Origin of the sequence: Rhodonellum psychrophilum GCM71 = DSM 17998, from assembly GCF_000381545.1 — a bacterium.
GTDB lineage: Bacteria > Bacteroidota > Bacteroidia > Cytophagales > Cyclobacteriaceae > Rhodonellum > Rhodonellum psychrophilum.
Window position 1 is genome coordinate 1 of sequence record NZ_KB906673.1, and the last position, 57,671, is coordinate 57,671.

The window sequence follows — 57,671 nt, forward strand, 5'->3', positions numbered from 1 at the left end:
TAAGAAATGCTGCAAACACCATTGATAAAACCAAAGATGGGGTGTTGACAAGGTTTTTCAAACGAGTGGCTTATCGCAAAGGAAGGGGAGCTGCCATTACCGCAACTGCCAGAAAGCTGGCAGTAATTATCTGGAACATGATTATAAAAGGAGAAAGATACCAGCCCGGTAATTTAGACCAATACCAAAAAGAAATGAAGGATCGAATGATAGCATCAATTAAAAAAAAGATGCTATCACTGAATATGTCAGCCGATGAGTTAAATGCTGCCCTATCATAAGTTAGATGGAAATTTGCATTATCTCTCCTAAAAGCGGTTGAAACTGAAAGAAATTCAGAAGATTCGGGAAATAAAGGAATTTCACGATATGGTGAAATCAAAATTTAAGCCTGTACGAGAAATGGAAATGCATCGCAAGGGTTAAATGATTCCTTTAAACAAACGAAAACAAAACCTCGAAAAACCCCGGAGGAACCAAAATTAATTCCCGGGGAAGGAAAATGGTGAAAAGGAACCTGCATTTAGGCCCATTTTTCTGTGGAAATTATACATTTGGGAAAAGAAAAGTACGAAATGCACGCTAAAAGAGCCTGCAAGTGCGAGAAAAGACGTTTCAGACTTGAAAGGCCTTGGAAATTTACATATTAACTGGACACAAAATCACCATGCTGAACCTCCACATACTCCAAATGGCCGATTATTTTTTTGTGCTGTTTCACACCTGTCTGATCCTTTTCAATCTTTTTGGCTGGCTCTGGAAACCGCTACAAAAATGGCAACTGCTCACCATCTCCCTGACCTTTGCTTCTTGGCTGGGATTGGGGATTTGGTATGGTTTAGGGTATTGTCCGCTGACGGATTGGCACTGGGATATTCTCCGGCAAATGGGGGAAACAAATCTCCCAAATTCATATATCAGTTATTTGTTCCAAAGACTGCTCGGCTTGAAGCTCCCTGATCTTTGGGTTGATGTGCTGACAGTCAGCATGGCAATTTTGGCCTTGGCTGCGTCAATTTGGGTCAATTTTTTCCAGAAAAGAAAAGGAAATTCAATCGCCTAGATCATTTTCCTTGTTGTTGACAGTTGGTGATCGGTGGGAAAAAATAAATTCTTGCCAATCCGAAATGGAAATGGATCAATCCTCAGATTCGGCGGGGTTATTCTTCTCCACTTCTACTTTAGGCATATCTGCGGGCAGGGTAAAATAAAAGGTTGACCCAACTCCTTCACTACTTTCAACCCAGATTTCCCCTCCGTTTTTTTCCAAAAAGCCCTTCACCAAAAGCAGTCCTATACCCGCCCCTTTGTTTTCTCCCCTCGGGCTTGAAAGGCTCTTCAATTGGGGGGCAAAAAGCTTCGCTTGGATTTCCTTGGACATCCCCACTCCAGTATCCTGTATTTTTACGATAATTTTGTCTTCTTTTCTTTTGGCGGAAACAGTGATCTTTCCACCGGGACTGGAATGCTTGATTGCGTTTGAAACAATATTGTGAAGGATTGAGAGCAACATTTTACCATCTGCAAAAACGCTTTCATTCGCTTCGATTTCTTGGTGAAAATTGATCGTGTTCAATTCCGCCGTTTCATTCAGGATATCAAAAACCTTTTGAACATAAACGGAAAGCTCGATTTTTTCGGGTGAAAACACCTCTGAGGCATATTTTATCCTTGCCCATTCCACCAGATAGTCCAGCATGTTCAATTCCTCTACGGAAGAGTGATGGATAAGCTCAAGCATCTCCAAAACTGTCTTTTTCTCCAGTCTTTCGAAATTAGATTTCAAATATTCCGCTGCGCCGATGATCCCGGTCAGCGGACTCCTTAAATCATGGGAAAGAATGGCAAGAACGCTGTCTTTATGGGTATTGAGTTCCTTAAGGTCCCTCATGTACTTCCTAATTGCATCTTCGGACTTCTTTCTTTCCGTCAAATCCTGAAGAATTTTTACATAACCCAATTTCTCGCCACCCTTTCCGATGAGTGGGAATACCAAACCAAAAGCATAAAAGGTTTGGCCATCTTTGCAGAGATGCCATCTATTATCCGTTGCTCTTCCATGGCTTGTTGCCCTATCGATTTCATTTTTAGGAACCTCATTTTGGATATCTTCCTCGGTGAAAATAATATCAAACCCTTCTCCCAAGACCTCCTGTTCTTCATATCCAAATATTTTTTCAGCCCCAGCACTCCAACTATTTATTTTCAGCGCATTGTCCATGGTGAAAATTGAATAATCCTGGAGGCTGTCAATAATTTGGCTGTAAAAATCTGCTGAAGGGATGTATCTGTTCTTGGAGATTTTAAAATCTTTGGGCTCTTTTTTCATCGGATGGTAGTATTTCTGCATCAGAAACCATGAGGTCATCTGTTGGAAATTAACAAATATATTATGGAAACAGCTTCTTATTTACCTAACGATTCAGACACTACTGGCGATGGCTGTTCCAAAGCTTTGTAAAAATATGCTATTTATCCCCAATACAATATTTGGGTGGAAAAATTTAAGTCAAAAGGACTATTCTATACCCATAAGGCATCAATTTATTAAAACCCCAAGATGCAATAGCTTTTCGAAGGAGATTGAAATTGCAAGTAAATCAGACCATTTGGAGAATCGCTTACAGTAGGGACATGATGAAGTCAAAAATTATTGATAACGGAATGATTATTAAGCAATTTAAGGCTGGTTTAGTATTAGGAATGCATTATAGGGGTTAAAACAAAAAAAAGTATGGCCTAACCAGCCGACCTTTTTCTATTCGTTTGGTCCTTATAAAAAATTATTGTCTTCAAATTCTGACAAGGTCTGCACTTCTATAGATAGGGACGGGGATTACCTGTTTTCCCCTCTCATTGACCCATAATCCATTCCAATCGCCGGTCGGCAAAAAAAATGATGATTGCCCATATAAATCATTAAATTAAAATTCATTTTGTCCGTTCTGAAAAGAATTATTGAATGCACATCTCCACAAATGCTTTCCATTGTCTTGTTCCGAATTCAACCCGCAATATGCCATCAATTCCCTAATGGACTTATCACCACAAGAAAATAAGGACTCCTCCCGATATGGTGAAATCAAAAACAGAAAATATTTGATGATTATTAAGGAATTATAGGCTGGAAAGGGATTGGGCATGCATTAAACGGGTTAAATCAGACAGAAACAATCTATAAAACACATGGTTTGATCTTGAACCGTCAAACAATTAACAACCAAAATAATGGCAGAAATTAAAAAAGAAGATTTAAAACAGGAGATTTTTGACATCTACGATGACTATTGCCACAGCAAGATCGCCCGGAGGGAATTTGTCAGCAAACTGTCCGTTTATGCGGTCGGGGGATTGACGGTTTCGGCGTTACTTGCTTATTTGATGCCCAATTACGCAGAGGCCAAACAATTCAAACTAGATGATCCGAGATTGACTTCGGAATACATTGAGTATGATTCTCCCAAAGGAGGAGGCAAAATGCGGGGGCTCTTGACCAAGCCTAAAAACAGTGTGGGAAAATTGCCTGGTATCATTGTAGTCCATGAAAACCGAGGCCTGAATCCATACATCGAAGATGTTGCCCATCAAGCTGCATTGGATGGTTTTATTGCATTTGCACCAGATGCATTGACCCCACTGGGCGGATATCCTGGAAATGATGACGAAGGCAGGACGATGCAGGCAAAACGGGACAGGGACTCCATGCTTGAGGATTTTATTGCTGCCTATGAATTGTTGCAAGCACATAAGGATTGCACGGGAAAAGTCGGTGTGGTAGGCTTTTGTTTTGGCGGATGGATTTCAAACATGATGGCTGTTCGGATTCCGGATTTGCCTGCGGCGGTCCCCTATTACGGAGGACAAGCTGCCGCCGAGGATGTGCCCAAGATCAATGCCGCGGTACAATTGCATTTTGCTGAATTGGATACTCGGGTGAATGAAGGTTGGCCAGCTTATGAGGCTGCCTTAAAAGCAAATAACAAAGAACATACCGCCTACTTCTACCCGGGAGTCAATCATGGTTTCCACAACCATTCCACCCCAAGGTATGACAAGGCTGCCGCAGATTTGGCTTGGAGTAGGACCATTTCCTTTTTCAGGGAAAAATTGAAATGATCTACTCGAAAGGGGATTTTCCTGCATGAAACCAGTGCAATCTCCGAGCATGAAACCAATATCGAATTGGATATAAATGAATGAGACTTAAGTCTGGCCGATAACCAGACCTAAGTCTCATTCACCAAATCCAAAAAATGGATGTGATATAAAGATTCAGAAGCAATCCATCATAATTCCCAATGAAGATCTGGCAAATCTTTCTGCCTGAAACTTTATCTACTCAGAACAATACCTCCGTACTGGGGCAGATCAACGAGCATGGAGAATGGAAAACCTTCCATTTCAAAAGGCTCAGCATGGACTTCCAACAATTCCACCTCAGAGAAATCCTCATCATAACCCTTCCAGCCACTGTTGAACCTGACTTTCCAAATCCCTTCATGTGGAAGTCCGATCCTGTAACCTTGATAGAGTTGATTGGAGAAATTCAAAATAACCAAGACAGGCTTGTCCTGGTGCTCAAAATGTACCCGCTGAAAAGCCAAAACCAAGGATTCTTGGCTGAAATGGAAAGTATCCGTCATGCTTCCAGTCAAACCAACACAATCCTCATTCCTCCCATTCCGCAGCTGGATAAGATCCCTGTACATCCTGGCAATGCCATTCAATTCAGAATACCGGTTCCAATCCAGTGGGTTTTCCACATTGAAATGGCTGTCGGTAAGAAATTCCTGTCCCTGAAAAATCATGGGGATGCCTGGTGAAGTGAATAGGGTAATTGCCCCAAGCGTGGATTTTTTCTTGGCATACTCCCCATCTGCTTCACCCGGTTGAATTTCCTCAGGCAATCTTGAGGATCCATTTGCAACTTCATCGTGCGATTCGGTGAAGATTACCCTTTGGAATGCGGAATTGTTGAAGGAAAAAAAGAGCGACTCTACCACTTCTTGAAGATTTCGGTGCTCGTCTTCAATTTCCAACAAAACACGTTTGATGGAATGATTGAATCCAAGTCCCCACTGACTATGAAAACCCAAGCCATTGTGCGCAATGTCTGCGGTGACTATCGAGTCGGCCTTCAGGTCCTCGGCAATCAGGATTTTTTGCGGATATTTCTCCCTGATCTCGGCATTCAGTTGCTGTAAAAATCGGTACCCTTCTTCGAGTTCGGATCTCTCCTTAAGGTCTCCACCCTCCACAAATCTAATATAGGCAGTGGCGTCGAATCGAAGCCCATCACATTGAAAGGCCTCCAACCACATGAAGGCATTGTCCCTTATATAATTCCTTACCTCTTTTCTTCCAAAATCTGGCCTGTTATCTCCCCAAGGTGTTGTGGATTTATAATCGTTATAAAAATAAATGCCCCCTTTGTCATTTTCCTGCCAGCCATCAAACTGCCAAAGGTCAGTATCCCCTGGTCCAAAATGGTTGTAAACCACATCCATCAGTACAGCGATTCCCTTGAGATGCGCTTCTTTGACAAAATGGGCCAAGCCCTCGGGGCCGCCATAATCGGATTCAATAGCAAAGGGATAAGAAGGATTATAGCCCCAGGATTTTGCTCCTGGAAATTCCATCACGGGCATCAACTCAATCACATTGATTCCAAGCGCCTGAAGGTAATCCAGTTTTTCCGCAGCAGAATAAAAATCACCAACGCCATTTTGGCTGTCCTCTTTTTTGTAGAAAGTACCGATGTGCATTTCATAAATGACCAATTCGTTGAAAGGGGGCAATTGAAATTGATGGTCCTCTTGGTTTTCTTCCGGCTGATAGACCATTGAATTTCCACCACTGTGGGTCATTTTTCTCGCATAGGGATCATTCCTTGAAAGCTTCTGATCACCATTGACAAGGACATATTTATATTCATCCCCATTTCCTGCATTTTCGAGGAAACGTGCCCAATACCCCTCCCCTTCGTGTTCAAGTTGAAATTCATCATCCTTCCAATCATTGAAAGAACCCATGACAAATACTTTTTCGGCATTTGGCGCCCAAAGCCTAAAAGTGACGCCTTCATTCCCAACAATAGCACCCATTCCGGAATACTTTTCGATATTTTCGCTCATAAATAAAAGAATATTAAGTTAAACCCGTGTTTTGCATTCCCAATTCCATTCCATCCTGAAATCACTTAAAAATCAAACAGCTGTTTCCTGTTTTTGGCTCCGCTATATCGGTAATACGTCTTATTCTCCAAATGGTCTGATTTTCTTGCAGTATCCACCCTTATAAGGACACCCCATGCATATTTCGGACTGGACATCAATTCTCAAAGGCTGTGCCTATCTTGATCAAAAATAGTGTTTATTGCACTTTAATGCTTATTATTTTTTTCTTGTTTGCAACATCAATCAAAATTTCTTCGTCCTGTCTTTATAAAAAATCCATGACTTATGAAAACTAAATTCGCGATAGTATTATTGACTTTTTTTTCTATCTCCTGTATGGATCAGGGACAAACCGAGGTCATGGCCGGGCACTTTTTGGTAGGCAACTGGACCAATTTTGAGTATGAGATGGATGCTTTTACGATGGAAAAATCCAAGAATTTGGCCTCTAACGTGTATGGTTATTCTTTTCGAAAGGACGGTACGCTTATCCAAAGAAGCAATTCGGGCTGGTGTGGAACACCTCCAGTGGTCACTTCTGATTTTCAGGGGACTTGGAGGATCCTTGGGGAAGAAGTCATCATTGAGGCCAAATATTGGGGCGGGATTTCTGTTCAAACCTGGAAAGTGACCCAACTTTCCAACAAAACATTGAGGATAGAAATCCTCAGCAGCGAATACAGGGAAGAATAAAGAAATGAAAATGAGCATCTTAAACCTGCTCGTTTTTTTCTATCTTTATTTTATGAAAATCATCACACTATTGGCGGTAGTGCTGTTTCCCTATTGTGTGCATGCCCAGCATCCGCATGCCGATGGGCAGATGCGTGACGCCATTAAAATCTCTGAAAAAGGAAATCCTAAGCAAGCGGAGTGGATATTTTCGAAAATCATCAGCGACCATCCATTTTTTGCGGAGCCTTATTTCCAAAGGGCAGGGGTCAGGGAAAAGATGGGAGATCTCGAAGGGGCCCTCACCGATTATAATATTTTGCTGGAATTGTCTCCTACGCACACAGAGGGAATATTCTCCAGAGGAATCGTCCGCTATGAGATGAAGCACTATGAATTGTCAAAAGAAGATTTTCTAAAGGTCTTGGCATTGCCACAAGGAGAAACCAACTCGGTGCTGTACCGAAAATCGCCCTATAAATCAGGAATAGACAGGATCACTACCCTCCAAAATGGGCAACAAGACTACATCTACCAGCATTTAGGACTGATCTGCATGGAACTGGAGGATTACAACGAGGCCCTTCATTACCTGGAAAAAGCCATAGCGCTTCGCCCAGATGACCCGGACCATTACCTCCATCGCGGCAAAATATTCCAATCCTCCGGACAGGTCGAAAATGCGGAAAAGGATTACATCAAGGCACTCTCCCTAAATCCCTATCATCCCATGGTCCATCAATATATGGGGATATTGGCCAATGCATCAGGAGATAAACTCAAAGCCGATCGCTATTATTCACAAGCCATTGCCGAGGCACCTGACGTCCCCTATCCTTATAAGCAACGGGGTTATCAGCGGTTGATCGCTGGACAAATCGAAGGTGCTCTTGAGGATTTTCACAAAGTATTGGAATTGAAAAGAGATGATGTAGAGACCTTACTTTATAGAGGCTTTGCATTTGAAAAAAAAGGAGAACTCGGTGCTGCACAAAAAGACTTTGAACAGGTTCTCGTGCTAGAGCCCTCTCGTTCCCAAGCTTGGATAGGACTGGGCGATGTGCAGGTCAAATCAGGGAAGCTTCCTGAAGCAGTAAAATCTTACACATTGGCCATTATTTACCAGCCTGAAAATCCCCAAGCCCATTATCAAAGGGGAATCGCCCATCACAAATTAAAAGATGTGGACCAAGCCTGCATCGATTTCCAGCAAGCTGCGCAATGGGGTTTGGATCCTGCGCTAAAAGCTTTGGAAAAAGCCTGCCAATAATCCCGATGGCAATGTCCTGTTTTTTTGATTTCCCTCCGTACTTCCTTTCCCATTCACAGAAAACACAATCAACTTGGCTACATTCTGATTCGCCTAATGAAGGTAACCGGATCCCTCATCGAAACAGGAATCCCAATGGCTGAGGAAAACAGGAAGGATAGCTTCGATAGTTTGTCCCCAATTGGATCAAAACCGCATTTCCATATTCATAATTTAAAAATAATTCGAAGGATAGTTTTTGCGTATTCAACAACAAATACAGCTTTTTTATAAATTATATGTATTTTTTTATTTATTTCTTTGAATTATTTTTAATAAAAGGAATGTTTTGTTAACTTTGAAATATCAAACAAAGACAAATGGTCTTTTACAATGTAGGATGTTGAAACTGGCAGACAAGCCCTCCTGTCTCGGGGGTGGGGATCACAGTATAAAGCAAATATCGAGCTCGTGTTTTGCCTAATTGCTCCGTGGAGGTTCGAATCCTTCTCCTACAGCTATATTGAATCCGAAATATGCATCAGGCTTCTTCGATGGGAAAAAGCCAAAACATGGCCCAAAAACTGATTATTTATAAATTACATGTTGTAATGGAGTTGGTCATGCATATAACGGGTTAAATTGAAAATTTTAGCATGCACATATTGTAGGATGTTGAAACTGGCAGACAAGCCCTCCTGTCTCGGGGGTGGGGATCACAGTATAAAGCAAACATCGAGCTCGTGTTTCGCCTAACTGCTCCGTGGAGGTTCGAATCCTTCTCCTACAGCTGGTTATTTTGGGTTTATTGTTAATTGACTAAAGCTGTGAGATTTTATTTCACGGCTTTTTTAATTTTAACCCTGTCGTCATGCATTGTCTTTTCCCTTCCAGGCTGAAATTACTTAGGAATCAGGGTTTGTTTTTTGAACCCACCCAATCGGCAAAAGACCTTATGCTCTCAATAGTCTGATTTTCTTCCAGTTTCAACTCCAATAGGAAACTTAATGCATGTTTTGGGTTCAAGATCTGAATAACAGCAAAAAACCCAATTTTTTCAGCGCAGTCAACCAGGTGGCTTTTTTAAAAAAAATGCTTTGGGATAAAGACCCCTATTAAGAGTGATTTACTTTTGGGTTTTTTCCTGAATAAAAGAAGACCTTAAATATCTCCTGCCTTCACTTTGGAAGCAATCAATGCCGGTCTATAAGATGCGATGAAGGTAATGGCAATCACGGCCAAACTTGTCCACAAAAAATCTGTCCAGATCATCTTCACAGGATAATTGTCCACCAAGGAAGAGGCAATGCCCAAAGAAACCAATCCAAAAGTATCCTGAACCCAACACACCAAGAATCCCAGCACCAATCCTATTGTGGCACCGGTGAAGGCAATGATGGCACCTTGTTTCATATAGATCTGGCGAACCAATTTCTCCGTTGCCCCCAAGGCCATCAGCACGGCAGTATCTTTCTTTTTTTCTATCGCCATCATCGAAAGCGAAAAGAAGATATTGAAAGATGCCACTGCCAAAATGAAACTCAAGGTAATAAACACAAATAACTTCTCCACTTTGATGGTCCGCAGCATGCCGGCATGTTGTTCATCGGTATCCTTGACGGAAAATTCCGGCCCCAACAAGTCCCTTAATCTCGATTTAACCGAAGAAATTTTTTGACCTTCCTTTAATTTGATTTCCAGGGAAGTTCTTTTTTGGCCATAGTTGAGCAGTTTGCTGACAAAATCAATCGGAGCCAACACATAGTTTTCATCGAATTCTTTTTCGATACTAAAAAAAGCAGCTGGCTTAATTACATCCCTGCTGTACATCTGCCTGGGGTCGATCGTGCCGGCGCTACGAGGGGCTTTCGGGTAAAAGACCTGTAGGAGGTCAAAGTCATTGTCCAAGTCAATGGAAAGAAAGAAGGCGATACCCCGACCGATAATGGCTCTCGGCTGCTCGGGCGTGCCGAGGTTCAGGTCTCCCCAGACATATCCCTTCTCAAAGCGGCCTTGATCGACGAAATTATCGGAAACTCCTTTGATTTTGGCCAAGTGTTGGTCTTCCCGGTACCTAAACAAAACATTGTCTTCGATCACTTCGGTCACCACTTCCACCCCTTGGATGCTGCGGATACTGTCCAGCCAGTCCTCATTTACCTCAAAGGATTTCCCTTTTACAGCTTCTATTTTCAGTTCAGCATCGAAGGAGGCATAAAGTCCACGGACCAAATCCTCCAAACCATTGAAGACAGAAAGCACGATGATCAGCGCCATAGTGCCCACAGCCACCCCTACCATGGAAATCCTGGAAAGGATGGTAATGAAATTTCGCTTCTTTTTGCTGCGAAAATACCGAGTGGCGATAAATGTGGACAGATTCAAGGCTTGACTGGAATTGTTTTAATCCTCTTGATCGTCGTCGTCTTCTTCTTGCTCTGGTGCTTGGGGGATATCCAAAGCCGAAATGACCTTATCCATATGTTGGGCATAGGCAGAGGATTCATCCAGAAAGAAGGCCAGCTCGGGCACAATTCTGACATTTTTCCCAATCCTGTTGCCAAGGTGTTTGCGGATTTCTTTTTTATGCTCGTTGATTTTTTCGAAAAGCTCCTGATTGTTTGCCAAAAGGAAACTAAGGTTCACTTTGGCAACACTCAAGTCAGGGCTGATTTCGACCCGTACTACTGTCACCATTGCCCTACCAACCAGCAGCTTGGCTTCTCTTTGAAAAATTTCGCCCAATTCCTTTTGGATGAGCTTCGCATATTTTTGTTGTCTTTTACTTTCCATAACAGATAATAATTGATACAAATTTAGTGAATTAAATGCGTAACCTTTAATTTTGGAAGTCTTGTTTGTCCCACACTTCAATATCCACTAGCCTTGTTGAGTTTTTTTAGAATTAATGATCCTTTTAGATTTATTGGGATCTTCTTTTTGATGCTCTTGTTCGGGGGTATCTATATCTGGGTTTTGGATGTGCCGATGTTGCAGCCAGAGTTGATTTGGATGCTTGCCGGGGAGCGGATGTCTGAAGGTTTTTCCATGTATATTGACATCATTGACGATACAGGACCGCTTTCTGCCACTGTATACTGGATGATCCATGTGCTTTTTGGCAAAAATCTTTTTGCATACAAATTATTGGGCGGATTGGTCATTTTCTTCCAGATAGCGTATATCAACGGTCTTTTTATCCGATACAAATCCTTTGACGAAAACACCTACATTCCAGCCTTGGTCTTGGTAGTTCTTTTCCATTTTTCATTTGACATCCTCACCCTTTCCCCTGCATTGATGGGAAGCACGTTTATCGTGCTGGCATTGGGTCAGTTGTTTTCCCAGACCGTGCTTCAGAAAGAAGGATCAGACTCCATCCTCCTGGTGGGTATTTTCGGGGGGATTGCAGCTTGTTTCCACTTTCCCTTGGTCATCTTCCTTCCCTACTTGATCGTTGCGGGAGTTACCGTCAGTGGTTTTAATTTCAATCAGTTTCTGCTTTCCCTTCTGGGCTATTTCCTGCCCATTATCGGCTGCGGGCTTTATTATTTTTGGATTGATGGGCTTCCCGAGTTTGTCATTCAATATATTTTTGCCACCCGCGTCATCGATGTGTATTACCATGTTCAGTTTTTGGATTTGATCCTGCTGCTCATTGCCCCTTTTTCTTTTGCGGCAGCGGGATATTTCATTGGAACAGTTTTCAAATTGATCACCGTCAACCAGCAAAAACAGAAACAGCTCATCATTCTTTTCCTGCTTTTTGCCTTGTTGACCATTTTCTTGACCAACAGGCGAACACCCTATCAATTTGTCATCCTTTTGCCTGGACTGACCTATTTCATCACCCAGATTTTCCTATATCTCCAACGAGGTTTTTTACTCCAATTCTTTTCTATTTCCTTTTTGATCAGTATCCCACTTATCGGATTTGGATGGACCAATTACCAAAAGGCTTCCGGTAAAATCGACAGTTACGCCGTGGCTTTTTCCGAAAAACACAGGGAAACTGCAGGCAAATCCATTTTGGTATTGGGAAATGACCTTGGCTATTACCAACAGGCAAAACTGGCAACCCCTTATTTGAACTACAATCTTTCCAAGGGAATTTTGCGGGACTTCAACAATTTCGCAGAGATGGCTGCCGTATACCAGGATTTCCTAAAGGAAAAACCAGAAATGATCATAGACGAGGATGGCCTCTTCGAACAATTGGTAGAGAGGATTCCTTTACTTGAGAATTCTTATTTGAAAAAATCCGAAGGAATATATGTGCTGAAGTGATCCAATAAAGATCAATCGGAATGGTTTCCCTTCAAAAAATGATTTTGTAAACCCTGCTCCAGTTTTAACCCGAATTCTAAGACATGGAAAAAGTAACGTAAAGCATCAAACTTGATTAAGTAAGCTGGCAATAGGCATGAGGTTTCTTAATGAAATAGAAACTATTAGAAAATCAGACTATTTGGAAAATAAGACGAAGTCCCGATAAGGCGGAGTAAAAAACAGAAACAACTTACTGATGATGAATTGATTCCAGAATGGAGTTAATTCATCATGCGGATTCAATTACCGCTTGCCAGTAAAAGTTAAGGCCAGGAAAACCTGGCCTTTTGCTATTATTTACAGTTGATTTTGTCCACTCTGGTTCCATGTCTTCCCCCTTCAAAATCGGTGGAAAGAAAGATCTTGACGAGTTTTTCCGCCAATTCGGATGGAATGAATCTTGCTGGCAAGGCAAGGACATTGGCATCATTGTGTTGACGAGAAAGTGCTGCCAATTCCTCATTCCAGCAAAGTGCCGCACGGATTCCTTGGTGCTTGTTGGCCGTCATGGCGACACCGTTTCCGCTGCCACAGACCAGTACGCCCTGCTTGAATTCTCCGCTTTCGATCGCTTCGCACAAAGGATGTACAAAATCCGGGTAATCCGCTGAGGCATCCGAATAGGGTCCAAAATCCTTTACTTCATAACCTTCGGATTCCAACATTTTGATGATATCTTTTTTGTAGGCAAATCCTGCATGATCACCACCTACTGCAATTTTCTTTGACATGGCTCAATTATCTCTATTTTCTGCTGCTTCTTTTTTTGCTCTTTTCTTTTCAAGTCTTTTGGCTATCGTTATCCCCACTTCATACAAGACCAAAATAGGCATCGCTATCAAAACCTGGCTGATGATATCGGGTGGAGTGATTACTGCCGCAATGATCAAAATAACCACAATGGCGTGTCTTCTGTAAGATCGCAACATGGCCGCGGAAACCAATCCTGACATGGACAGGAAATAGATCACTACCGGCAACTGAAACATAATGGCCGAGGCCAGTACCAGCATGATGAGTGTGGTCACATAGGATCCGATGTCAAACTCGTTGAGAATACTTGGGTCCAATTGGTAATTGGACAAGAAGTTTATGGAAAGTGGTGCCAGGATAAAGTACCCGAACGAAGCCCCCGCAAAGAACAGCAAGCTGACAAAGAAAACTGCCCCTCTAGCGGCATTTTTTTCCTGCAGATGCAATCCGGGACTGATGAATCTCCATATTTCCCAAAAAAGATAAGGAAACGCCACGACCAGACCCACGACCATACTGGAGGTAAGGTGCATGGAAAACTGACCTGTCATCTGCCTACTCTGGATGGTAAAGGGAAGTACATCGATGCACAATGCAGGGACGTTCAACCAATTCGAAACTTTACAAAGGGTTTGATAGGTAACGAAATCCACCCTGGAAGGCCCTAAAATCACCTTTCCGAAGACGATGCTTTTGGCTAGGAAAGCAGCTACCGTGAAGACCAATACTGCGGCCACCGACCGAAGCAAATGCCATCGTAACTGCTCCAAATGGTCCAAAAAGGACATTCCTCCTTCTTCTTCCTCTTCTTCTTCTCTATATTGATCTAATGCCACTTGGATTTTGCTATTTAGTATAATGGAAACTGAACCATCCAATCGTTGACCTCAGTCTTGATTTTGGCAAGTTCTGCTTCATTGTCGTGATGGGTAAGCGCACTGTCGATCAGCTTCACGATACGCTTCATGTCATCTTCCATCAATCCTCTGGTCGTCACTGCTGCTGTGCCAACGCGCATTCCAGAAGTCACAAAAGGTGAGCGGGTATCGAAAGGTACCATGTTTTTGTTGATCGTAATATCGACTTTACCCAAGGTTTCCTCTGCAAGTTTACCGGTTAGGTCTTTGTTGCGAAGGTCGATAAGCATCATGTGGTTGTCTGTACCTCCTGAAATAATCTGGTAACCCAAACCAACGAAGGTTTCTGCCATCACTGCTGCATTCTGTTTTACCTGGAGCACATATTCCATGTACTCATCTGAAAGTGCTTCTTGGAAAGCAATAGCCTTTGCCGCGATGATATGCTCCAAGGGGCCGCCCTGTGTACCCGGAAATACCCCGGAATCCAACAGGGAAGACATTTTTCTCAATTCTCCTTTCGGCGTTTTCAAACCAAATGGATTGTCAAAATCGGCTCTCATCAAAATCAAACCACCACGCGGACCTCTAAGGGTTTTGTGTGTGGTGGTGGTCACGATGTGACAAAAATCAAGGGGGTCATTCAACAATCCCCTCGCAATCAATCCCGAAGGATGTGAAATATCAGCCAATAAAAGCGCTCCTACCTGATCGGCAATGTCTCTCAAACGCTCATAATCCCAATCTCGACTATAAGCAGAAGCACCACAAATCAACAACTTTGGTTTTACTTCAAGTGCCGTAGCCTCCACTTTATCATAGTCGATCACACCTGTTTCCTCTTCCACGCCATAAAAATTGGCCTGATAAAGTTTTCCTGAAAAATTGACGGGGGAACCATGTGTGAGGTGTCCTCCATGGGAAAGGTCAAAACCCAAGATTGAATCTCCTGCATTTAAACAAGCCAAAAATACAGCTGCATTCGCCTGTGCACCGGAATGGGGCTGCACGTTTGCCCATGAAGCTCCAAAAAGCTCCTTGGCTCTATCGATCGCCAACTGCTCGATTTGATCCACAACTTCGCAACCACCATAATATCGCTTGTTGGGCAAACCCTCGGCGTATTTGTTGGTGAGTACACTTCCAGCAGCTTCCATTACCTGTTTGCTGGTGAAATTCTCAGAAGCAATCAATTCAATACCGGTTTTTTGACGGTTTTCTTCTTTTGCAATGAGGTCGAAAATGATCTGATCTCTTTTCATGGGGATATTTTTAATAGGTGGCCCAAAATTAGTTTTATTCGACGGATTATCCAATTGAATAAAAATGATATTACAGGGAAATGCAGATATCCAATCTCTCATTTCCCATAAAATAACCACGCGATTTGAAATAAGTTTTGATCCCAATTGTAATCCGATTGGCTAATTCCACAACCTCATCCAATGTTTTGGATTAAACTCGTGTTCTGCATTACGAATTCAATTCTATCTTGAAATTGCTTCATCATCCGCTTTTATTTTTCTGGTTTCGGCTTCAGCAAATCTGTACGTCACTTATTTTCCGATGATGTGATTTTCTTGCAGTTTCAAACCCGATTGGAAAACCCAATTCATATTCCATCTAACTTCTCTCAAGTTAGCTGCTTTCCGTTACTTTTCCGCTGTCTTGGAATTCGGGTTAAAATGGTATCCTAACATTCAAAGCCACATTTCTACCCATTTGATTCACACCAAAAGGTCGGAAAAGAGACAAGTGATCAATGTAAGTTTTGTTTAGAATATTGGATCCACTGATGTAGATATCAAGTGCTTTTCCTCCCATCATCACCTGACTTCCCACATTCAATCCTAACAAATAATATCCCGGAGTAGGTTCTTCCAAAGGTGCTTCTCTGTTTTGATCAAAAATAAATGAACCCAAAACACTGATATATGGGTTTTTCAAAGCTCCTACATTACTCAGCCTGAAATCTAATGATTGATTCCATCTAAATGCTGGGATATAGGGCAAATAACTCATATCTGATCTTCTTTGGCCGATAACCATGCTGTAGGAAGTTGAAGCTGAAAACCACTTGGCTGAAGTAGGATGAATATCCAATTCCAACTCACCTCCATATAATCTTGCGTCTTCTTGCTCAAACTCCCAAACTGTCAAATCGCCAACAAACGAATTTGTTGGTGCGAAGAATATATAATTGTCAATGTGGTTGTAGAAGACCTCACCTGAAATAGAGAAGTTTGACCTGCTGTATCTGATACCAAAATCAGACTGAATATTCTGCTCTCTGACAAAATCAGCACTTCCTCTTTCAAATCTATTTGTTCCTGGATGTGGTCCATTGGAAAATAACTCACCCAAATCCGGTGCCCTGAATCCTTGTGCTACATTCAATCTAAATCTCCATGCAGAATTCGGTCTGAAAGTGGTCCCGGCACTTGCTGTGACACCATCAAATGTTCTTGTCAATGTTCTGTCTGCTGGATCTCCAGGAAGTAAAAACCCATAATCAACAATATGGTCTGCACTGGCATCTGCAGTTACCTTTCTATAATCATATCGGATACCCCCTTGCGCCACCCACTTGTCTTTATTGTAATTTAACAAGAGATAAACCGATCTGTCATCTTTCATGGCATCGGGGATCAAAAATTCATTTGCACTTTCATAATTCACATTTTGCAAATAAAATCCCTGAACACCTAAAATCGCTTCCACATTTGGGAATAGCTCTTTGGCGTATTTGATATCATACATGAAGTTGGATTGTCTCAAACCCAAATCCACTTGATCCTCGGCTGTTTCGACTTCTTCTCTAAAGTTAAAATGATAACCGAATGAAGCCTTCAAGCGGTCTTGCCCAATATTTATATTTGTCTCTGAATTGATAAAGTGATCTCTCACATCTTGAAAGGGCAGTTGTACTTTTCTATCTCCACGGCTTGTTACTAACTCACTGACATTTTCCTCATCTATGATTCCAAGGTTTTGTCTCAAATAAGTATAGCGTAATCTGGTATCTCCCCATTTTTTACGTAATCCAACACCCGCTTTGATATTTTGTGTGTTGAACCTGGTATTGCCGACAGCATTTCCATTACCATCCAAATAATCAGCATGTGATTCTGCTGCTGCTCTAAAAGACCATAAAAATCCGTTTTCGCTCGCTCCTTTGGCACCGGCATCAGTTCGGAAACCTAAAGAATTGCTGTATCCTCTCAAATTTACATCCCCCTCAACAGTTCCTGCTGCGGCATCTTTATCTTCAATCAAATTGACAACACCTGCCATGGCACCTGAACCATAAATGATCGATGCTGGACCTTTGATCAATTCAATGTTACCAATACCTGTTTCAGATAAGCCCAAACCATGATCGGCACCCCATTGCTGGTTTTCGAATCTTGCTCCCTGATAGACGGACAAGACTCTGCTGAATGACAAACCTCTAATTACCGGCTTGCTTATCCCTGGACCCAATGATATTTCATTTACGCCAGGTGTTCTGGTTAGTGAAGTCATCAAACTTGGAGAGGGCATTTTGAGAATGGCATCCCTGCTTACTTTCTCTATAGAAATGGGTGAGCTTTCCTTACTCATGATATACGCTCCTGAGACGACCACTTCATCGATATTGGTGGTGGCCTCTTCCAATTTAATCACCAAATCCCGGTCTTTCGATCCCGGCTTGAGCACCTGAATGATGGTAGAATATCCGATAAAAGAAAACTGAAAAGTCAGATTCCGATCAGGCAAAGTACCGATGGAAAAACTTCCGTCAAGGTCTGTGACCACCCCTCTGTTCAATTCAGGGATGAAAACCGAAACTCCCGGAAGTGGAGACTGTGTATTTTTGTCAATGACTTTACCAGATAGGGAAATGTCTTGTATGGCCATTGTCCCGGCAGAAAGCAGGGACAAGACGATTAGTAAAATGAATCGCATTGCTATAATTCTTAAGATTTTAATAAAAAGAGAGGGGCATACCCATCAAGGGGTATGCAGGTAAAAATGAGAATTATGCGTTTGCAGGTGGCCCGCGGTGTTCAAAACCAATGAGCGATTTTTGATAGCTGTTTTTGAAATAATAACCAGAGGAAACAGTGGTTTCAAAAACAGGGTTTTCAGGTAAATGGAACTGGTATTCAAAAACAAAATAATCGGCATGGGCGATCAGATCGAGAATAATGAGCTCAGATTCTGTATGCCCATGATCAGGGAGGTTCTCTTGTTCTTCGGTAAGAATGGGATGGGCATGGGTAATGATTTTGCCATTGTCCAACTCATGTGAATGGAAAAAAAGCATCCCATTGGCGATTACACTGAGTATAAGCACCAAGCAAAAATGACTGAAAAGGGATATTATTTTCCTAAAGTGGTTCACGCGCTACAATTGGAATATCTAGATAATAAATCAAAAGTAATAAAGAATGTTTTGTCAACGGTACCTTTTGAATAAAAAAAATCCAATAACCAATTTTGAAGTCCATTCAATTCCTTGATTGGAATCTAATCCCTATTTTTGAAACATGATAAATTTTGATTACCAACCCTCAACCTATTTTGATGGAACGGGCCCTTCTGCTTTATTGGTCAAATTGACCTACCCCGAAAGTCAATGGGGTGAGGAAATCAGCATTTTCGCCAATACCGTAGATGGAGAGATTTTATTTGAGGCGGTTGATTTCTATGGCAATGACTTTAAAATCGTTCCTGAAAAATATAGCCAAACCCTTTCCCTTCAAGCTTTGATCATTATGATCGAAACCATGGATGTGGCTCCGGATTTGGCACAAGGCAATGTGGAATGGACACTTGCAGGCATACCCGAAGCGGAAAGCCTGCTTTATCCGGATCTGAAAACATATTTCAATGAAAAAAGAAGAAGTTTTGGCCTTTCTTAGAAATCCAAAATCGTTTCATAGTTTCTGGATAGGATATGATTTGATCTAAACCAGTACTCATAGGTTTCAAATAGAATACATTCATGGAGTTCAAGTCCCTGAAAAAAATAATTGCGGAGCTGGTTTCCAGGCAACCAGCATCTCAGGTCATTCGCTTGATCGATCCTTAACTGGGACAATTGGATGATTTTTTGCCCTTCAATAACAATGGGAATTAATTTGACCATGACATTAAAACTTATCTTACAAATTAAGTCATTTCGTTCAAGCATTTGATGAACAAGTCATTACGCTTGTGTTAATTTTGCATGACCTCAATAATCCTACTTCCTTGAGATTCCTTTCTCCAAAGCAGCATTTTAAAACGATTTTTCTTTAGCTTTAATTCGCGAAGAACGCCACCCATTTTTACCGGATTTATGTATCCCAAAAAGAATAAATGGTTGAGTTAGAAATTGGCGAGCCTATTTAATTCCCTATATGAATGCTATTCTTCTGATCATTGTCTTTCTTTTGGTTGGCGTTATATTACAGAAGGTCAAATCCCTTCCGCCCCAAACACCAAAATTTCTTAATTATTATCTGATTTACATCGTCCTTCCAGCCATGGCCTTGCGCTATCTGCCAGGAATCGAGATGAAGTTGGAACTCCTCCTGCCCATCCTATCAGCATGGATTGGATTTGGTCTTTCCTGGCTGCTGTTTGGCTGGCTGGGAAAAAAATTCAATTGGGGAAAGTCTGTCACGGGCTGTCTCGTAATCACTGCCGGGCTCTCGAATACTTCGTTTGTGGGTTTTCCCATCGTCAATGCCTTGTATGGTGAGGAGGGGATCAAAATCGCCTTGTTGATCGATCAGGCGGGGTCTTTTATTTTGGTGAGCAGCGTGGCGATTGTCGTAGCTTCCATTTACGGAACTGAAAAAAAACGAAAGCGGGACATTACCAGAAAAATATTGACCTTCCCTCCTTTTCTGTTTTTCTTGATTGCCATGTTCATGAATCTCTACCAATGGCAAGTCGGCGGTTTTCTAGCGCAAGTTTTGGAAATCATCGCCATGACACTGACCCCAGTGGCCCTGATCGCCGTTGGATTGCAAATCAGGATAAATCCGGAAGCCATGCGGTCAAAATTCCTTTGGTATGGACTTGGCTATAAGCTTATCCTGATCCCAGCCATCGTTCTTTTGCTTTTCAAGGGGGTATTTAATCTGGGGGGACTGCTGTTGAAGATTTCGGTGATAGAAGCCGCCATGGCACCCATGATCACCGCCACGATCATCGCCATATCCCATGATTTGGAACCAAGACTGGCTTCTTTGATGGTCGGCGTGGGAATCCCACTGTCTTTTTTGACAGTGGGGATCTGGTATCTTATCTTGGGTTAATTGTCTTCCTTTTTGGTGGTGTCCGGTTTTACCACCGGCTTGGCCTTATTTCCCAAAACACCTCTTAACAAGCCCTTGGCTTCTTCCAAAGCCTTTGACTTGGTTTCGGTCACTTTTTTCTCGGCTTCTTTCTTCACACTGTCCTGAAGGATTTCAGCTTTGAGCTTCAACTCCTGTTTCAAACTGTCCTCGGCTGCCTTGAACTGCTCGGTTGCCTTTGCGGTAAGGTTTTCTTTTTCTGAGGAAACCCTTGATTTCAAGGCATTGGTCAACAAGCTTTCAAGGCTGTTTCCTCCTGCCAATCCAATTTTGGGACTGCTGTAGGTTCCACCCAAACTAATGGCAACAGGGATCAGGGTAGATTCATTGGCCTCGGTTTTAGAAATGGTGGCCAACAAAGTATTGGCTTGGGCACCAAATTTACCCGCCGGAACCTGCATATTGACGAGGTAATTGATGCTTCCGTCAAAACCGGTGCTTCCTTGGACATTCGCTTGATAATCCCAAAGCTTCAGGTCAAACGGTTTGACGTTGAGCATCCCATTGTTGATTTCAATCGGCAGGGCCAGGTTCTTCAATTGGAGTGTTCTGGCATCACTTAATTTTGTCAGGCTTGCGATGCCTTCCAAAATAGCGCTGTTCTGAAGTGAGGCTTCCAATACTTTCATCAATCCCTTCCCATCCAAGGAAGAAAGAATCGGCATCATATCCTGTCCCAAAATCCCAGAGAAATCCATACTGGTGGAGAAATTTCCAGAAAGGTGTTGTGCTATCGGGGCAAGGATTCTAACGGTGTTGAAAGATTTGAAGGCTTCTTGAATGCTGAGGTTGACGACATTGAAGTTGAAATCAAACTTAGGGTTGGATAAATCCCTTGGATCATACTTGCCATTCAGGACCATTTGACCCCCTAGTGTACTCATAGAAGCATCGGTGAAGTTCAAAACCCCATCTTTCAAGGTGAGACTGCCCTTTACATCTTTCAGGTTAAGATTGTCATAAAGCACTTCGGCTGCCTGAACTTTCATGTTGAAATCAATATTCTTTGGCAATTCGATGACTGCCAAATCCGAAGAATCTGCCTCACCCGATTCAGTCAACCATTGGTTGGCATTGAATCGCGTGGAATTCAGGGTAAGCTGACCTTTGAGGGTTTCATTTTCCTTCAGGAAAAAATTCATGTAGTTGGATAGAAAACCACTTGCGACCAAGGGACTTTCACCTACCCTTGCATCGAATTGGGTCAAGTTGATTCTATCGGGTGAAAAATCCGCTTTTGCATCCCTGATCCGGATTCCCTGGGGAAAATCAACAGAAGTGAAATAAAAACCCGTTACTTCTACATCTCCGCGAGTGTCCAATTTGTCAAACCTACTTTTTTCCACATCCTCATAGGATCCTTTTGTGAGGAGATCTGTCTTGACTTTTCCCTCCATGATCACATTTTCCATCGGAAAGATTTTCAGTAGTTTCCCCAAATCGACTGTCCCTTTCACGGCCCCATCCCATTTGAGCAAGGCAAAATCATTGACTTTTAACTTTCCATTGATGGCCTCATCCTCCAGTTCAAAGCCAAAGGCCGTTAAATCGACCTGAAAATCATTCATTTTTCCGGTCGTATTCAATACCGTGGCATTCACCCGAAGTTTTTCGATTGGTGCGGGATACTCTGCGCTTTTCACATAGCCATCCGTCAACAACAACTTTGCATCGATCATTGGGATAATTTTTGCAATGGAATCATACCTTCCTTTTGCCGTGGCGTTGACATCCAAAACCCCCTTGAGGGTCATGCCTTCGATGGGAAAAATAGAGGTCATTTCTTCCAGATTCATTTTCCCTTTCAGCAAGCCATCAATATCATAAGTCACCAGGTTCTCGAGTAAGAACCGGCCTGAAATCGGGTTGCTGCCAAAGTCGAGGTTAAAGGCGGGAATATTGATTTTGGTATCATCCAAATTCCCGGACGTGTTGATCACCTGCATATCCAAATTGATATTGCTTACCGGTCTTGGCAGGTCAGGATACTGGAACATTCCGTCTGTGATGTTCAGGGAAACATCAAAAGTGGGAATACTGGCTTCATTGTATTTCCCTTTCAAAAACCCCTTGAAATCCATATTTCCCGCAGTATTGAGCGTAGAGAAACTTTCGGTGTAAATCCCCGGGACCAATGACAGGATACTTTTGAAGGAATTGTCTTTCCCTGCAAAGACGAGATCAAAATCGATGTCCTCTTCTGGAAGCGCTACGAAACCTTTGAGATCAAACAGAAATTCATTCAGGGCAAAGTTCCCTTCCCCAAAAGTGAACTTCATTTGGTTCAAATCAATGTTCATCTGGGTTTCTCCGGAAAACTTTTTGTTCCGCATGTAATTGGTTCCCTCGTAGGTGATGTCAGCGATCAAAGCCTCCATTTTCAAGGGGAGATCATAAACATCCATGGTAAAATCGCCGGATCCAACCATATTGATATTGCCAAGCGCCATAAAATACTTCAGCTGGCGATCATCGTAGATCAGATCAAAATCTTTGATTTCTATCAAATCCACTCCGATTTGGAAGTCACTTTCTTCCGCTGCCTCTTGCTCCTCCTCAGGATACATGATGTCATAATTGGCCCTGCCATCCCCGAGTACTTTGACATACATGCTCCCGCCATCCAAATGGAGGCCAGTTAAGCTGGGATTGTCACCAAAGAGGATTGACTTCAGATTGAAATCCACTTGAAGGTTGTTCACATGGACCAAGGTGTCATTTTGAAAAGGAGGATTCCCTATTACCCCAAATTCCTTTAAGGTGGCGCTGATGTGTGGGAAGCGCTTGAAAACACTGAAACTGATATTGTTGTAATCATAATATACCTGTGCATTGACTGCGCTGGCAATTTTCTGATCGACTTTGGCGATGATTTTATCTTTGAAAATAAAAGGGACTGCAACCAAGGCAACCAACAATACCGTGAATACCGCTAAAATGATGATGATTGTCTTTTTCATAATGGTTTTTTCAAATTGTCACGTTATAGATAACGAGAACATGCAAAGAATGGATCAAAAATCAAGCTAAAAAGAAAAAGGGCAGCATGAGGCGGACCTCCATATTCTCAACCCTTTTCGGCAGTAGGAAATTCATTCCACAATTGCTCATGGATGTGGCCATTGCTGGCGATGATTTCCCGGCCATAGATGTAATTCTTTCCTTTTGAGAAGTCTGTCACGGTACCTCCCGCCTCCTGAACGATCAAAGCGCCTGCGGCTACATCGTATGAGTTGAGGTTGTACTCAAAATACCCATCCGCTCTTCCACAAGCCACATAGCAAAGGTCGATCGCCGCACTTCCCAATCTCCGCAGTCCATGGGTTTGCTTCATCAAGGATTTCAATACCCCAAGGTACCAGTCAATCTGATCGAAGGCACTGTACGGGAATCCGGTCGCAATCAAGCTTGAGGCCAAATCCGGAGCGCTGCTCACCTTGATCGGTGTATCGTTACAAAAGGCTCCTTGGCCTTTGAGCGCGTAAAAACATTCGTGGAAATTGATTTCATAAACTACGCCAAGGACAATTTCATCCCCTTTTTGCAATCCGATACTGACGCAAAAAAGGGGAAAGCCATGGATGAAATTCGTGGTCCCATCCAGGGGGTCAATAATCCAGGTATAGTCAAGCCCTACAGTGGAATCGGTTCCTTCTTCGGTAATAAAACCCGCCTCAGGCAGAATTTTGGAGAGGTTTTCGACGATCATCTTTTCGGCCTCTTTGTCCACGTAGGATACCAAATCATTCAAGCCTTTGTACTCCAATCTTTTTAAGTCAAAAAATTGACTTTCCTTTCGGATAAAAGCACCTGCCTCGATGGCGACTTTTTTTGTTTTATCCAAAATTTCCGATAAATCCATAGTTTTGATCTAATAGGTACCTGATTGAATTATTTTTTTTGGCTATTTGCCTGCAAGCACGATGACGATTTCTCCCTTGATCGGATGAATCTCATAATAGGCAATCAATTCCTGCAAGGTTCCCCTTACGTTTTCCTCATAAATTTTGGTCATTTCCCGGGAAACCGAAGCCATTCTGTCCGGTCCAAAAGCCTCTGAAAACTGAAGGAGGGTTTTGGCCAAGCGATGGGGGGATTCATAAAAAATCATGGTCCGATTTTCCTCCAGTAAGTTCTCAATCCTGGTTTTCCGTCCTTTTTTGTGTGGAAGAAACCCTTCGAACGTGAATCGATCTGTGGGTAAACCGGAATTGACCAAGGCGGGGACAAATGCCGTCGCGCCAGGAAGACAATTCACTTCCAATCCCGCATCCTTTGCAGCCCTTACCAATAAAAACCCTGGATCAGAAACGCCGGGTGTTCCGGCATCACTCACCAAGGCCATTTGTTCGCCATTCTTCAGTCTTTCCAAAAGCCTTTCCACTGTTTTATGTTCGTTGAAAACATGATAACTTTGGAGAGGTCGGTGGATTTCATAGTGCTTCAACAGCTTGCCTGTGGTCCGGGTGTCTTCGGCCAAAATCACATCCACTGATTTCAGGATTTCTATTGCCCTGAGCGTAATGTCCTTTAGATTGCCAATAGGGGTGGGGACGAGGTAGAGGTGAATGGTTTTATCAGGATCCATTTTAGATTTTATCAATGGCTTTTGCCAGTTTTCGATCCTTTTCTGTCACGGTATTTCCTTTGTCGTGCGTGGTCAATTCAATGATGACTTTATTGTAAACATTGCTCCAATTGGGATGATGCTGATGGGCTTCTGCCAAAAAAGCAACCCTGGTCATAAAGGCGAATGCTTCTGCAAAATCCCCAAATTCAAATGTTCTTGTCAATTTATTGTTTTCTTCTTTCCACATAATAATGGTTCTTTAATTTTATAAGGAGATGACGCCCTCTATGGTCGCCGCTTTTTCATAAACCTGCAAAATGGCCTCACTGTTGGGCATCATTGCATGAATGGTAGCACTCACATAAGTTCCTTTGGACGATTGCTTCAAGAGCATCTTATTGTTGGGCAATAAGGCAGCAATTTCACTTTCCTTACCACTTGGAACGATGAATTTAAACATATAAAGGACCGGGAATGTAGTTTGGGCCTCTAATTTGTCTTTGAATGCTTGTTTATCAAATGTGTCTTTCATGATCTTCGAATTTACGAGATATATCCGACACAAAAAAAATATGCCTAGGGCATAAAAAAAACCCATGTATCGATTACATGGGTTTTTTTTATGGAGGGAGGTCTTTTTAGAAGAATTTGTATCGATAATCTTTTACTTCAGCCAAATCCTGAAGCGCCATCATCACCATATAAGATGCTCTCTGCGAAGAATTCATCACCAACTGTCTTTGGTATCCTGTGTAATCCGCTATTTCTGGTGGGCTCACCATATTGTTGAGTTTGGCGACTACGATGCCAATATCCTCATGGATAGGCTTGGTCATTTCACCTGAGTTTTTCAATCCAAAGATGGCTCCAATTGCCCTTGGCGCAAAACCAACACCAGGAAGAACGGAGGCATTCAACCTCAAATCAGAGGTGTTGTCCAAAGAGGCATCCGTGGAAAATACAGCTTTCATTTCTTCCAAAGTTGTTTTGCCCTTCAATTTCTCGACAATCATGGCTGCTTTTTTCTCGTTCCTCACTTGAGCAGTCACTTCTTGTCTTACCTGCTCCAATGATGCTGTTCCTTCTTCGGATTTGTTGGTCAGCAAAACGACAACATAAGAATTGTCCAATTCATACACTGGGGAGACCTTTACAACGGATGCATCATTGAAGACCCACCTGATAACCTCTCTTGCATTTTGCAGATTGTTCAGGTTTCTCGAAAATGGCTCTACTCCATTTGCTTGGATGATTCTATATCCTTCTGCTTTCGCATTGGCTTCAAATTCTTTGGCATTGGAAGTATTGGCGGCAAAAGAATCTGCCCTTCTGAAGACATCGTTTCTGGTGGCATCTGTTGGCGCCAGTTCCAACTCAACAGTGGCAATTTTATAGGTTTCGGATTTAGGAAGTTCCGTCACGCTGATGATATGAAAACCATATTCGGTTTCCACCAAATTATTGATCAATCCTGTTGACTTGGCGGCATAGGCTGCTTCGGCAAATTCAGTAACAAAATCCTCTTTGGCAAACCATCCAAGGTCTCCACCTCTCTGGGCGGTTCCATCTTGGCCGTATTGTGCTGCTGCACTCGCAAAGTCCAGCCCATTTTGAATCTCTGTCAATACATTTTGGGCAGTGAATCTAACGGCTACTTTACCCGCCTCATCCAGACCATTGGTCCCGAAGAGAATATGGCTGGCTCTAATCCTTGGCGTTCCATCAAATTTTTCAGTAACCTTATGGGTGATGTAGGTCGATCTGTTGGTCAGAAAAGGACCATAGGTTTCACCTACTGCGATGTTTTCAACATTGTTGACCAAAGTCTGTGGCAATGCGTCGCCAGGTCTATAAACCATGAATGGATTTTGACCTTCTGAATTCCTCAAAACAAACGTGGAATCTGAATCGCTTGCGCGAAGTTCGTCCGTTAATCTTCTGATTTCCGAAAGGACTAGGGTTGAATCTTCACCACTTGGGTTGAGATCGAAACTCACATACTGAAGGTCGGCATTGTCAGAAACTTTGAATTTCGCTTCATGCTTTTTGATGTAGCTTTTCAATTCATTATCTGTAACAGCAACTGCCGAATCAGAAATCACATAGAAAGGAATGAACAAGTGGTCGACGTCCGCTACTGTGGAGGCCATTCTGTATTCAAGTTTTCCTTCCGCAGTGGTGGCGTATTCGGCGGTGGTCAAAATATTGTCATATTTGATTCTCAGCCTGGAATCTGCGAAAAGTCTCTCTTGTTGCGCCCAGAAAGCTTTTTGCTCAGGAGGTGCATTTTCAAGGGATTGAAGGAAGGTTACCAACTGCATTCTATCGAACTCACCGGTTTCGGGATTGACAAGCTGCTGCCTGAGCTCCGCGATGATGTTTTTACCTTGCACCATGTCCACCAATTCCGCATCGGTTACAGTCAATCCAAGCGCCTCATACTGGGTCTTGAAAACACGGTCTACGATCAAGGCCTGCCAGGCTTGCTCACGAAGGCTATACATTTCATTTTCGGAAGGTGTTCTTCCTGTGTTCTGCTGGAATGCGAATTTGGTTTCTTCGATTTTTTGGATGTATTCTTCATAGGAAATACTTTCCCCTGCGATTTCCCCAACATCATTTGATCCCCCACCCAGCAGGGTAGAATTCGGACTCAAAATGTCTCCTCCAATGAGGAAGAATATTAATCCTACTGCAATTACACCGATTGCAAGACCTGTTCTCTGTCTGATTTTTTTAATTAATGCCATTCTTCTGGTTTTATGAAGTGCCGCAAAATAATTACATCTATCGCTAATATCAAAATATTACGCTGTCAATAAATTACTTATTGGAAAATGAGGTGGAATTTACTCTGATTTTCAAAGTATCAATCCGATGATCGTGTTTGGCGACCACGGTAAAGGTGAATGCCCCATAGGAAATGGACTCCCCTTTGTTGGGGAGATTCTCTGCAAGGGAAAGGATAAAACCCGATAAAGTCTCAAAATCCCCATAAGGGAGATCCCAACCGTATTTTTCATTGAGATAATCGATCTCATGACGGGCACTCATCAGATATTCATGCTCTGAAAGCTGCTGTTCGATCAAGTCATCATTGTCATATTCATCTTGTATTTCGCCAAATATTTCCTCTATTATGTCCTCCATACTCACAATCCCACTGGTGCCGCCAAATTCATCCACGACCAAAGCAAGACTTTTTCTTTCTTGAATAAATTGCACCAAAAGTTCGTTGGCCAGTGCAGATTCAGGGACAATGATAACCGAAGTGAGGATATCGGTGATTTTTTTAGGCTTTTTGAACAATTCCAACTGGTGGCAATACCCGATGACATCGTCGATGCTCTCCCTGTAAACTATAATTTTGGAATGTCCACTTTCGGCAAAGACCTCTTTCAATTCTTGAATGCTGGCGTCAATCTCCACTGCGACGATATCTGTCCGAGGCACCATACACTCCCGCACTTTGATGGTTTTGAATTCCACCGCATTGTCAAAGATTTTTGTGTCGAGATCCATTTTTGAATCCTGACTGGAATGGTGCAGGTTGTTTTGGATGAACGCATTCAGGTCCGTGATTTTAAAAACAGGTTTGTCCTCGTTGTAGTCGAGGCCCAACACATTCTTGATGAACCATTTGGACAGCCCCACGACAGACCAAACTACTGGAAACATCAAATAATACAAGACCAAAAAAGGAAGGGAAAATGCAGAAAGTAAGGTATTGGGATTGAGCATGAAAATGCTTTTCGGAATGAATTCCGCCGTGACCAATACAATGATGGTGGAGATGATCGTCTGGATCAACAGCAAGACCAGCTGGTTGTCAAATGAATCCGGCACCCATCCTTTGATCAGGGGATCGAGAAGATAGGCCATGAATATACCGTACAATACCAAGCAGATGGTATTCCCGATCAAAGTAGTCCCGATGAATTGCCCTTGATGCTTTAAAAATCGGGATAGAATCCTACCTGAAAGCAAGCCTTGCTTGTTCTGTAGTTCTATTTGAAGTTTATTGGAAGAAATGAATGCAATTTCCAAACCGGAAAAAAATGCGGAAAAAACAAGGGTGATCCCTACATAAATCAGATAACTTGATTCCATTAATGTTTGTTTTTTGGCTTTTTACTTGGACGAGATTCTTTGGAATCCTGTTCTTGCTTCAGCTGCATTTTGCGGAATTGATACCAAAACAACAACACCACTGCCAGCATGAATACGGGATAGGAAAGCGTTACCCCCCCTTTCATGGTGAGGTGCGTCCCAATGATGACCAAAGCTGCTGAAAGCGATAAAAGTAAAATGTCTCCTAATTTCATTTCAAAACCCTTCTCCTGGCAAAAGCATTCTACTGTTTGTTACCTTAAATAATTTATATTCGTTAAATCCTTCATCTGCTTCCATTCCCGTCCCGTTGATCAATGTCTCCTGCTCCTGAATGGTCACAAACTTATCGGTATAGATTTTTTTTGTGTTGGGGTCCCAAAACAACTCTTCGGAGGAAAGTTTTTGGTTTTTCTCCAGATTGTGGACTTGAACGTCTCCCTCTCCTCTATAAAGATTGTCCTTCCTGATAAAATACCCGCGGTCGGCTCTCATCGTAGTAGTCAATTCGCCATCTCTCCCAAAGATGGAAATCTCAATCCCTTCTGGAAATTCTATGTCACCCGTACCAAACTCCAATTGCTTTTTCGCCTTGAGGTTCGTTCGGATGATGGCAGAATCACTGTGTACCAAGTCAATGTCATACCCAATACTGGTAGGCCCTTGATAAACTTCCAGCAAAGCCGTATCTGTCTCTGGGCCACAAGAAACCAGTAAAAACTGGAAAATGGTGAGCATGGCCAGCATATGGTAAAGCGGTTTCATGTCACAAAGATAGATAAAGATTCCTGAATGCGATTTTCTCAAAAGCAAATAAAAAAAGGCGGTATAGAAACCGCCCTTTTCATTGGATATTTAAACAACTTTAATCTCTTGTGGCTAGGGTTACATTTTCCCCGATCCAGCAACCTGTGCTGATGGATTCACCCACCTGCAATCCTTCTGTGAACAATTCTTCCTTGGAAGGGAATCTTGCTCTTGCATCAGCCATTCCTTTGGAATCGCCTGCTCTTTGGAATGCATTGTAAGCGGCGATATAGATTGAATAATCTTTAGCCCTACTTACTCCGCCTTTACAGTCGTTAAAGGATCCCATGTAAAGCTGACCGATCAAGGCCCAAGCATCACTGTTTCTGGTAGGGTCCACTTTCGCAGCATCCAATGCAGAAGATCTAGCCGCTCCTTTTCTTCCTGCCTGCGCATGTACTTTTGAAAGGTCCATGTAAACTTCAGCCTTTTGGGTGTCGTTTTCAGCCAATTTCAAGGCTTTTTCCAATAGTGGTTGTGCCTTGTCATATTCCCTGTTTTGCATGAAACGCATTGCCCTTACCTGGGAGGTAGAGAAGGTTGGATTGTCTATGTCTATTAATTCCAAGGCCAATGCAAATGCATCAGTGCTCAAACATTTGTATTGAAGAGAATACCTGAAAATCTGCTGCGCCAATATCATATTGGTGCGGTCAGCTGTAAGTCTTGGTCCAAGTGTGTTGTTGATATAATCACAATCGATCAACTCCATTGCTACCAAAAGTGCTTCCACATTCGATTTTGGAGTGGCGACATCCAATCCTTTCGCTTCGGCTTCTTCCAATAAAACGGTCAATTTATCGTGAATGGCGAGGACCTCCTCAGCTGTATAGGCTTTGTTTAGAAGATAATGCCTTCTTACCAAATCAAAATACGCTGCAGTGTAGGCTGGATTGATCGTCCCATTGACTTCAAATGCACGATCGTAAGTGGCTACAGCATCAGCCAATTTGGTTTTATCATCTCTGTAAAACTGATAGCCATAGTAAGCCTTATTTTCAATCCACTTGGTTTCGTTGTCGAAATTGGTTTTTCGGAGATCAAAAACAGTCATCACAGAATCCTGATAAACCCTTTTTTGAGCTGCGTCCGTTGCCGCGGTGGCAGCACTGTTATAAATGGTGACGCCATTGATGTAAATCGACTCATTCAAGTCAGGTGTGTTCACCAAAAGCCAGTTAAGGGGCTTTGTGGCTTCCACAAATTGTTCTGACTTCATGTAATCGGTGTAGGCAGCGTTATACTCTCTGGCTTTCGCTTCCTTCTTTTCGTCGGTTGGCCAATTCCAATCCTGAGCCTGTGCAACTCCCGCTGCGGCAAAGATCAATAACCCGGCTAATGCAAATTTAACTTTCATATCTTTTTTAGTTATTCAAATGATCGTTTATAAAACCACGTATTGTCATTGATTGAGAACCCTAAACTAAAGTTTAGATAATTTTCACGTATCAATCCATTTCCGGTGGTTCCGCGAGTTCCAACCTTAACTGCCCAATTGACAAGAGACAAATTATTCATCGGAACCGAAGCTCCAAAATTGATGCCAATATCCTCTATCTGTGTCTGATTAACGATATAAGGCGTTTTTTGGTACTCCAAGCCCATTCTATACGTTGTTCGTTTCAACAAATTATCCATGGCGAAATAGTCTGGGGTAATCTGACCGCCCAAAGCCACCTTGAAGGAATCCCCAAGTTCGCCAGTATTGCCTTTGAAGGATTTATATTGACTGAATTCCTGAAACTGTGCCTCTAGGCCAATAACAAATTTATTGATTTTTTCATAAGAAATTCCATATCCCAATCTGTTTGGAATAAAAACACTTCCCTTTTTATTGTCACTGATCAAGTCCCCCGGCGTTTCTGGCTTGCTAGCTTGGCCAAAATCGGCAACTTTTGCAAATTCTTTTCCATTGACATTTCCAAATACATGATAAATGGCTCCTAAATGAAGGTTACTTTTCTCCCCTACCTTGAAAAGGTAATGTACCCCCGTTTTAAACGCAACATCACTGATGGTTAATCTTTCATAATATTCCGAGGATACCCCAACAGGCAAATCGTTTTCATTGACCAAGCTAAGTTGGTTCGTTCTGATCGTCGATCCAAACAAATAAGATCCATGTAGCCCTATGCTCAGGCCCTTTGCCACCAATAAACCACCCGAAATGTAGGCCTCTGATATCCCTCCATCTCCTTCTATCCTACTCAGGGAAGAAAGGTTCGAATTGGCCACATCGCCTGAAACTAAAATATTGTAGTTGACACTACTGATTTGATTGAGCCCCATACCGAGGGTTGCTTTTCCTGCTTTATAAGGAAGAGAAATGGCAATGTAGGAGAGACCACCCCCATCTACGTCTTCACTCTGGGATTCGGTTGAAGCGGCAATTCTCTTGTAATTCAAAGCCGCTTGAAAGTTAAAAACCGTATTCCGTGTGGAAAGGGCGGGATTCACATTGTTCACGGCCCATCCAGTACCAAAACTGATCCCCAATCCTCCCATTGCTTGGGTATGAGTGGGTCCGCTATAATTGAACTCCCCTATTCCCAATGCACTGTATGTTGAAGCGCTAGATTGGGAAAAAGCTTCGGAAGATATTAAAAAGGCGCTCAAAGCACCCAGAATCCGTAATCTATTTTTTATTGACATTGTACGTTAAAATTCTATTCAATCCATATAGGACCAAATTAGGGATTACAAATATGTGGTCTTTTGTCAAGCTTTCAAAGAATTTTGAATCCCCTCCACAAATAATGACCTTTAAATCTTGGTGTTGTGAACGGTAAGCCTGCATAAATCCTTCCATTTCAAATTGGACGCCAAAATAGACTCCTGACCTAAGTCCCATTTCAGTACTGTCACCGATCAATCTTATGGATTGGGAATCCTCCAAGCCCACCAGCGGCAGCTTTGCTGTCTGTGTGTGCATGGCCTTGAACCGCATATTCAGGCCCGGGGAAATCGCCCCTCCCAGGTATTGGTTTTTTTCATTAAGAAATTCGTAAGTGATACAACTGCCCAAATCGATGACCAATACCGGCCCTTTTTCCAGCATCACCCTGCCTCCCACAGCCGCGGCTTTTCTGTCTACCCCAAGCGTTTCGGGGGTGGCATAGTGATTTTCAATTGGCAACTCTGTGTCTTTGGTGAGAAGCAGAAAAGGAAAACCCAATGCTGCTTCCAAGTCCACTGCTATGACAGAACTGATGATGCAATGGTCAAATTCCACACTTTTTGAAAACTCCCTCAACTCGGAAATGTCATGGAAAGCCTTTTCCATGACCAGTATTTCCCCTTCAAAGATCGCCGCCTTCATTCTGGTATTGCCAATATCGATGATCAAATTTTTCATTTCTTCCAATAAGCAAATGGCAAAACTTCGGTGGGGAAATTTATGAGGAAATCTTGTCCTGCTAAATTAGACATTTTCGGAATGAAGCGCTTTTGATTAAAATAAATTTAACTTTAAGGGCATTTATTTAACAAGAATTAACCCATGATGACCAAAAATCAATACCAAACAATAGGACTCATGTCTGGTACTTCAGGAGATGGACTGGATATCGCCTATTGTGAATTTGAAAAAACAGAATCTTGGCAATACAAAATCCTCAGAAGCGAAACCGTTCCCTTCCCCAAAAAAATGGGAAAAGAACTCCAAAACAGTCATAAATTAAAAGGTCTAAAATTATCGCATTTGGATGTGGCCTTTGGAAAATGGATGGGGGAAATGGTGCGGGAATTTTGTGGAAAAAACCATTTACAACCGGAATTTGTCTCCTCCCATGGCCACACGGTATTTCACCAACCTGCAAAAGGCCTAAGTCTTCAAATCGGAAACGGATGGGCATTGCACCAAGCCAGTGGATTGCCGGTGATCAATGATTTCAGGATGCTAGACGTGCAATTGGGTGGACAGGGAGCGCCCTTGGTTCCCATCGGTGATCAATTGCTTTTTTCAAAATACGATTACTGTTTGAATCTGGGCGGAATCGCAAACATCAGCATGGAAAAAGGGGGCTTAAGAACTGCTTTTGACATTTGCCCCTTCAACCTTTTGCTCAATCATTTTGCAGGGGAATTGGGGAGCCCCTTCGACAAAGATGGGGCATTTGCCAGGTCCGGAAAACTCCTGCCCAAGCTTATGGAGACACTGAACGACATTCCTTTTTACAGGAAAATCGAAGCAAAATCCTTGGGAAGGGAAGATATTGCACATGACTTCATGAAGATTTTGACGGCAAAAAGCCATCAACCTGAAAACATCCTGCATACACTGGCCCTCCATTTTACGCAGCAAATCATCAGAACCCTTTGGCGCGAGCCCGGAAAGCAACAAAGCTTATTGGTTACGGGAGGGGGCGCTTTCAACACATTTTTCATGGAAAAATTACAAGAGGAACTTGGCAATGAGATCCTCATAGAAAAAGCAGACCCCCAAATCATCGGTTTCAAAGAAGCCTTGATCTTTGCTTTTTTGGGAGTCCTGAAAGTGCGGGGAGAAAACAACTGTCTGGCATCCGTAACGGGTGCATCCAGAGACAACAGTGGCGGATCTGTTTTCGGGATGTGAGACAGGTGTCTATAATGCTGTAATATTTTTTCTATTTTTGACGAAGTTTTAAAACCCAAATACATAACAATAGATAGATGAAAGAATTACTCAAAAAATTTGAAAACAAACAACCCGAAATAGTTTTTGAATGGAGTGACAGTGAATCTGAGGCGGAAGGCTGGGTGGTCATCAATTCCCTTCGCGGCGGCGCGGCGGGTGGTGGCACCCGAATGAGAAAAGGACTGGACAAGAGGGAGGTTGAGTCGCTGGCCAAAACCATGGAAGTTAAATTCACGGTTTCTGGACCTGCCATTGGTGGCGCAAAATCAGGAATCAATTTTGACCCCAATGACCCCAGAAAAGCAGAAGTACTTGAGAGATGGTACCGAGCGGTGATGCCCTTGTTGAAAAATTACTACGGGACAGGAGGCGACATGAATGTGGATGAAATCCACGAAGTTATCCCCATCACGGAATCCTACGGTCTTTGGCATCCCCAAGAGGGAATTGTAAACGGTCACTTTCATGCCACAGAACCTCAAAAAATCCGGAAGATCGGACAATTGAGGCAAGGTGTTTCCAAGGTTTTGGAAGATCCGCACTACACCCCAAATGGAATCAAAAAATACACTGTGGCAGACATGATCACAGGTTTTGGAGTCTCGGAGGCTGTACTCCATTATTATAAAATCTGGGGTGGCCAAATAAAAGGGAAACGTGCCATCATCCAAGGCTGGGGAAATGTTGGCGCCGCTGCAGCTTGTTTTTTGGCTGTGGAAGGTGTTAAGATTGTCGGTATCATTGACCGTGAAGGAGGCTTGATCAATGAAGCCGGATTTACATTGGATGAGATCCGGGAACTGTTTTTGAAAAAAGATGGGAATAAATTGGTTGCGGACAAATTGATCCCTTTTGAGGAGATCAACGAACGTATTTGGGATGTGAAAAGTGAAATCTTTATCCCTGCGGCAGGATCCAGATTGCTCACGAAAGAAAATGTGGAGCGAATGGTCAAATCCGACCTTGAAGTCATTTCTTGCGGTGCCAATGTCCCTTTTGCAGATCCGGAGATTTTCTTTGGTCCTACAGGGCTTTGGGCGGATGAGCAAGTGTCCGTCATCCCTGATTTCATGGCAAATTGTGGTATGGCTAGGGTTTTTGCTTACCTGATGACAGAAAATGCAGTACTCACAGACGATGGTATTTTCAAAGACGTGAGCAGGACAATTTCAAAGGCGCTCAAAAAAACGCATGAAAAAAATCCTGAAAAAACAGGGATCGCACAGGCCTCATTTGAAATCGCCCTGCGACAATTGATATAAGCATATAACCAGTCATCAGCCAAGAGGGTAAAGTTTAAAATAAATCCTCTTGGCTAATCTGTTTATGTTAGCGGTTTTCAATCAAAATAAGTAGTTTAGCGAAATTAACACTTCCAAATTGCCCTTAAGAGGTATAAAATGCCTTGACTTGTGGTTGCTTAATCTTTCGAAATTACCTCTAATTATATTTTGATGAAGAATTTTATTGCTGCTTTTGTGCTGCTTTCCGGAATCTTCATTTTTGCTGTTGTCCAAGAAACACATGCCAAGAATGATTTTTCTTTGGGATTGGCTCAGTTGGAGGTGCCTGTGGAGAATCAAGAGATTGCCTCCACCTTGGAAGAGGACCTTCATCAGGAATTGATCGAGCATGAAGAAGACCATTCCAGCCATGGATCGGCACCTGTTTGGTTGGTTATTCCTTTTGCCGCCTTGTTGCTGATGATCGCCACCGGCCCCTTGTTTTACGAACATTTCTGGCACCACAATTACCCAAAAGTTGCGGTGGGATTGGCCTTATTGGTCGTGTTTTATTATTTATTTGTCCTGCAAAATGTGCACGGCCCTGTCCATGCGCTGGCAGAATACGTGCAATTCATTGCGCTCCTTGCCTCACTTTACATTGCCTCGGGCGGAATCCTGATCGAAATCGACAAAAAATCCAGCCCATTGGCAAATGTTACCCTGCTACTCGTCGGCGCTTTGGTCGCCAATCTTATCGGTACCACGGGGGCTTCCATGCTTTTGATCAGGCCTTTTATCAGACTCAACAAAGGCAATATCCAATCCTACCACATCATCTTCTTTATCTTTATGGTCAGCAATATCGGCGGCTCCCTAACTCCGATCGGTGACCCGCCGCTGTTCCTTGGCTTCTTAAAAGGGATTCCATTCTTTTGGACACTTGAATACAACTGGCCCGCCTGGTTATTGGCTTTGGGTATTTTGGCTCTGACCTTTTATTTTGTCGACCGGAAATTCGGTAGGGCAAGTGATGAACATGAATTGGAAGAAACAGTGTTTTCCAATAATTTTTCACTCATCGGATCCAGAAATTTTCTTTGGCTATTGGTGATCATTGGCTCGGTGTTTTTGGATCCCAACGTGATTGAATGGGTACCAGCGATCCATTACGATGGACAGAAATTCTCCTTTATCCGGGAAATCATCATGTTATCTGTGGCGTATCTCTCCTTCAGATTTGCCGACCAAAAAGCGATAAAAGGCAACGAATTCAATTTTGAGCCGATTAGGGAGGTTGCATTTATATTCATCGGGATTTTTGGCACCATGATGCCTGCCTTGGAATTGGTAGGGGATTTTGCAAAATCCCCTGAGGGATCGGCATTGATCACCCACAACACACTTTATTGGGGGACCGGGATACTCTCAGGCGTCCTTGACAACGCTCCTACCTACCTGAATTTCTTGGCTGCTGCAATGGCTTCCCAGGGCGCTGAAATTAGCAACGTGGAAATGGTAAGAAATTTTGCCTTAGACAACTATGCTGATTCCGCTTTTGAATTGATGGCCATCTCCATTGCATCAGTTTTCTTTGGTGCGATGACCTACATTGGCAACGGCCCAAATTTTATGGTCAAATCCATTGCAGAACAAAGTGGCATCAAAATGCCTTCGTTCTTTGGCTATATCATTCGGTTTTCACTCCCGATTCTTTTGCCTGTTTTGATTATCATCTGGTTGGTTTTCTTCGCCTTTGTTTGATAAAACTTCAGTGGCAAAAAAAAACCGGCTCCTATAAATGGAGCCGGTTTTTTTTTGCAAAATCAATTTCAAAATTTAATACGGATTCACAGATGCTTTAACCGTAATTTTATTGGGGGAAAAAAAGATTACCTTTTGAGTTCCTTCTATAGAAAATTGATCCAACAAGCCCGTTTCGGAGTGGGTATAAAGTACGCCGCGGGTTCCTGAATGATAAAAGGTGTCATCCGTTTCCATTTGAAAACTAATCTGCTTGATCAATTTGTCCTCATATCCAACGACTATCTTTTTGACTTTCCCTTTCTCTCCAGGTTTCAATTCATGGATGAGAAATTTTTCGCTCCTTTGCGTTTTATAAGAATTGGCCAAGGAAGATTTATTGATGTCTGCCTTGACAAAGAAATCCAGCTCGACAAGCCAGTCTTCTGTTGTTAGGGTCTTTTCGACATCCTGGCTTTTGCCTTTGATTTCGATACGTTTTCGGACTCCTTTTTTGTCAAGCCTTTTCGCTTGATCTTCAATGAATTCCTTTATCGGGAAATAAGCTGGCTCTGTATCCAGTACTTTTGCCTGGTCTTTTCCTCCGTTGCAACCCAATAGAAATACAACAAGGATCAAACTGAATGAAAACTTTCCCATATTATTTCAATAATACCTCTCCGGTCATTTCCGAAGGAATATCGATGCCCATCAATGTAAGGATGGTGGGTGCTAAATCTCCAAGCTTTCCATCTTTGATTTGGATCTGTTCTTGATCCACAAGTATGCAGGGAACCAAGTTGGTGGTATGTGCAGTATTTGGCGAGCCGTCTTCATTGATCATGCAATCACTGTTTCCGTGATCGGCGATCACAATACTGGTATACCCACTTTCCAAAGCCTGAGTCACCACTTGCTCTGTGCATTTGTCAACCGCTTCCACTGCTTTCACCGCTGCATCAAAAATCCCGGTGTGGCCCACCATATCTGCATTGGCAAAATTGAGGCAGATAAAATCAACCTCTCCCTTTTTCAATTCCGCTTTGATTTTATTTGCAATTTCAAAGGCACTCATTTCAGGTTTCAGATCATAGGTCGCTACCTTCGGAGAAGGGACAACGATCCTTCCTTCTCCCTCAAATTCTTTTTCCCTTCCGCCTGAAAAGAAAAATGTAACGTGGGGATATTTTTCGGTTTCGGCAATCCGGATCTGTTTCTTCCCATGTTCTGAAAGCACTTGACCCAGTGTATTGTGAAGATTGTCCTTTTCAAAAAGGACCTTTATCCCTTGGAATGTTTCGTCATAGCTGGTGAAGGTGATGAACTCAAGATTCAACTTCTTCATTTTGTATTCTTCAAAATCCCTTTGCGTGAGCGCTTGGGTAATTTCTCTACCTCTGTCAGTTCTGAAGTTAAAACAAATGACCAAATCCCCATCTTGGATCGTCGCCAAAGGTTTCCCCTCGCCATTTACCTGTACAATGGGCCGGATAAATTCATCTGTAACGCCATTGGAATAAGATTTTTTCATGGAGGCAATGATGTCCTTGGATTTCTCGCCTTCTCCATAGACCATTCCATCGTAGGCGAGTTTCACCCTTTCCCAACGGTTGTCACGATCCATAGCATAATATCTTCCCACTACCGAAGCTATCTTTCCGGTGGAATGCTGAAGGTGTTCCTGCAAATCCAGTAAGTATTCGATTCCTCCTTTGGGATCCGTATCCCTTCCATCTGTGAAGGCATGGATAAAAGCATCTTCAATCCCATTGGCTTTTGCGGCATCACAGAGTCCTTTCAAATGGTTGATGTGGGAATGAACACCGCCATCCGAAACCAAGCCTATGAAATGGACCTTCTTACCTGAAGCTTTTGCCTTGGCAAATGCCTCCACCAAAACAGGGTGGTGGTTCAGGTGATTTTCCTGTACCGCTTTGTTGATTTTCACCAAATCCTGATAAACGACCCTACCGGCACCGATATTCATGTGCCCAACTTCAGAATTACCCATTTGGCCCTCTGGAAGACCGACGGCCAGTCCTGAAGCATGTAATTTTGAATGCGGGTATTTGCGAAATAAGCTATCTACAAAAGGGGTGTTGGCTTTGTCAATTGCTGATACGTTGGGGTTGGTTGCGATTCCCCAACCATCCAGGATCATGAGCAATATTTTTTTATTCATGGTACAAATATACGGTTTTATGAAAGTATAATGTGTCTCTAAGCGAAACGTAAAAGTGATTATTCTTTACCATTAGGACAAAAATTCGGGGAATATATTTTAACATTCTCCCGGAGATTGGGTTTTTCAGCCGAATTAAGTTGGCCAAATAAACACGCCATTCGTTCCAAAAATTGATTTTGGATTCATTTTGGCCACAAAAATTCAATATAAACAGTCCCAATTTCAAGAATCCTCGCCGGAAAACAGTTTCAAAATGAATCCAACGCATTTGTAAAGGGTTTTGGCTTAGATTTTGTTATCGTGTTAAGTATGAATAAATTATTGCCTGCATTCTTTTATCTGGTCATGGTGGTCTTTTCCATCTTCCCGGAAAAAGAAGCTCCCGTTATATTGCAAATCGAAAATATTTCCAATTTTTTCAGTGCCGGATCAAGCAAGGACTTGGCGCGGTTTTTTGACAACGGGGTTGAGCTCAATATCAATGGTGACCAGGGTGAATTTTCAAAAATTCAGGCAGAATTGGTCCTTCGGGATTTTTTCAAAAAACATCCCCCAAAAGACTTCCAAATTATCCACAAAGGTGGAGTGGAAAATCAAATCCAATACTTTATCGGCAATTATACGTCGCCCAATTCCCAATTCAGGATCTTGATCAAAATCAAATCGAGTCTGGATGTGCTCAGGATTTTTAGCTTGGAAATTCTCTCGAGCGATAGCGCATTTTAATTCCCCCTTCCGTTTATTTCCTTATTTTTGAGGTGTGAAAAACCTACCTTATTTATCCCCAATCAAAATCCGGGAATTTATCCAAGCGGCCCTGCTGGAAGATGTCGGCGAAGGAGACCATTCCACTCTGGCGTCCATTCCCGCTGAAAAAATTGGCAAAGCCCAGCTACTGATCAAACAAGATGGTGTGATCGCCGGCCTGGATTTGGCCAAGATGATTTTTGAACAATTCGATCCTAAACTAGAAGTAACCTTGCTGCTCAAAGATGGTGATTTGGTGAAATCCGGTGACATAGGATTGATTGTGGAGGGCAGCGCAGCCTCGATTCTGACCACAGAAAGGCTGGTGCTCAACTGTATGCAGAGAATGAGCGGAATCGCCACCAAAACCCATAAGCTTGCCCAATTGATTGCCCACACCAAAGCAAAATTGATGGATACCCGAAAGACCACGCCCAATTTTAGGATGATGGAAAAATGGGCTGTTGTCTTGGGCGGTGGCCGTAACCACAGATTTGCGCTTTACGACATGGTCATGCTGAAGGACAACCATATTGATTTTGCAGGAGGCATCCAGAAAGCGGTGGCCTCCACTCGAGCTTACCTTGCTGACAAGAAGCTTGATTTGAAGATAGAGGTAGAAACCAGAAATCTGGAGGAATTGGAAGAAGCATTGCGCGTCGGCGGAATGGATTGGATCATGTTGGACAACATGGACTTTGCCACCATGCGCAAAGCCGTGGAAATGGTCAATGGAAGATACAAACTTGAAGCTTCCGGCGGGATCACGGAAGAGAATTTGAAGGATGTGGCCGAATGCGGCGTGGATTATATTTCCGTAGGCGCCCTGACGCACCAAGTACAAAGCATGGACATTAGCCTAAAGGCATTTTAAAGCAACAAACACAAAAGAAGGGATTGCCGCGGCGATCCCTTCTTTTGTGTCATCAAAATTGATATTTAGTCTTTTGAGGCAAAGTCCGGATAAGCCCTCATGCTGTGCTCATTGATATCCAATCCTTCCAATTCCTCTTTTTCATCCACCCGGATGCCCATCATTTTTTTCATACTGAAGAATATGATCCAACTGAAGGCAAAGCAGAATGCGCCCACTGAGCCTATGCCGATCAGTTGGGAAATGACTTGCTGAAAACTTGCCAAATTTCCAAACAAACCTACGGCAAGTGTGCCCCAAATCCCTCCAACCAAATGGACGGAAATGGCCCCAACGGGATCATCGACTTTGATCCTGTCAAAAAACACCACGGCGAATACAACCAAGGTTCCTCCGATAAATCCGATAATGGCGGCTTCTCCAATGCCCATCTGATCGGCTCCGGCGGTAATGCCCACCAAGCCGGCGAGGATTCCGTTAAGTACCATGGTAATGTCATAAGATTTGAATTTGAGGTACGAGGCAACCAAGGCACCGAAGGCTCCGGCAGCGCCAGCGATAGCCGTGGTGACAAAAACAAGGGAAACGGTACCCGGATCTGCGGACAATACTGATCCTCCATTGAATCCAAACCAGCCAAACCAAAGTAAAAAGACGCCAATGACCGCCAAAGGAATATTATGCCCTGGAATGGCATTCATCCCCTTTTCAGTATATTTTCCCAGTCTTGGCCCAAGAAGGCAGGCACCTACCAAAGCGCCCCATCCACCAACAGAATGGACAATCGTGGAACCTGCAAAATCATAAAACGGGACATCCAAGGCATCCAGAAATCCCCCTCCCCACTTCCACATGCCCACTATCGGGTAACAAACCCCTACATATAATATAGAGAAGAAAATAAAAGGTCCCAATTTGATCCTTTCGGCCACGGCACCAGAGACGATGGTGGCTGCAGTGGCAGCAAACATCGCCTGAAAAATAAAATCGGTGTAAAACGTATAGCCTTCATTGTATGCATAAGTATCCCAACCCTCAGGAAGGGAAATCCCCAAACCGGCCAAGCCAAAGAATCCCCCGGAAAATACTTCACCCGGATACATCAGGTTGAATCCGATAAAGGCATAAGTCAGCAAGCCGATGGCGGGAATGATCGTGTTTTTGAATAATATATTGACGGTGTTTTTTGCGCGGGTCAGTCCGGCTTCAAGGCTTGCAAATCCCAGGTGCATGATAAACACCAGAATGGTTGCGACCATCATCCAAAGGTTATTGATGGTAAATATTTCTTGGTTCATAGGTTCTAATAGGTTAATGGTGGATGAAATAGGCTGGAGATTTAGAGTGCGATTTCGCCCTTGTCCGAATTTCTGATTCTGTGGGCATCAAGTACATCATAGACGAATATCTTGCCGTCACCAACCTCACCGGTTTTCCCCATTTTGAGAATGCAGTCGATCACGGGCTGCACGAGTTCCTCCACAGTGACGATTTCCAGTTTCGTTCTGGGGATATAGGCAGGCTCATAGGCGACTCCACGATAGGTCTGTGGTTTGGCATGTTCCATACCCATTCCCTTCACTTCATAGAAGGTGAGGAACTTCACTCCCAGGCCTGCTACGCAGTGGTATATTTCCTCAAATTTGGATGTTCTAATGATTGCTTCTATTTTTTTCATTTTCGGCAAATATTTTAGCGGTTTGTTAGGAAAGAGACGCTAATGTAAAACAAAAATTACAAAAAAATGAAATTTGGTTTATTTTTTACCTCTTTTTAAAATTTAAAACACTTTTTTTGATTTATATGGCATCACGAAAGCCATATTTTTTATTTATTACACCTTTTATCCAACTAAATGACTTTTTTTTGAACCTGAATTATTATTCGTGCTCAATCAGGTTTAGTCGTGTTCCTATTTAAAATAAAAGCACATTCCCTTTATATGAAAAATGAAACTCCTAGATTTGGGGCCTATATTCAATTCATTACAAATTAACTATGGAAAATAAACCTACACTTCTGGTGCTTGCCGCGGGAATGGGCAGCAGGTACGGTGGAAATAAACAGATCGATGGATTTGGCCCCAATGGAGAAACCATCCTGGAATATTCCATCTATGACGCCATCCGAGCCGGTTTTGGAAAAATTGTATTGATCGTCCGAGAGGAGATCCTTCAATTGACCAAGGACTTGTTGTTGCCAAAATTGGAAGGAAAAATAGAAGTCGATTTTGTCCTACAATCCATCACCAGTTTTGTTCCCGAAGAATTTATAAATCCCGAAAGAGTAAAACCATACGGAACCGCCCATGCGGTGCTTTGTGCCAAGGATGCCATCTCGGAGCCTTTTGCGGTGATCAATGCAGATGATTTTTATGGCAGGGAAGCTTTCGCCGTCATCTCCGAATTCCTTCAGAATGATGTCAGATCCGATTTGCACGCCATGGTAGGCTATGCGATCCAAAATGTACTTTCCGAACACGGAACGGTCAGCCGGGGCGTCTGCTCCATGAATGCCGCCAACCAACTTATCGGGATGGTAGAAAGAACTTCCATCGCACGGGAAGGCAATAAGATACTGGCCAAGGGCGACAGTGAAGAGATTGAAATCAAAGAAGGAACGCCTGTTTCCATGAATTTCTGGGGTTTTCACCAAGATGTATTTTCGGATATTGACCGGATGTGGCATGAATTCCTGCCCGCCAACGTCGAAAACCTAAAAGCTGAATTTTTCATTCCAACCGTCGCCAACAACCTTATTGAGGCCGAAGAAGCCGCTTTTGAAATCCTGGAAGGTGGAAAAACCTGGTTTGGTGTCACCTACACCGAGGACAAACCCGTGGTAATCGAATCCCTCCAAAAAATGCATGCATCAGGGGAATATCCTGAGAATCTTTGGAAATAGAAGAGAGCTTCACTATAAAATCCCCATTAGTGGGTATTTTATAGTGAGGTCTTATTGCCTAATTTTGATTAAAGATTTTTTCGAATCAAAGAATTTGGGGAAATAAAACAACAACGCTTCCCCGTGATCAAATTTAAATTTATTTAAAACATAAACGCTGCCTGGATTTAATACCTTTGTTCTTTGGATTCAAATAATTCGTGAATTCGTCGAAATCAAATAAAAGAAGACAACATGGAAATCTACAGCATAAATATTTCAGGTTATATTGGATTAGCAATCCAAATTTTAAATCTGATTTTACTTTCTTTAATTGCTTATGGAATCTTTAGGTTGTGGAAAGTGATTGTAAAAAAAGCAAAGTAAACGAATAGCAGAATCATTGGGGAAAGTTCGATTTCCTTGAATTAAATTTTTCAGATGGAATATCCTGAGAATCTTTGGAAATAATCTGCAATTTTTAAATTTTACTGAACCCTAAAAAACAATTACCCATTACCAAACCACTACTACACTTTTGCCTTCAACCGGATGATCATCCAGTTGTCATCCACCAGCTTTTCCTTGTTGCGCTGGAAGAAATCATGAATTGTATTGGGGAAAATTTTGACTTTTTGATTTGCGAAGATTTCCACGTAAGCATTATAAAATTTTACTGATCTCATCAAATAAAAAATTTCTTGTTCATTTGATGCCCACGGAAAGGATTTTAAATCGAAGCCATCCAGATCATTTTCCAAATTTTGATATTGTGCCAACAAGGAAAAGTCCTGATCCAAAAAAACATAATGAAAATTCTCCTTCCCCTGCTTGACGAATAAAAAATATTTGTTCTTCAAGGGCAAAAATGCCCCATTGGCTTCAACATAGGAATTTGGTTCATCATTTTTTCCTCTTCTCTGACCAATAAGCTCTTCCGGTAAATTATAGGCCCCATAATCAAATTCCAGAATGGAAATTGGGGAGCCCTTCGTACCATCAAAAAATGCAATTTCTCTTGTCTGTGGAAGTAAATAGATTAATTTCTCGGAGTCAGGCACGGACAAAAAGCCTTGAGGCCCTTCTGCGTTACCCAGTTTCTCCTTTGACCCATCCGTAGGAAAGACTCCCAATTGATCCTTGGTTGCTTCCGCAATCCTTTGAAACAAATAGCCTTCGTTTCTTTGGGTAAAGCCCGAAAAATGAAGCGTATATCCATCCCCTTTATGGAAATGTAAGGAATTGAGAGGGAATTTGTATTCCCTGATGGGGGTTCCAAAATGGTCAAAAGAGATGAATTTTTTAAGATAGCTGTCCTTCAGCACAATGGAATCCTGAAAAACCTGAAAATCATCCGCCTGAAAATATTCCAAAGGTCCTTTGCCCATAGGTCTAATTACGCCCAATATTTTCCCATTGCCAGAATACTTAAATATCATATTCGTTGAAATATCCCGCATCCAGAAATTCCCCGCGTGGTATTTAAGCGTGTAGGGCCATACAAGCGGTGATTCATCGGGATTGTCCAATAGCACGTATTCGATGCTTTCGAACAAATCCGAAAATTTGCCATCTATGGACTTTTCCAAATCAATGGAAATGACTCCTTCGGATGCTTCCTTCGCGCCACAGGAAAACAAGAGAAGCAGGAGTATAAAAATGGTATATCTATTCATTCTGAAAAAAAGCGAGTATGCATTTAAATTAACAGCGTAATAGATATACCGGAACAAACTTTTCGAAATTTTAAAATGTGAGACGAACCTTCGTCCCAAAGTTAACTTCCAACTAGAAGTTCCTTAAACATAAGAAATATTTTTTTCCCCAAAAATCTTTCTTTGAAATAATTCCCCTTGATACAGTCAAAAACCTTAAACTTAATCCCCTATCCAAAAACAATTCGGTTGAATGATAGGAATTAAGGCTCCAAACGCACATAACGTTCTGTCAGAAAGTGAAAATCAATTTTTTTGTTTTAACTTGAATTAAAGTTCAAACAATCGAAAAATCATGAAAAATTGGCTCTTTTCTACCAGACCCATTTCGAAAGACATCGGGATATTCATTCTTCGCGTCGGTGCAGCGCTTATGATGCTTACCCATGACTGGGACAAATTGTCCAATTACAGTGCAAAACTGATGACTTTTTCAGACCCTTTGGGCATTGGTTCTGCATTATCCCTTCAGCTCGCCATACTTGCGGAGTTTTTCTGTGCCATCTTGCTTGCGCTTGGCTTAATGACACGGCTCTCCTTGGTTCCGCTTATGATCACGATGCTGGTGGCGGGATTTGTGGCCCACGCAGCAGATCCTTTTCCAGCCAAAGAAAAAGCATTCCTTTTTTTGGTGATATTTATCGTGCTTTTCCTTTTGGGTCCCGGAAAATATTCCGTTGATGGGCAGCTCAACAGGCCCAGAAGGTATTGAGTTTAGGGTTGAATCCCTCCATTTTCAATCTGAAAAAATTTCACTTCCCCGTCCATTTGCTCCAAAATCTTCCTGGAGCGCTCCGGTCGGGCATCCGTAATAAACAGTTGCCCAAACTGATGGTCAGCCACCAGGTTCATGAGTTTTTTGATGCGTCGGTCATCCAATTTGTCAAAAATATCATCGAGCAACAAAATGGGTTTCGTTTTTTTATGCTCAAAAAATATTTGGAACTGGGCAAGTTTCAGCGAAATCACAAAGGACTTCTGCTGTCCCTGCGACCCGAATTTTTTGATTGGATATCCATCAATTTCGAAAACAAAATCATCCTTGTGAATCCCCATGGTCGTCCTTTTGAGCACAAAATCGCGTCTATGGTTGCCTATAAATTCTTTGGGAAAATCCTGCGACAGGCATTGGGACTCATACTGAATGTCGATGGGCTCTTGTTGATCTGAAATAATTGCGTAATGTTTTATCAAAAGGGGTTTGTATTCCAGGATAAAATCCTGCCTATACTTGGCGATCGATTGGGACAAATGGATGATTTCCCTGTCATACGGCTCCAGATGGCTACCCTCAAACCTTCCGGTTTCCGCAAATTTTTTCAACAAGGCATTCCTTTGTTTCAAAAAATGCTGGTACCTGACCAATTGCTCCAGATAGGATTTGTTCAATTGGCACAGCATATTGTCAAAAAACCGTCTGCGCTCCTCGCTGCCTTCCTTTAGGATTTGTGTGTCATCAGGGGCGATCATCACGATGGGCAGTAGACCAACGTGTTCGCTCATTTTATCAATCCCCTTCCCGTTTTGGAGCAATTGCTTTTTTTTCCCATGCTCTACGATGCACTTGATCTCCCAATCTTTTTCTTCTAAATCAAATTCCCCAAAAACAGTGAAAAAGTCTTTCTCGTGTTGGATATTTTGGGCGTCCACCCCATTCAATGCACTTTTGGTCAGACAGAGGTAATGGATCGCATCCAAAAGATTGGTTTTCCCACTTCCATTGATCCCAACGAAGCAATTGATTTCTGCTGAAAAGTTCAACTGGCTTTGTGCGTAATTCTTAAATTGATTCAGTTGGATATTTTTCAGGTGCATCTTTAGAATGTGTTGGGTTTTTGACTATTTTCGCATTCGGTCTTAAATTTCAACCCTTTTGGTTATATTTAAGGCCTAATTTAGCATATTTTATAAAATTCGATATGGCAAAGAAGAGTACAGCGACAAAGTCAAAGGTGAAATACTCCAAAGAAACTTATACTTTTTGGTACGAAAGCATGTTATTGATGCGACGATTTGAAGAAAAAGCAGGCCAACTCTATGGTCAGCAAAAAATCAGAGGATTTTGTCATTTATATATTGGACAGGAGGCTTGCGCCTCTGGAGCCATCACAGCATTGACCAAAGACGATAAATGGATCACCGCATACAGGGATCATGCCCATCCACTTGGATTGGGAACAGACCCTGGGGCTATCATGGCCGAACTATTCGGCAAAGCCACCGGCACCACCAAAGGAAAAGGTGGATCGATGCACATTTTTGACAAGGAGAGAAATTTCATGGGAGGTCACGGTATCGTAGGTGCCCAAGTGCCCATGGGTTTAGGAATCGGTTTTGCCGAGAAATACAAAGGCACAAAAAATCTATGTATCTGTCACATGGGTGATGGAGCGGTAAGACAAGGTGCTGTTCATGAAGCCTTCAATCTGGCCATGCTTTACAAAACACCGGTCATTTTCGTGATTGAAAACAACGGATATGCCATGGGAACTTCCGTAAAAAGATCTTCCAATGTGGAAGAGCTTTACACCATCGGAGAAGCCTATGACATGCCAGCCTTTGCCGTAGACGGCATGAATGTGGAAGATATCCACGAAGCCGTAGCAGAAGCAGCCGAGAGAGCAAGAAAAGGCGATGGCCCAACATTGTTGGAATTCAGAACCTACCGATACAAAGGACATTCGATGTCAGATCCCCAAAAATACAGGACCCGCGAAGAAGTGGAGGAGTATAAAGGAAGGGATCCACTGGAGCAAGTGAAAAAGACAATTTTGGACAACGACATCCTGACTCAGGATGAATTGACCGAAATCGACAAAAAAGTGAAAAAACAAGTCGAAGATGCGGTGAAATTTGCTGAAGAGTCTCCTTGGCCAGATGGTCAGGATGCATTCAAGGATGTTTACCTTCAGGAAGATTACCCATTTGTAATGGAGTAGTTACCAAAACAATAAAAAAAGAAAACAGTCTTGGATATTTAATTTGAATATTCATGACTGTTTTTTTTAGCAAAATTTGTGATTGAAGTAAAAGCCCTATATTTGCGGCTGAAATTTGAAGAGAATGACTAAGAAACATACAACAAAAGCTCAGGATGAGCAAGCAAATGAACTTCTTGAAAACCCTGAAGTGATTGCCGAGAGGTTGAACAGGGGAGAAACATTCATCAAGAAAAATTCCAAGATTTTTGGTGGCATTTTGATTGCCGGAATCCTGGTGATCGCTGGCGTCTTGTTTTACCAAATCAACAAGCAGAACCAAAACAAAAAGGCCCAGGCAGAAATGTTCCAAGCTGTATATTATTTTGAGCAGGACAGCACTGACTTGGCCTTGAATGGCGATGGCTCGAATCCAGGCTTCCTTAAGATCGTAGATCAATATTCAGGAACTGCCGCTGCCAATCTTTCCCATTTTTATATAGGTGCGATTTATCTTTCCGAAGGGAAATTCAAAGAATCCATCGACCATATGAAAAAATTCTCTGCGGATGATTATTTCGTTCAGGCCAGGGCATATGCGCTATTGGGCGATGCAAATCTTGAATTGGGCAATACCAAAGAAGCCATAAGCTTTTACAAAAAAGCTGCCGATGAAAAAGAGAACAAATACTTCACCCCAAGGTATCTTTCGAAACTCGCCATCGCTTACGAAGAGGCAGGTGACTTCGACAACGCGGTGAAAACCTATTCCATCATTGAAGATAAATATTTCGAATCTTTCGAGTTCACGGCAGCGCGAAAGCATAAAGCACGTTTAGAAGGTCTTGCCTCAAAATAATGCTTTTCAGTACAGCATATTAAGGAGAGTAAGGCCATCGGTCTTACTCTTTTTTGTTTATTCTATTTCCCAATCCGACTCCATATGGCAACATCACTCAAAAATCTAAGTCAATATTCCGACAAAAATATTATCGACATCAAGTCAAAAAAATTCGGGATCTTGGTCTCTGAATGGAACGAAGAAATCACAGAATCCCTTTTTTCGGGTGCTGTGGATACCCTTTTGAAACATGGGGCCCAAAAAGAAAACATCTTTAGAAAAAATGTCCCGGGGTCCTTCGAACTTCCACTGGCAGCACAATGGCTTGCGGCAATGGAAGAAATCGATGCGGTCATCTGCATTGGCTGTGTGATACAGGGCGAGACCCGCCACTTCGACTTTATCTGCGATGCCGTTGCCAATGGCATTACAAACGTGGGATTGAAATATAACAAACCCGTCATCTTCGGCGTTTTGACGCCCAACAACCAACAACAAGCGCTGGACCGAGCAGGCGGAAAACATGGCAACAAGGGAGACGAAGCTGCCATCACTGCGATCAAGATGCTGGGTTTCTGATTTGGGATTGACAATCACCAAAAAAACACCTCATTTCTTTGAATTGGCCTGCAAGGGCCAATTCAAAACCATTCTTGGATAGGCTTGTTAAGCGTATCCAGCCCAATTATTGAATCAAACCATTAGACCGCCACCAAACCATAAACATCCTCATGAAAATAATGAAATTCGGGGGGACCTCAGTAGGAAGACCCGACAGAATGCACCAGGTGAAAGATTTGATCACCAGAGACAGTGAAAAGAAAATCGTTGTGCTGTCAGCCTTGTCCGGTACCACCAATGCCCTTGTAGGAATTGGAGATGCTCTTGCAGATGCCAATAAGGATCTTGCAAAAGAACGCATTGATGTGCTGCACAAGCATTACCAAGGGTTTTATCAAGACTTGTTGAGGACTGACGCTGCCAAATCCAAGGCTGAAAAAATCATCAAGGAACATTTCGAATTCCTGAATATTATCTTGAAAATCTCTTTTAATGAAGCCATCAACAGGGATATTTTGGCACAGGGTGAATTGTTGTCCACGAAGCTTTTTTATACGCTTCTTCAGGAATTTGACATCCCGGCGGTGTTTTTACCAGCCCTTGATTTCATGAGTATCAATGAAAATCAAGAACCGGAGCTTAACAAGATCTCTGAGAAATTAAAGTCGATCCTTAAAAATTATCCTGGAGACAGGATTTTCATCACTCAAGGATATATTTGCAAAAACCACCGAAATGAAGTCGATAACCTTAAAAGAGGTGGTAGCGATTATACGGCTTCGCTAATAGGCGCAGCAATCCAATCGGATGTAATTGAAATTTGGACAGACATCGACGGGATGCACAACAATGATCCGAGAATCGTCGACAAAACCCGACCCATCGCGCAACTCTCCTTTGACGAGGCCGCAGAATTGGCTTATTTCGGGGCAAAAATCCTACACCCAGCCTCCATCTGGCCAGCTCAGCAGTTTAATATCCCTGTAAAACTACTGAATACCATGGAACCAGATGCTCTGGGAACGACCATCACCGCAGAGGAATTGGGCAGTGGGGTAAAAGCGCTTGCTGGTAAAGATGGGATCACGGCCATCAAGATAAAATCCAGCAGAATGCTTTTGGCGTATGGTTTTTTGAGGAAAGTATTTGAGGTATTCGAAAAATACAAGACTCCGATTGACATGATCACGACTTCGGAAGTGGCAGTTTCGGTAACCATTGATGAGATTACCCACCTGAAGGAAATCGTTTCAGAACTTGAAAAATATGGAACGGTGGAAGTGGACAAAGATCAGGCGATCATCTCTATTGTTGGCAATCAGATAGCAGAAACAAAGGGAGTAATCACCAATATCATGACCTGTTTGGATGATTATCCCATCAGAATGGTTTCCTATGGCGGGAGCAGACACAATATTTCAATATTGGTGGATTCCAAATTGAAAAATAGTGCCTTAAGAAGCCTAAATGCAGGTTTGTTTGAATGGTAATCAGATAGTGAATTTCTAAAAGCGGGAAAATTCCCGCTTTTTTCATTTGGCGAAAACTCAATAATCTCTGACAAAAGATCGGATGTTGAGGTGGTTCTTAAATTTGACCCTCTTATTGAAACATGATAGTTTTTCCTGAACATTTTCCCCAAATTCAAGCATGAAAAAAACATTCTTTCTGATCTGTGCTTTGTTGATGTTGACCAACCTTCACGCACAGGAAACCTACCCAACACTTTTCGAAACTTCCGATGGAACGGAAACACCCGTTTATGAGGAAGTAATCGGTTATTTTGAAAAATTGGCTGCGGATTTTCAGGAGGTCAAAATCATGAGAATGGGCATGACCGATAGTGGCCTGCCCTTACATCTGGTCCTTTTTGATCGGCAAATGACTTTTGATCCAAAAAAATGGCATCAGGAAGAAAGATTGGTTCTATTCATCAACAATGGCATCCATCCCGGAGAGCCGGATGGAATCGATGCTTCCATGCTTTTTTTGAGAGATATTCTCCTGGGCAAAATCCAAGTACCCCAAGATTTGGCAATCGCAATCGTTCCCATTTACAACATCGGTGGACATCTCAATCGCGGCGCTTATAGCCGCGTAAACCAAAATGGACCAACCGAATTTGGCTTTCGTGGAAATGCACGTAATTTTGACCTCAACAGGGATTTTATCAAAGCAGATACCAAGAACGGAAAATCCTTTCAGCAGCTCTTTCAATGGCTAAAACCACATGTGTTTATTGATACCCACGTAAGCAATGGCGCGGATTACCAGCATGTGATGACCTTGATCGCTACCCAGCACAACAGGCTTGGTGGAAACCTGGGAAGCTATCTTGAAAAAGAAATGAACCCGGCCTTGTTTCAGGGAATGAAGGAAAGAAATTTCCCAATGGTACCCTATGTCAACGCATGGAGCGGAAAACCGGAAGAAGGCTGGAACCAATTCAAAGACAATGGCCGATACAGCAGCGGTTATGCCGCACTTTTCAACACACTGAGTTTTATGCCGGAAACACACATGTTGAAATCCTATTCGGAACGCGTACGCTCCACGTATTCGTTATTTGAAACATTCATGGAAATCCTAAGCTTAGATGGAAAAAGGATAGTGAAGATTGCCAGAGAAGATCGTTCAGCGCAAATTACAAGAGAAACATTTGGCTTAAACCACAAAATTGACAAAAGCCAACACAAGCTTATCGAATATCTGGGATATGAATCCGGAGAGAAACCCTCTGAAATTTCAGGCCTTCCTCGATTATTTTATGACCGGGATAAGCCCTTCATGAAGGAGGTAAAATTCTTTGACACGTATGCAAACCCAATTTTGATCAACAGACCCAATGCCTATATCATCCCGCAAGCCTGGCATCCCATCATAGAAAACCTACAAAGGAATGGAGTGAAAATGACAGCCCTTCTACAGGACAGCCTAGCCCTTGTCACGGTGTATCATATCAAGGATTTCCAAACCGCTCCCCGACCATATGAAGGACATTTCCTGCATTCCAACATCCAGATTGAAAAATCAACTGAGCACGTAAATTTCAGAAAAGGTGATTGGTTGGTTCCAATGGACCAGGAAATCAATAGGTATATCGTGGAGGTATTAGAACCAGAGGGAGAGGATAGCTTTTTTGCGTGGAACTTCTTTGACACGATCTTGCAGTCCAAGGAAGGCTATTCTGCGTATGTATTTGAGGATTTGGCCGCTGCATTTCTGAAAAGCAAGCCGGAATTGAAAAAGGAATTAGAGGAAGAAAAATCCAAAAATCAGGAATTGGCAAACAGCGGTCCCGCACAACTGAGGTGGGTCTATGACCATTCTCCCTGGAAGGAAAAAGAACTCAATCGCTACCCGGTTTACAGAGTTGAAAAACAATAAACTACTGAATTTGTGTCATCTGAAATTAAAAAAAACTTCCTAGAGCGGTTAAAAACAAAATGGCAACTCAAAAGCCTATGGCAGGTGGGTGTGATCTTGATCGTCTTTGCCTTAACCGGCACGACAGTGCTCTTTATTAAACAACCGATATTTGATCTTTTGGGAATAAGCTTGGAAAAGGGAGGGTTTTGGAAAACAGTCCTTTATCTCTTGTTTGTTTTGCCGCTTTATCAGATAATATTGCTGTTTTATGGATTTGTATTTGGGCAGTTTGGTTTCTTTTGGGAAAAGGAAAAGCAGTTTTTGAGACGAATTACCGGAAAAGGAAAAGCCCAAAAGCCCTCTGAAAAACCATAAAAATCCGCTGGGTTGAATCGAAAAGAGAGGGGTTTAAAATTTGACAGGTTGAAGCCACTGCTAAAAAACAAAGCTCATTTAGAGCAATAAAAAAAAAAATAAGGACAAGCGCCAACCTTATTTTGTAAATTTGAAGGCGAAATTAATAAGAATAGAAATTATCCATGGCTAAAAAAAGAGGTGTTGCAATAGAAGAACACGAAAAAAGGAAGTTAAGCAAGCAAAACCTGAGTAAACTTAGTGGCATTTTTAGATTCATCCTTCCCTATAAAAAAACATTTTTTCTTGGCTTGATTTTTCTATTGTTTTCAAGCCTTACTTTATTGACATTTCCCTTTGTGGCCGGAAAACTTATTGACACGGCCTCAGGAAAAGATTGGATCGTCAACGGCATCAATTCAATTGCATTCATCCTTTTGGGAATTCTTCTGATACAGAGTATTTTTTCATTCTTCCGTGTTTGGTTGTTTGCAAAGGTCAGCGAAAGGTCGATGCGGGACATCCGTATTTCCCTTTATAGTCGAATGGTCCAATTGCCGATGACTTTTTTTGACAAGAGGAGAACGGGAGAACTCATCAGCAGGATTACTTCGGATGTAAGTTTGTTGCAGGACACCTTTTCAGTGACCCTTGCGGAGCTGTTCCGTCAGATTATCACGCTGATCGCTGGGGTGGCTTTTTTGATGGTCACCACTCCAAAACTGACATTCTTCATGTTGGCTACCTTCCCGATATTGGTGGTTATCGCCATGGTTTTTGGTAAATTTATTAGGAAGCTTTCAAAGGAAACCCAAGACGAACTGGCTGCGGCCAATGTGATCGTTGAGGAAACATTGCAGTCGATCATGACCGTAAAATCTTTTGTCGGCGAAGATTTCGAGACCAAAAGATACAGAAGAGGTTTGGACAAAGTCGTCCATGTGGCTCTAAAAGCAGCCGGATTTCGGGGTGCCTTCATTTCGTTTATTATCTTCGCGCTTTTTGGTGGGATCGTAGCCGTGATGTGGTATGGCGCTTCATTGGTAGCTCGGGGAGAAATGAGCATTGGCGACTTGGTGTCGTTTGTACTTTACACCACATTCATTGGTGGATCTATCGCAGGATTGGGCGACATCTATGGCCAAGTCCAGAAAGCGATCGGTTCATCTGAGCGGGTATTGGAAATTCTGGAAGAAATTCCCGAGGAATCCACTGCGGATTTCCAGAAAGTCCGCATCCATGGCGATATCAGTTTCGAGAATGTTGCTTTTTCCTATCCTACCCGAACCGAACTTGAAGTCCTCAAAAACATCAACCTGAAAATTCCAGCGGGAGAAAAGATTGCCTTGGCAGGACAGAGTGGTGCCGGTAAATCCACCATTGTGCAACTTCTTTTGAAATTCTATCAAGTCCAGAAAGGACAGATTCTGGTAGATGGCAAACCGATAAGTGATTGGAACCTTCAGCAACTGCGGTCAAATATTGGCATCGTACCCCAGGAAGTTTTACTATTTGGCGGGAGTATCCGAGAAAACATCGCCTATGCAAAACCGGATGCAACGGAAGAGGAAATCATCGAAGCGGCCAAAAAAGCAAATTCTTGGCAATTTATCAGCAAATTCCCCGAAGGCTTGGATACTCTGGTAGGGGAGCGCGGCATCAAGTTATCCGGAGGTCAACGACAGCGTGTGGCCATTGCCAGGGCAATATTAAAGGACCCAGCTATCTTGATATTGGATGAAGCCACTTCATCATTGGATGCTGAGTCTGAGTCCTTGGTACAGGAAGCTTTGGATGAACTGATGAAAAACCGAACGACGATCATCATTGCCCATCGCTTGGCGACCATTCGAAAAGTGGACCGGATCTACGTGCTCAAAGACGGCGAAATCGTGGAAGAAGGCAACCATGAGCAATTGGCTGAAAAAGAAGATGGCTTTTATGCCAACTTGGTGAGATTGCAATTTGCCGAATAAGGGTTCAATTCTATATAAAAGAACCAGCACTTTGATTCCAAGCCTTGATTCAGTCGAAAAAAACAAGTCTCAGATGCTCCAAAAAACACAAAATCCCCAATATTCGAGATATTGGGGATTTTGTGTTTTAAATATTTGTCAATTGTTTATGCCTCCACAGCATAAAATTCCTTTAATTTTTCGACGGTATATTCGATTTCGGCGATGGTATTGAACCTGCTAAAGGAAAACCTGACCGAATCCCGCTCAGGGTTGTGGTGAATGGCCCTTAAAACGTGAGAACCAACGGATGCACCACTGCTGCAAGCTGAACCTCCAGAAGCAGAAATCCCACTGAGATCCAAATTGAAAAGCAACATCCCTCGATTTTCTTCAGAAGGCGGAAGACTTACGTTGAGTACGGTGTAAAGACTTCTATCCAAATCACCTGAAAGACCATTGAAAACTACGCCGGGGATATTTGCTTGTAGCAATTCGATCATTCTTTTTTTCAATCCTTCAATATGTGCTCTATGTCCCGCCATGTCTTCGTAGGCAAGTTCCAGTGCTTTTGAGATGCCGATAATGCCGATCACATTCTCTGTTCCCCCACGCATATTTCGCTCTTGTGCACCACCGTAGATGAAAGGATGGATTTTTTTGTCCTTTCGGACATAAAGAAAACCAGAACCTTTTGGGCCATGAAATTTATGTCCCCCAGCGACCAAGGCATCAATGGGAAGATTTTTCAAATCGTGGACATAATGCCCCATGGTCTGTACCGTATCAGAATGAAAAAACGCATCGTATTCCCTCGAGATATTCGCGATCAAGTTGAGGTCATTGATATTTCCGATTTCATTGTTGGCCTGCATGAGGGAGACCATGCTTTTTGAATTGTTTTTGAGCAAATCTTCGAGATGATCCAAATTGACTTCCCCTTTTTCGTTGATATCAACAAGGCTCAATTTGATTTTCCCTTTTTTGGCACATGCCTCCAATGTGTGCAATACCGCATGATGCTCCAAAGGAGAAGTAATGGCATGTTGGATTCCGTGTGTTTCTATGCCGCAGACCAAAGCGGTATTGTCCGCCTCAGTGCCACCAGAAGTAAAAAAAATCTCCGATGGAGATGCATTCAGCAATTCTGCCACTTTTTTCCGGGAGCGTTCTATGGCTGAACGTACTTCCCTTCCATGGCTGTGTACCGAAGAAGGATTCCCATAATGCTCTTTCATGTAAGGAATCATGGCTTCAATCACCCTGTCATCCATCGCTGTGGTCGCAGCATTGTCCAAATATACTCTCATCATTTTCTCAATCTATCTCAGCTTCATTTCTAAAACCGAAAACGTTTTAACAAACTTTGTATTCCTTAAGGAAACCATTTCTGCCACTCAAGGCGCACCCTTCATTCCTTTGGAATGAAGGGTGCGCGCGTAGCGTCTTCTTCCTATTTGGAAAAGGTAATCACTTCCTTGATATCCAGTATTAGTTTTTGTGCTAAGTGTTCAGCGGTAACCTTGCTCTCCGATTCTGAATAGATCCGGATAATGGGCTCAGTATTGGATTTTCTCAAATGCACCCATTCCTTATCAAATTCGATTTTTACCCCATCGATATCATTGATGGGTTGCTTTTTGTATTTATTTTTTATTTGTTCCAAGACGACGTCCACATCGATATCCGGTGTAAGCTCGATTTTATTCTTGGAGATGTAATAATTGGGATAGGTTGCTCTAAGTCTGGAACTGGTTTTCCCAAATTTGGCCAAATGGGTCAAAAAGAGACCAATACCGACCAAAGCATCCCTTCCATAATGGGATTCAG

The 57,671-nt window shown here is 42.5% G+C and carries 50 protein-coding genes and 1 pseudogene (1 of these 51 running past the window's edge); 22 read left to right on the forward strand and 29 right to left on the reverse strand.

What is annotated here, in order from left to right; genetic code table 11:
• Nucleotides 1–281 (forward strand): annotated as a pseudogene (locus F824_RS27670) (IS110 family transposase); the annotation flags it as partial.
• Nucleotides 282–631: 350 nt separating this feature from the next.
• The gene (locus F824_RS0100015; RefSeq protein WP_236613264.1) at nucleotides 632–1,063 is read left to right on the forward strand and encodes a DUF2784 domain-containing protein; all 432 of its coding nucleotides are present in this window, start codon (nucleotides 632–634) and stop codon (nucleotides 1,061–1,063) included.
• A gap of 75 nt (nucleotides 1,064–1,138) precedes the next feature.
• Here the strand turns inward: F824_RS0100015 and F824_RS0100020 are convergent, their stop codons facing one another.
• Nucleotides 1,139–2,368, reverse strand: a complete 1,230-nt coding sequence (locus F824_RS0100020; RefSeq protein ID WP_081624960.1) for a PAS domain-containing sensor histidine kinase — start codon at nucleotides 2,366–2,368, stop codon at nucleotides 1,139–1,141.
• Between the two features lie 860 nt (nucleotides 2,369–3,228).
• On the opposite strand from F824_RS0100020, the gene F824_RS0100035 reads away from it, so the two are divergent.
• Nucleotides 3,229–4,116 (forward strand): dienelactone hydrolase family protein, encoded by an 888-nt coding sequence (locus F824_RS0100035; protein WP_019595781.1) that lies wholly within the window; start codon nucleotides 3,229–3,231, stop codon nucleotides 4,114–4,116.
• A gap of 215 nt (nucleotides 4,117–4,331) precedes the next feature.
• On the opposite strand, the gene F824_RS0100040 is transcribed toward F824_RS0100035, so the two are convergent.
• On the reverse strand, nucleotides 4,332–6,134 hold the full coding sequence (locus tag F824_RS0100040) for an alpha-amylase family glycosyl hydrolase (RefSeq protein WP_019595782.1): 1,803 nt from the start codon (nucleotides 6,132–6,134) through the stop codon (nucleotides 4,332–4,334).
• 327 nt (nucleotides 6,135–6,461) lie between these two features.
• Between F824_RS0100040 and F824_RS0100050 the strand changes: the two genes are divergently transcribed.
• Both F824_RS0100050 and F824_RS0100055 read left to right on the forward strand, forming a co-directional pair.
• Nucleotides 6,462–6,869, forward strand: a complete 408-nt coding sequence (locus F824_RS0100050) for a hypothetical protein (protein ID WP_033404951.1) — start codon at nucleotides 6,462–6,464, stop codon at nucleotides 6,867–6,869.
• A 10-nt stretch (nucleotides 6,870–6,879) separates the two neighbouring features.
• A complete protein-coding gene (locus tag F824_RS0100055) occupies nucleotides 6,880–8,118 on the forward strand; it encodes a tetratricopeptide repeat protein (RefSeq protein WP_161629757.1) in 1,239 nt (412 codons plus the stop codon).
• Nucleotides 8,119–9,258: 1,140 nt separating this feature from the next.
• On the opposite strand, the gene F824_RS0100070 is transcribed toward F824_RS0100055, so the two are convergent.
• Entirely contained in the window at nucleotides 9,259–10,482 is a 1,224-nt protein-coding gene (locus tag F824_RS0100070; protein ID WP_026333391.1) for an FtsX-like permease family protein, read from the reverse strand.
• A gap of 18 nt (nucleotides 10,483–10,500) precedes the next feature.
• On the reverse strand, nucleotides 10,501–10,890 hold the full coding sequence (gene rbfA / locus F824_RS0100075) for a 30S ribosome-binding factor RbfA (protein WP_019595790.1): 390 nt from the start codon (nucleotides 10,888–10,890) through the stop codon (nucleotides 10,501–10,503).
• 93 nt (nucleotides 10,891–10,983) lie between these two features.
• On the opposite strand from rbfA, the gene F824_RS0100080 reads away from it, so the two are divergent.
• On the forward strand, nucleotides 10,984–12,384 hold the full coding sequence (locus tag F824_RS0100080) for a hypothetical protein (protein WP_026333392.1): 1,401 nt from the start codon (nucleotides 10,984–10,986) through the stop codon (nucleotides 12,382–12,384).
• 335 nt (nucleotides 12,385–12,719) lie between these two features.
• Here F824_RS0100080 and rpiB read toward each other — a convergent pair whose 3' ends face one another.
• The 5 genes from rpiB to F824_RS0100110 all read right to left on the reverse strand — a co-directional run bounded on the left by rpiB (nucleotide 12,720) and on the right by F824_RS0100110 (nucleotide 18,375).
• Entirely contained in the window at nucleotides 12,720–13,157 is a 438-nt protein-coding gene (gene rpiB / locus F824_RS0100085) for a ribose 5-phosphate isomerase B (protein WP_019595792.1), read from the reverse strand.
• A 3-nt stretch (nucleotides 13,158–13,160) separates the two neighbouring features.
• A complete protein-coding gene (gene tatC, locus F824_RS0100090; RefSeq protein ID WP_033404998.1) occupies nucleotides 13,161–14,015 on the reverse strand; it encodes a twin-arginine translocase subunit TatC in 855 nt (284 codons plus the stop codon).
• Between the two features lie 14 nt (nucleotides 14,016–14,029).
• Nucleotides 14,030–15,298 carry a serine hydroxymethyltransferase gene (glyA, locus tag F824_RS0100095; protein WP_019595794.1) on the reverse strand — a complete coding sequence of 423 codons (1,269 nt, stop codon included), beginning with the start codon at nucleotides 15,296–15,298 and terminating at the stop codon, nucleotides 14,030–14,032.
• 418 nt (nucleotides 15,299–15,716) lie between these two features.
• Nucleotides 15,717–17,984 (reverse strand): TonB-dependent receptor, encoded by a 2,268-nt coding sequence (locus tag F824_RS0100105; protein WP_026333394.1) that lies wholly within the window; start codon nucleotides 17,982–17,984, stop codon nucleotides 15,717–15,719.
• Between the two features lie 73 nt (nucleotides 17,985–18,057).
• Nucleotides 18,058–18,375: a hypothetical protein gene (locus F824_RS0100110; RefSeq protein WP_236613169.1), complete on the reverse strand. Its 318-nt coding sequence runs from the start codon at nucleotides 18,373–18,375 to the stop codon at nucleotides 18,058–18,060.
• Between the two features lie 193 nt (nucleotides 18,376–18,568).
• Between F824_RS0100110 and F824_RS0100115 the strand changes: the two genes are divergently transcribed.
• Nucleotides 18,569–18,943 (forward strand): hypothetical protein, encoded by a 375-nt coding sequence (locus F824_RS0100115; RefSeq protein ID WP_019595798.1) that lies wholly within the window; start codon nucleotides 18,569–18,571, stop codon nucleotides 18,941–18,943.
• A 480-nt stretch (nucleotides 18,944–19,423) separates the two neighbouring features.
• Nucleotides 19,424–20,329, forward strand: coding sequence for an AEC family transporter (locus F824_RS0100130; protein ID WP_019595801.1), 906 nt, complete (start codon nucleotides 19,424–19,426; stop codon nucleotides 20,327–20,329).
• Here F824_RS0100130 and F824_RS0100135 read toward each other — a convergent pair.
• The 12 genes from F824_RS0100135 to F824_RS0100190 all read right to left on the reverse strand — a co-directional run bounded on the left by F824_RS0100135 (nucleotide 20,326) and on the right by F824_RS0100190 (nucleotide 33,210).
• Nucleotides 20,326–23,328, reverse strand: a complete 3,003-nt coding sequence (locus tag F824_RS0100135) for an AsmA-like C-terminal region-containing protein (RefSeq protein ID WP_019595802.1) — start codon at nucleotides 23,326–23,328, stop codon at nucleotides 20,326–20,328. The two genes, F824_RS0100130 and F824_RS0100135, sit on opposite strands and share 4 nt — an antisense overlap.
• Before the next feature lie 107 nt (nucleotides 23,329–23,435).
• Entirely contained in the window at nucleotides 23,436–24,230 is a 795-nt protein-coding gene (locus F824_RS0100140; RefSeq protein WP_019595803.1) for an inositol monophosphatase family protein, read from the reverse strand.
• Between the two features lie 42 nt (nucleotides 24,231–24,272).
• On the reverse strand, nucleotides 24,273–24,956 hold the full coding sequence (gene rsmI, locus F824_RS0100145; protein ID WP_019595804.1) for a 16S rRNA (cytidine(1402)-2'-O)-methyltransferase: 684 nt from the start codon (nucleotides 24,954–24,956) through the stop codon (nucleotides 24,273–24,275).
• Between the two features lies 1 nt (nucleotide 24,957).
• Nucleotides 24,958–25,185: a 4a-hydroxytetrahydrobiopterin dehydratase gene (locus tag F824_RS0100150; RefSeq protein WP_019595805.1), complete on the reverse strand. Its 228-nt coding sequence runs from the start codon at nucleotides 25,183–25,185 to the stop codon at nucleotides 24,958–24,960.
• A gap of 18 nt (nucleotides 25,186–25,203) precedes the next feature.
• Nucleotides 25,204–25,470: a DUF493 family protein gene (locus tag F824_RS0100155; protein WP_019595806.1), complete on the reverse strand. Its 267-nt coding sequence runs from the start codon at nucleotides 25,468–25,470 to the stop codon at nucleotides 25,204–25,206.
• 106 nt (nucleotides 25,471–25,576) lie between these two features.
• Nucleotides 25,577–27,688: a SurA N-terminal domain-containing protein gene (locus F824_RS0100160; protein ID WP_019595807.1), complete on the reverse strand. Its 2,112-nt coding sequence runs from the start codon at nucleotides 27,686–27,688 to the stop codon at nucleotides 25,577–25,579.
• A 73-nt stretch (nucleotides 27,689–27,761) separates the two neighbouring features.
• Entirely contained in the window at nucleotides 27,762–29,048 is a 1,287-nt protein-coding gene (locus tag F824_RS0100165; RefSeq protein ID WP_019595808.1) for a hemolysin family protein, read from the reverse strand.
• Nucleotides 29,048–29,263 (reverse strand): hypothetical protein, encoded by a 216-nt coding sequence (locus F824_RS0100170; protein WP_019595809.1) that lies wholly within the window; start codon nucleotides 29,261–29,263, stop codon nucleotides 29,048–29,050. Before F824_RS0100170 ends, F824_RS0100165 begins: the two co-directional genes overlap by 1 nt.
• A gap of 1 nt (nucleotide 29,264) precedes the next feature.
• The gene (lptC, locus tag F824_RS0100175) at nucleotides 29,265–29,813 is read right to left on the reverse strand and encodes an LPS export ABC transporter periplasmic protein LptC (protein ID WP_019595810.1); all 549 of its coding nucleotides are present in this window, start codon (nucleotides 29,811–29,813) and stop codon (nucleotides 29,265–29,267) included.
• Nucleotides 29,814–29,913: 100 nt separating this feature from the next.
• Nucleotides 29,914–31,212 (reverse strand): tetratricopeptide repeat protein, encoded by a 1,299-nt coding sequence (locus tag F824_RS0100180; RefSeq protein WP_019595811.1) that lies wholly within the window; start codon nucleotides 31,210–31,212, stop codon nucleotides 29,914–29,916.
• An 11-nt stretch (nucleotides 31,213–31,223) separates the two neighbouring features.
• The gene (locus F824_RS0100185; RefSeq protein ID WP_019595812.1) at nucleotides 31,224–32,507 is read right to left on the reverse strand and encodes a hypothetical protein; all 1,284 of its coding nucleotides are present in this window, start codon (nucleotides 32,505–32,507) and stop codon (nucleotides 31,224–31,226) included.
• Complete coding sequence (locus F824_RS0100190) at nucleotides 32,491–33,210, reverse strand: type III pantothenate kinase (protein ID WP_019595813.1); 720 nt, start codon at nucleotides 33,208–33,210, stop codon at nucleotides 32,491–32,493. Before F824_RS0100190 ends, F824_RS0100185 begins: the two co-directional genes overlap by 17 nt.
• Before the next feature lie 144 nt (nucleotides 33,211–33,354).
• Between F824_RS0100190 and F824_RS0100195 the strand changes: the two genes are divergently transcribed.
• The 3 genes from F824_RS0100195 (at nucleotide 33,355) to F824_RS0100205 (ending at nucleotide 37,460) form a co-directional block, all read left to right on the forward strand.
• On the forward strand, nucleotides 33,355–34,431 hold the full coding sequence (locus F824_RS0100195) for an anhydro-N-acetylmuramic acid kinase (RefSeq protein WP_019595814.1): 1,077 nt from the start codon (nucleotides 33,355–33,357) through the stop codon (nucleotides 34,429–34,431).
• Between the two features lie 77 nt (nucleotides 34,432–34,508).
• A complete protein-coding gene (locus F824_RS0100200; protein WP_019595815.1) occupies nucleotides 34,509–35,735 on the forward strand; it encodes a Glu/Leu/Phe/Val dehydrogenase dimerization domain-containing protein in 1,227 nt (408 codons plus the stop codon).
• A 192-nt stretch (nucleotides 35,736–35,927) separates the two neighbouring features.
• Nucleotides 35,928–37,460: a sodium:proton antiporter gene (locus F824_RS0100205; RefSeq protein WP_019595816.1), complete on the forward strand. Its 1,533-nt coding sequence runs from the start codon at nucleotides 35,928–35,930 to the stop codon at nucleotides 37,458–37,460.
• Nucleotides 37,461–37,535: 75 nt separating this feature from the next.
• On the opposite strand, the gene F824_RS0100210 is transcribed toward F824_RS0100205, so the two are convergent.
• Nucleotides 37,536–38,099, reverse strand: coding sequence for a hypothetical protein (locus F824_RS0100210; protein WP_019595817.1), 564 nt, complete (start codon nucleotides 38,097–38,099; stop codon nucleotides 37,536–37,538).
• Between the two features lies 1 nt (nucleotide 38,100).
• Nucleotides 38,101–39,621: a 2,3-bisphosphoglycerate-independent phosphoglycerate mutase gene (gene gpmI / locus F824_RS0100215; RefSeq protein ID WP_019595818.1), complete on the reverse strand. Its 1,521-nt coding sequence runs from the start codon at nucleotides 39,619–39,621 to the stop codon at nucleotides 38,101–38,103.
• Nucleotides 39,622–39,933: 312 nt separating this feature from the next.
• Here gpmI and F824_RS0100225 point away from each other — a divergent pair, with 312 nt between their 5' ends.
• Nucleotides 39,934–40,350, forward strand: coding sequence for a DUF4783 domain-containing protein (locus F824_RS0100225; RefSeq protein ID WP_019595820.1), 417 nt, complete (start codon nucleotides 39,934–39,936; stop codon nucleotides 40,348–40,350).
• A gap of 34 nt (nucleotides 40,351–40,384) precedes the next feature.
• Nucleotides 40,385–41,245, forward strand: coding sequence for a carboxylating nicotinate-nucleotide diphosphorylase (gene nadC, locus F824_RS0100230; RefSeq protein ID WP_019595821.1), 861 nt, complete (start codon nucleotides 40,385–40,387; stop codon nucleotides 41,243–41,245).
• A gap of 65 nt (nucleotides 41,246–41,310) precedes the next feature.
• Here nadC and F824_RS0100235 read toward each other — a convergent pair whose 3' ends face one another.
• Nucleotides 41,311–42,543: an ammonium transporter gene (locus F824_RS0100235; protein ID WP_019595822.1), complete on the reverse strand. Its 1,233-nt coding sequence runs from the start codon at nucleotides 42,541–42,543 to the stop codon at nucleotides 41,311–41,313.
• A gap of 41 nt (nucleotides 42,544–42,584) precedes the next feature.
• A complete protein-coding gene (locus F824_RS0100240; RefSeq protein WP_019595823.1) occupies nucleotides 42,585–42,923 on the reverse strand; it encodes a P-II family nitrogen regulator in 339 nt (112 codons plus the stop codon).
• A gap of 320 nt (nucleotides 42,924–43,243) precedes the next feature.
• Here F824_RS0100240 and F824_RS0100245 point away from each other — a divergent pair, with 320 nt between their 5' ends.
• The gene (locus F824_RS0100245; protein WP_019595824.1) at nucleotides 43,244–44,149 is read left to right on the forward strand and encodes a nucleotidyltransferase family protein; all 906 of its coding nucleotides are present in this window, start codon (nucleotides 43,244–43,246) and stop codon (nucleotides 44,147–44,149) included.
• Between the two features lie 509 nt (nucleotides 44,150–44,658).
• Here F824_RS0100245 and F824_RS0100255 read toward each other — a convergent pair.
• Nucleotides 44,659–45,804, reverse strand: a complete 1,146-nt coding sequence (locus F824_RS0100255; RefSeq protein WP_019595826.1) for a 6-bladed beta-propeller — start codon at nucleotides 45,802–45,804, stop codon at nucleotides 44,659–44,661.
• Between the two features lie 334 nt (nucleotides 45,805–46,138).
• Here F824_RS0100255 and F824_RS0100260 point away from each other — a divergent pair, with 334 nt between their 5' ends.
• Nucleotides 46,139–46,555, forward strand: a complete 417-nt coding sequence (locus F824_RS0100260) for a DoxX family protein (protein WP_019595827.1) — start codon at nucleotides 46,139–46,141, stop codon at nucleotides 46,553–46,555.
• Nucleotides 46,556–46,557: 2 nt separating this feature from the next.
• Here F824_RS0100260 and recF read toward each other — a convergent pair whose 3' ends face one another.
• Complete coding sequence (recF, locus tag F824_RS0100265; RefSeq protein WP_019595828.1) at nucleotides 46,558–47,658, reverse strand: DNA replication/repair protein RecF; 1,101 nt, start codon at nucleotides 47,656–47,658, stop codon at nucleotides 46,558–46,560.
• 104 nt (nucleotides 47,659–47,762) lie between these two features.
• Between recF and pdhA the strand changes: the two genes are divergently transcribed.
• The 7 genes from pdhA (at nucleotide 47,763) to F824_RS0100305 (ending at nucleotide 55,862) form a co-directional block, all read left to right on the forward strand.
• Entirely contained in the window at nucleotides 47,763–48,782 is a 1,020-nt protein-coding gene (pdhA, locus tag F824_RS0100270; RefSeq protein WP_019595829.1) for a pyruvate dehydrogenase (acetyl-transferring) E1 component subunit alpha, read from the forward strand.
• A 124-nt stretch (nucleotides 48,783–48,906) separates the two neighbouring features.
• Nucleotides 48,907–49,620 carry a tetratricopeptide repeat protein gene (locus F824_RS0100275; RefSeq protein WP_019595830.1) on the forward strand — a complete coding sequence of 238 codons (714 nt, stop codon included), beginning with the start codon at nucleotides 48,907–48,909 and terminating at the stop codon, nucleotides 49,618–49,620.
• An 84-nt stretch (nucleotides 49,621–49,704) separates the two neighbouring features.
• Complete coding sequence (ribH, locus tag F824_RS0100280; RefSeq protein WP_019595831.1) at nucleotides 49,705–50,181, forward strand: 6,7-dimethyl-8-ribityllumazine synthase; 477 nt, start codon at nucleotides 49,705–49,707, stop codon at nucleotides 50,179–50,181.
• 152 nt (nucleotides 50,182–50,333) lie between these two features.
• Nucleotides 50,334–51,653: an aspartate kinase gene (locus tag F824_RS0100285; RefSeq protein ID WP_022582153.1), complete on the forward strand. Its 1,320-nt coding sequence runs from the start codon at nucleotides 50,334–50,336 to the stop codon at nucleotides 51,651–51,653.
• A 160-nt stretch (nucleotides 51,654–51,813) separates the two neighbouring features.
• Complete coding sequence (locus F824_RS0100295) at nucleotides 51,814–53,550, forward strand: M14 family zinc carboxypeptidase (protein ID WP_026333396.1); 1,737 nt, start codon at nucleotides 51,814–51,816, stop codon at nucleotides 53,548–53,550.
• Between the two features lie 12 nt (nucleotides 53,551–53,562).
• Nucleotides 53,563–53,907, forward strand: coding sequence for a DUF6787 family protein (locus tag F824_RS0100300; protein WP_019595835.1), 345 nt, complete (start codon nucleotides 53,563–53,565; stop codon nucleotides 53,905–53,907).
• 164 nt (nucleotides 53,908–54,071) lie between these two features.
• Nucleotides 54,072–55,862, forward strand: coding sequence for an ABC transporter ATP-binding protein (locus tag F824_RS0100305; protein ID WP_019595836.1), 1,791 nt, complete (start codon nucleotides 54,072–54,074; stop codon nucleotides 55,860–55,862).
• 146 nt (nucleotides 55,863–56,008) lie between these two features.
• On the opposite strand, the gene F824_RS0100310 is transcribed toward F824_RS0100305, so the two are convergent.
• Both F824_RS0100310 and glmM read right to left on the reverse strand, forming a co-directional pair.
• Nucleotides 56,009–57,151, reverse strand: coding sequence for a cysteine desulfurase family protein (locus F824_RS0100310; protein WP_026333397.1), 1,143 nt, complete (start codon nucleotides 57,149–57,151; stop codon nucleotides 56,009–56,011).
• A gap of 143 nt (nucleotides 57,152–57,294) precedes the next feature.
• Nucleotides 57,295–57,671, reverse strand: the end of a protein-coding gene (gene glmM, locus F824_RS0100315) for a phosphoglucosamine mutase (RefSeq protein WP_019595838.1). Its footprint extends 1,015 nt past the window's final position; 377 of the gene's 1,392 nt are visible here — the last part of the coding sequence; its start codon lies beyond the right edge, outside the window — the gene reads right to left on this strand; it ends in the stop codon at nucleotides 57,295–57,297.

Excerpts from the sequence above, each read along its gene's own strand:
- F824_RS0100020 (WP_081624960.1), bottom strand. The coding sequence starts at position 2,368 with ATGACCTCATGGTTTCTGATGCAGAAATACTACCATCCGATGAAAAAA.
- F824_RS0100035 (WP_019595781.1), top strand. The coding sequence starts at position 3,229 with ATGGCAGAAATTAAAAAAGAAGATTTAAAACAGGAGATTTTTGACATC.
- F824_RS0100040 (WP_019595782.1), bottom strand. The coding sequence starts at position 6,134 with ATGAGCGAAAATATCGAAAAGTATTCCGGAATGGGTGCTATTGTTGGG.
- F824_RS0100050 (WP_033404951.1), top strand. The coding sequence starts at position 6,462 with ATGAAAACTAAATTCGCGATAGTATTATTGACTTTTTTTTCTATCTCC.
- F824_RS0100055 (WP_161629757.1), top strand. The coding sequence starts at position 6,880 with ATGAGCATCTTAAACCTGCTCGTTTTTTTCTATCTTTATTTTATGAAA.
- rbfA (WP_019595790.1), bottom strand. The coding sequence starts at position 10,890 with ATGGAAAGTAAAAGACAACAAAAATATGCGAAGCTCATCCAAAAGGAA.
- rpiB (WP_019595792.1), bottom strand. The coding sequence starts at position 13,157 with ATGTCAAAGAAAATTGCAGTAGGTGGTGATCATGCAGGATTTGCCTAC.
- glyA (WP_019595794.1), bottom strand. The coding sequence starts at position 15,298 with ATGAAAAGAGATCAGATCATTTTCGACCTCATTGCAAAAGAAGAAAAC.
- F824_RS0100105 (WP_026333394.1), bottom strand. The coding sequence starts at position 17,984 with ATGCGATTCATTTTACTAATCGTCTTGTCCCTGCTTTCTGCCGGGACA.
- F824_RS0100115 (WP_019595798.1), top strand. The coding sequence starts at position 18,569 with ATGATAAATTTTGATTACCAACCCTCAACCTATTTTGATGGAACGGGC.
- F824_RS0100130 (WP_019595801.1), top strand. The coding sequence starts at position 19,424 with ATGAATGCTATTCTTCTGATCATTGTCTTTCTTTTGGTTGGCGTTATA.
- F824_RS0100135 (WP_019595802.1), bottom strand. The coding sequence starts at position 23,328 with ATGAAAAAGACAATCATCATCATTTTAGCGGTATTCACGGTATTGTTG.
- F824_RS0100140 (WP_019595803.1), bottom strand. The coding sequence starts at position 24,230 with ATGGATTTATCGGAAATTTTGGATAAAACAAAAAAAGTCGCCATCGAG.
- rsmI (WP_019595804.1), bottom strand. The coding sequence starts at position 24,956 with ATGGATCCTGATAAAACCATTCACCTCTACCTCGTCCCCACCCCTATT.
- F824_RS0100150 (WP_019595805.1), bottom strand. The coding sequence starts at position 25,185 with ATGTGGAAAGAAGAAAACAATAAATTGACAAGAACATTTGAATTTGGG.
- F824_RS0100155 (WP_019595806.1), bottom strand. The coding sequence starts at position 25,470 with ATGAAAGACACATTTGATAAACAAGCATTCAAAGACAAATTAGAGGCC.
- F824_RS0100160 (WP_019595807.1), bottom strand. The coding sequence starts at position 27,688 with ATGGCATTAATTAAAAAAATCAGACAGAGAACAGGTCTTGCAATCGGT.
- F824_RS0100165 (WP_019595808.1), bottom strand. The coding sequence starts at position 29,048 with ATGGAATCAAGTTATCTGATTTATGTAGGGATCACCCTTGTTTTTTCC.
- F824_RS0100170 (WP_019595809.1), bottom strand. The coding sequence starts at position 29,263 with ATGAAATTAGGAGACATTTTACTTTTATCGCTTTCAGCAGCTTTGGTC.
- lptC (WP_019595810.1), bottom strand. The coding sequence starts at position 29,813 with ATGAAACCGCTTTACCATATGCTGGCCATGCTCACCATTTTCCAGTTT.
- F824_RS0100180 (WP_019595811.1), bottom strand. The coding sequence starts at position 31,212 with ATGAAAGTTAAATTTGCATTAGCCGGGTTATTGATCTTTGCCGCAGCG.
- F824_RS0100185 (WP_019595812.1), bottom strand. The coding sequence starts at position 32,507 with ATGTCAATAAAAAATAGATTACGGATTCTGGGTGCTTTGAGCGCCTTT.
- F824_RS0100190 (WP_019595813.1), bottom strand. The coding sequence starts at position 33,210 with ATGAAAAATTTGATCATCGATATTGGCAATACCAGAATGAAGGCGGCG.
- F824_RS0100195 (WP_019595814.1), top strand. The coding sequence starts at position 33,355 with ATGATGACCAAAAATCAATACCAAACAATAGGACTCATGTCTGGTACT.
- F824_RS0100200 (WP_019595815.1), top strand. The coding sequence starts at position 34,509 with ATGAAAGAATTACTCAAAAAATTTGAAAACAAACAACCCGAAATAGTT.
- F824_RS0100205 (WP_019595816.1), top strand. The coding sequence starts at position 35,928 with ATGAAGAATTTTATTGCTGCTTTTGTGCTGCTTTCCGGAATCTTCATT.
- F824_RS0100210 (WP_019595817.1), bottom strand. The coding sequence starts at position 38,099 with ATGGGAAAGTTTTCATTCAGTTTGATCCTTGTTGTATTTCTATTGGGT.
- gpmI (WP_019595818.1), bottom strand. The coding sequence starts at position 39,621 with ATGAATAAAAAAATATTGCTCATGATCCTGGATGGTTGGGGAATCGCA.
- F824_RS0100225 (WP_019595820.1), top strand. The coding sequence starts at position 39,934 with ATGAATAAATTATTGCCTGCATTCTTTTATCTGGTCATGGTGGTCTTT.
- F824_RS0100235 (WP_019595822.1), bottom strand. The coding sequence starts at position 42,543 with ATGAACCAAGAAATATTTACCATCAATAACCTTTGGATGATGGTCGCA.
- F824_RS0100240 (WP_019595823.1), bottom strand. The coding sequence starts at position 42,923 with ATGAAAAAAATAGAAGCAATCATTAGAACATCCAAATTTGAGGAAATA.
- F824_RS0100245 (WP_019595824.1), top strand. The coding sequence starts at position 43,244 with ATGGAAAATAAACCTACACTTCTGGTGCTTGCCGCGGGAATGGGCAGC.
- F824_RS0100255 (WP_019595826.1), bottom strand. The coding sequence starts at position 45,804 with ATGAATAGATATACCATTTTTATACTCCTGCTTCTCTTGTTTTCCTGT.
- F824_RS0100260 (WP_019595827.1), top strand. The coding sequence starts at position 46,139 with ATGAAAAATTGGCTCTTTTCTACCAGACCCATTTCGAAAGACATCGGG.
- recF (WP_019595828.1), bottom strand. The coding sequence starts at position 47,658 with ATGCACCTGAAAAATATCCAACTGAATCAATTTAAGAATTACGCACAA.
- pdhA (WP_019595829.1), top strand. The coding sequence starts at position 47,763 with ATGGCAAAGAAGAGTACAGCGACAAAGTCAAAGGTGAAATACTCCAAA.
- F824_RS0100275 (WP_019595830.1), top strand. The coding sequence starts at position 48,907 with ATGACTAAGAAACATACAACAAAAGCTCAGGATGAGCAAGCAAATGAA.
- ribH (WP_019595831.1), top strand. The coding sequence starts at position 49,705 with ATGGCAACATCACTCAAAAATCTAAGTCAATATTCCGACAAAAATATT.
- F824_RS0100285 (WP_022582153.1), top strand. The coding sequence starts at position 50,334 with ATGAAAATAATGAAATTCGGGGGGACCTCAGTAGGAAGACCCGACAGA.
- F824_RS0100295 (WP_026333396.1), top strand. The coding sequence starts at position 51,814 with ATGAAAAAAACATTCTTTCTGATCTGTGCTTTGTTGATGTTGACCAAC.
- F824_RS0100305 (WP_019595836.1), top strand. The coding sequence starts at position 54,072 with ATGGCTAAAAAAAGAGGTGTTGCAATAGAAGAACACGAAAAAAGGAAG.
- F824_RS0100310 (WP_026333397.1), bottom strand. The coding sequence starts at position 57,151 with ATGAGAGTATATTTGGACAATGCTGCGACCACAGCGATGGATGACAGG.